Consider the following 48,628-nt stretch of genomic DNA (forward strand, 5'->3'; position numbering starts at 1 on the left):
CGTCAACCCGGCAACCACCTCCCGGCTGTTCGGCCTGTTCAACGAGTCTCACATGCAATACGAGGCGGATCGTGGCAATGATGTTGCCGGTGAGCCTTCACTGAGTGAGATGACCGCCAAGGCCATCGACATTCTCGATAATGATACCGATGGTTTCTTCTTGACCGTCGAGGCGGGCCGGATTGATCATGCCAGCCACGCGGGAAGTGCTTATGGCGCACTGACCGATACCATTGAACTGGCAAAAGCCGTTCAGGTGGCCGTGGATCAGACCAGTGCGGAGGATACGCTCATCATTGTGACCGCGGATCACAGCCACGTATTGACGATGGCGGGTTATCCCAGGCGCGGTAACCCGATTCTGGGCAAGGTCGTGGGTATTGAGGAAGATCAGCCTGCACTGGCGGCGGATGACCTGCCATACACTACGCTGGGCTACGCCAATGGCCTTGGCATGCGAGATTATGGAAGTGAGACTGATGCGGACCGTACCTATGGTGACCCTGTCAACGCCGGAAGAATGGATCTGACCAATGTGGATACCACCACACCGGGCTATCATCAGGAGGCATTGGTGCCGCTTGGTAGTGAGACTCACGCTGGAGAGGACGTAGGCATTTATGCCCGGGGCCCGGGCGCCAACCTGCTGACTGGCACCAATGAGCAGAACATGATCTATCATGTCATGGATTATGCGGCCGACATCAGCGGGGCTGCCAATCAGGAGGTTCAATAACCCCGGAAAGGTTGACGTTTTTTAGAGCATTAGATCCGCGCTGAAAACACCGTAAATCCGGCCCACCTGGTAACAGAGTGGGTCGGGTTTGCGGTTTTTTGTTTCAGAAAACCCTTTTCCTGCCGATAAGCCAGTTGAATACACTAAAGTATGAGTTATTAACTCACATCAATTCTTTAGTTTCCACGATGGCCTTAAATAACAAAATGTTGGCAGAAGCAACGATAAAGAAGAGGTTTCTATGGGGTTACTGGATCGGGCTTCAATACTATGGGGGGTGGCGGTTGCCGTTGTTCTTGCGATCATCAGTGCAGTGGTGGCGCCTTTGCTAGGTCTTGAACCAGCATCAACACTGGTTGGGCTGGTGGTTGGCCTTGTGGCCGCTGGCGGCTTTCTGATCGTCCGGGTGCTGGAGCCGACCGAACGCGGGCTCAAGGCCCTGAACGATGGCACCCTGGCAGAAGATCATCCGCTCCGGGCCCAGTGTCGGCAGTTGCTTTCCGATGCGAAAGCCGGGCGGGCTCTGGTGGAAACCCTCTCCGGAAGCGCGGACAGGAACGCTATTTCCGCCGCCCAGGTCTCCTTCGCCGCAGACCAGCTCAAGATCCGGCTGGACCGTCAGGTGGAAGAAACCGCCCAGATGGCCGATTACGCGGGCCAGATTACCGAGACCGTCCGGGAGTCCTCCGAGCAGGCGACCGATGCCGCCACCATGGCTCTCCAGAACAAGCAGGTCAGTATCGAGGGGCGCGAAGCGCTGATCTCGGCCATTGACAGTGTGCGCGCGGTACACCAGCAGTCCGGTGAGAATCTCCGGCTGATCCAGGAGCTGAACGAGAAGTCCAGCAAGATCCAGGGCGTGACCGCCACCATTCAGGGTATTGCCGAGCAAACCAATCTGCTTGCACTCAATGCGGCCATTGAGGCCGCCCGTGCGGGTGATCAGGGCCGGGGCTTTGCCGTGGTGGCGGATGAGGTTCGACAGCTGGCGGGGCGCACTGCACAAGCGACCAGCGAAGTGGCGGAAACCCTGGAAGAAATCCAGGGTGATACTTCCCTGATCGTTGCCCGAATTGAGGACCTGGCCCGCTCCGTGGAGCAGGGGCTGACATCCGTTGAAAGCGTTGGCGCGCAGCTGGATCTGATTCGCGACCAATCCGACCGGGTGCAGCAGCAGGTTGCCCGTATTGCAGAGATTGACCAGGCCAATGAGCAGAGTCTGGAACAGGTGTTCTCTGTCATTGAATCGGTGCGAGATCATATTGCAGAAAGTGACAGCAGTGTGGCTTCTCTGGCGGGCCAGGCGGCCACCCTGATGGAACTGGCGGAAAACGCCAATGCCGCGTTCGCGTTGAACAGTAGTCAAAGTTACCACCGATCGTTCTTTGATCAGGCGCGTGCGGGAGCCGCCCAGATCGGTGAGCTTTTTGAGCAGGCCATTCAGCAGGGCAAACTGAGCGAATCGGCCCTATTCGAGAAGAAGCGAGAGCCGATCCCGAACACCAACCCCCAGCAATACAGCAGCGCCTTCGACCGTTTCACTGACCAGGTGCTGCCAGCGTTGCAGGAGAGCATCAAGAATTCCCACGATGCCATCGTCTTCTCCATTGCCTGCGCCCCGGATGGCTACGTGCCAACCCACAATCGGGATTTTGCCCACCCGCCCACCGGTAACCCCGAAGTGGATCTGGTGAAAAGCCGGAGCAAGCGACTGTTCAATGATCGCACCGGTATTCGTTGCGGCAGTCACACTCAGGACATGCTGTTGCAAACCTACCGGCGCGATACCGGTGAGATCATGCATGACCTGTCGGTGCCCATCTATGTCAACGGCAAGCACTGGGGTGGTTTCCGGATAGGTTACCGGCCTTCCGGGCACTGAGGTTCGCTGCTATGCTGCGGGTTTGGTTGAAAGGAGTTGCCCGTGGCTGAGCCTGAGTTTATTCCCGCCGAATCGAATCAGAACAAACCGCAGGGTACGGATGCTGCCCGTAATCTGGCGATTACTGTCTACATTCTGCAGGCGTTGTCGTTGTTGCTTGGGGGAGTTCTCCTCGGCTTCGTCACTGCTCTGGCCGGAGTGATCATCAACTACGTCAAGATGGATGAGGTGCGTGGCACCTGGATTGAGCCCCATTTTCGCTGGCAGATCCGCACCTTCTGGATTGGCCTGCTGTGGCTGGTCATTGGCACCCTTACCCTGATGGTGATTATTGGCTGGTTTATCCTTCTGGGGATGGCCATCTGGGTGATTTATCGCATTGTTAAAGGCGCCCTGGCGCTGAACGACGGCAAGGCACCCGAGTAACGGGACGCTCAGTCTTCGGTGACCTCTTTCAGGCGCAGGGCGCTGACCATTCCGGTAAAGCCCATCAGCCCCAGCACAATAATCACTGCCACGTCTGAAATCAGCGACAGCGCGGCGGTTAGCCCCCCGGTTACCAGCAGCAGAACCCCGATCACCGTATTGCTGACGGCGGTATAATCTGTGCGTTTGTTGCCTCCGGCCATATCCACCAGGTAGGTTTTACGCCCCAGGCGCACGCCGGCATGGACGATGCTCAGAACAAAGAATGCGGCGGGGTAGAACCAGGCACCACCTACACCCGGCCCGAAGATCAAGGCACTGAAGCCCACCAACAGGCAGACGGCGCTGGCCATGGCTGCGCCCCGTATGATGACCCGCCGGCTTGAGGTATCTGCCGCCCAGCCCCAGAAACTGGCACTGACCGAGCTGGCCAGGCTACTGGCCAACAGAAACACCCCAAGCATCCAGCCGACATCCGATTGCTTCTGAGCCAGCACTACGAAATAGGGCGACGCCAAGGCCGAGCATAGCAGCAGGGCACGGGTTACCACGAAGTGGCGAAAGGGCGCATCGTCTCTCAGCAGAGACAAACTCTGAATGGCTTCGGTCATGGCATTGTTGCCGCCGCCGGTTTCACCGGGGAATTCTTCCACACTGGCAAACAGAGAACCGGCGATCACCCACAGCACCGCAGCGAGCAGCAGAAGCAGGCTGTAGAACCCGAGGGTTGGATCGCCACGATCCCAGAAAAGCAGAGCGGTCATGGCGACCGTCAGGGAGCCGCCAATGGTGGTGGCAAGGCCAGACAACCGGCCCCGACGGGTTTTCGGGATGCACTTGCCCTGAACGTCTTTCATGGCCACCGAGCAAAAGCCCCGGGCCAGGGAAAACACCACTAACCCTGCAATGATGCCCAGGCCGGCAGCATAACCTTCCAGAAACCAGACGCTGGCGGCCATACCAACCACGCTGACTGACTGCCCGAAGCTACCCAGTGTCCAGAACCACTTCCGCACCGCCTTGCGCCGAACCCAGGCGGCAATCACCATTTGTGGCACCATGGAACCGGATTCCCGTATCGGCACCAGCCAGGCCACCAGGGCAGGGGCACCGACGGCGCTCATCATCCACGCCAGCACGGTTTTCGGGCTGATCAGCAAGTCGCCGAGCTTGGTCAGTACGTTACTGAAAAGAATCAGAAAGAAGTTATGGGGCACTTCCCGGCAGGCATCCTCCGGAATGTCTTTGCAGACCCGTGCGTCTTCTTCGTTGGCGATCAGGCTGTAAAGCTGGTCAACCGTTGCTTTGTTCTGGCTGGACAATGTTTTTACTCCCGTGGTCAGGCCCGCAAGCATAGCAGGACATTCGGCGTGGCTTAACCGTCTGCCGGGTTGCCTGTGGCTTGCCGCTGGTGCTTAATGGGCACCTGAAAGCAGGAGCCCCATATGCTGAGTTACCTTCACGCCTTCCACGCCGGCAACTTTGCGGATGTACAGAAACATGCCGCATTAACCCTGGCGCTGGCCATGATGCAGGCCAAGAAAACACCCATTGCCTGTTTTGATACCCATGCCGGCAGTGCGGTTTACGACCTGACCGGTGAGCGCGCCCGAAAAACCGCCGAGGCGGACACCGGTGTACAGCGCCTGTGGCGGTTACGGAACAGCCTGTCATCGCCGGACTGGCAGCCCATGCTGGAGGTTCTGGCCAGCGAAAATCCTGCTAGCGGTGAATTGGCGACGTATCCCGGCTCGCCGGCCTGGCTGGCGGGCTTTGCCCGTGATGCCGATACGGTCATCGCCTTTGAACTGCACCCTACCGAGGGCCAACAACTGGCTGGCTGGGCCCGGGATGCGGGAGTTCGTGTGGTGCAGCAGGACGGCCTGAAAGGTTTGCTGCAGAAACTGCCGCCGCCCCAGCCCCGGCTGCTGACGCTGATTGATCCCTCCTACGAAATCAAAAGTGATTACACCTCAGTGGCCGAAACCCTCACCAAGGCATGGAAAAAGTGCCGCCATGGGGTCTATCTTGTCTGGTATCCGATACTGACCAGTGGCTTGCAGGAGCAGCTGGTTTCTGCCCTGAAAGGCGGTGAAGTGCGTAAGGTTCTGCGCAGCGAAGTGATGCTGGATACGCCGCCGGAGCGGGGCATGGTTGGCTCAGGTATGCTGGTGGTGAATCCGCCCTGGGGCTTTGAACAACGCTTTGCGGCCATGATGGACGAGTTGCAGGGCGAAAACGGGTTGGGGTGGTCGTCTTCGGTCACCTGGCTGGTTCCCGAATAATCTGGCTGGAGTAGCATCTTTGACATCCGAGACCGCTCAGGAAAACCCCTGCCTGAACAGTTACAACTGGTGACCGGCTTGCCGGGGCAGGAGATCAGCTTGTCGCTGGCGCGGTTCCAGCGTGCCGACCTGGTCACGCAGGGCGACACCGCAGGCGCGTTCAGGGTTACTCCGCTGGGCTATCCCGCCGTGCGTAAATATCTGCAGTCCCGGGGTTACCCGGTCGACGGTTTCTAGGAGGCTATGATGGGCGATCTTGATATCAAGGGTGCATTGTCATCCATAACCTCTGAAGCCTTGCTGGAAGCCGCTATCCTGGTGGTGATAGCGTCGCTGCTGATTATCATCCTCACCATCACCATGGTGGTGCCGGCTCTGGTGGAGCCATCATTCGAAAATATGGTGGCGATCTTCGGTGCCCTGGGCCTGGCCCTGGGCCTGGCCCTGGGCTTTGCCTTCAAAGACTACGCCAACAGCCTGATTGCCGGCATCGTCACCCTGTACGAAATGCCTTACCGGCCCGGCGACTGGATTGAAGTGAACGGCGAGTATGGCGAGGTGCGTTCCATCGGCACCCGGGCTGCGGAAGTATGCCTGGAGCAGGGCGTGCGAATGGTGTCCAAACGGGTGACAGACCCGTCTTAGCAATTGTCCGGCCCTGTAACATAAAAAAGCCCCGCAAAGGCGGGGCAACTGACGAACCGGATGCTGGTTTGCTTACATCAGGGCGTCAACACGGTTGCGAACTTTCGGCTCGCTGCTGTAGGCGGTTGCGATGGAGTTGTAGGTGGGGATGTCGATACCTACGTCTTCAATCACGGAAACCATTTTGTCGTTGGCTTCCATCTGCAGTTCCTGGGCTTTTTGCTGGGAGTCCGCCGCTTCGATCTTCTGGATGTACTCTTCGCGCACTTCCATGACACCTTCCTGGGCTTCGATGAAGTCTTTCAGCTGAGCATCGCTGAAGTTGGTGTCCTGGGTGCCCGCTGCGGCCGGGTCAGAATAGCCGGAACCCTGGGTTTGCTGGGCTGCCGGCTCTTGCTGGTTCTGCTGTGCCATCGCGGGTGCCGCGGCCAGAAGTGCCAGGGATGCGGTTACAGATACGAGTAGCTTGTTCATAGGTCAGGCTCCTTTCGCTTTAACGGGTCGGGGGAAGAATTTAGTGTTCCCCGATTTCAGTGACTGACGGTCAGTGTATTGCAGTCGCTGTGCCAACTTTTCCAAATTAAATAATATTCTTTTAAATCAATTGGTTACTTGTTTGTCTGGCATTACAGGTGAGTAACTTGGGTTGTGGCAAAATGTCACATGTGTCAAAAATGGTGTGACACTTCTTGTGAAGGACAGGTTTATGGTTTCCCTTGGCCGGCGCTTCCGGGATTTATTCCGCTCCCTGCAGCTGACTCTGGTGCTGAGTATCGTTGTGCCCCTGCTCTTATTCAGTGGCATCGCCATCTACATCGGGCTGGGGGCGGTGGAGCGGGCCCTGAATGACCGGCTCAGGGAAGACCTCGAACTGGTCGCCCGCGCCGTCACCGGGCCGGTTGCCAATGCCCTGTCCCAGGGTGACGAGCTGGTCTTGGGGGAGTCCCTGAAATCCATTTTCCAGATCGGCCGTATTTCCGGGGCCTCGGTGTTTGATGATGCCGGTAACCGGGTGGCCAGCCTGGGGGTGGCGGATTCAGATGTCACCAACAGCGCCAGTGCGGAGAAGGTGATCACCAGCGGTGAGCTGGGGGGAGCCTTCCGCCGGGTCGACGGCGAATCGGTGTTTTCCCAATTCACCCCGCTGGTGGGCGAGGACGGCCGTATACAGGGGCTGCTCCAGGTTACCCGCCAGCGCAGCGATTTCCATGACCTGGTTGCCTCATCCCGATGGTGGGCAGTGAGTATCTGGTCGGCCTTGTCGGCCATCATCATCCTTGTGGTTGTACTCGGCCATTACCGGACCGTTGGCCGGCATGTGAACCGTTTACTGGAAAACATGGCAGGCCTTGCGCCCGGCCAATGGGTATTGGCGGTGCCACCGTCCGGCCCCCGGGAAATCCGGCAGATACACAAAGGCATTCTCGAGCTGGGCCGCCGGATGGCGGGCGCGGAATCGGAAATCGAGGGTCGTATTGCCCGGGAGCGGGCGCTGGCCGAGCAGCTGGAGTATCAGGAAAAAGTCGCCATGATCGGCCGGGTTGCCGGCGGGGTGGCCCATGAACTGGGGGCACCGCTGAATGTGATTCAGGGCCGGGCCCGAATCCTTGCCCGCTCCGGCTTGCCGGAGGACCAGCAACGCCACCTGAGCGATATTGAGCACCAGGTCAGCCGTATGACCGCCATTATCCAGCAATTGCTGGATTGTTTCCGGCATGTGCCCGATTCCCGCAGGCCACTGGATTTGTCTTCGGTGCTGGCGGATGTGATGCAGCGGGTGGAGGACGATAACCGCTGCGCAGCCAGAACCCTGGAAACCGAAGGCCTTGATGCGGCTATGCCGGTACGGGCGGAGCCTTTGCGGGTGGGGCTGGCTTGCCTGAATGTGATTCGCAACGCCTGTCAGTCTGCACAGTCACGGTTACGAGTGTCTGCCCACGATGCCGGCGACTGCTGGGAAGTGCGGGTGGAAGACGATGGTCCCGGCATTCCCGAGCCGCAACGGGCGCAGATTTTCGAGCCCTTCTACAGCACCCGGGCCGCCGGTGAAGGCACGGGGCTCGGGCTGGCAGTGGTCAGCAGTGTGCTGAAAGAACACGGAGGCCGGGTGGATGTGGGCAGCTGTGATCTGGGTGGCTGCCGCATGAGCCTGTATTTCCCCAAGGAGTCCGAGTGATGTCTGCAACAGCTGCCACCATTATGCTGGTGGAAGATGATCCCAGCCTGGGCCAGCTCCTGGCCGAGGAGCTGGAAATGGATGGCTATGCCGTCGAACGTGCCGCCACTGTGCAAGAGGCCCGGGGGCTGTTGCAGCAACAGCGGCCGGCCTTGATCGTGTCGGATCTGCGGCTGCCCGATGGCGACGGTATGCAGGTGCTGGCCTTTCAGCAGGCCGAGCACCCCGGCATCCCTTTTATTGTGATCACCGCCTTTGGCACCGTAGACCAGGCGGTTGAGGCCTTGAAGGCGGGAGCGGATGACTTTCTCACCAAGCCGTTGTCGACTGACCATTTGCGGCTGAAAATCAAACGATTGCTGGCACAGGCCGATGTGAACCGGCAACTAGCAGAAATCCAGTCCCGCCAGCAGGGTGAACAGAATATGGGGCTGGTGGGTGACAGCCCGGCCATGGAGCGCCTTCGGGGTGAAATTCGCCAGGTGGCCCGCAGCCAGGCGGCGGTGCTTATTAACGGTGAGAGCGGCACCGGTAAAGAACTGGTAGCCCGTGCCATTCACACTCAGAGTGACCGGGCGGAAAGGGCGTTCCTGGCGGTGAACTGCGCCGGCATTCCGCCAGACCTGATGGAAAGCGAGTTTTTCGGCCACGAAGCCGGCGCCTTTACCGGCGCCCGCCAGGCCCGCAAAGGCCTGTTCGCCGAAGCCAGTGGTGGTACCTTGCTGCTGGACGAGATCGGTGAAATGCCGCTGTCACTGCAAGCCAAGCTGCTGCGGGTGCTGCAGGAAGGCGCCATCAAGCCGGTCGGGGCGGATCACGAAGAAACCGTGGATGTGCGCATTCTGGCGGCTACCCATGTAAACCTGATGAAGGCCGTTGAAGGCGGGCTGTTCCGGGAAGATTTGTACTACCGCCTGGAAACCCTCGCGCTGCAGGTGCCGCCACTGCGGGACCGGGATGAAGACGTGGAAATGCTGGCCATGCACTTCCTGAAAGAAGCCTGCCGGCGACACAACCGGGGGTTCATCAAGTTCAGCGATGTCACTCTGCGGGTGCTCCGGGACTATCCGTTCCCGGGAAATGTCCGGGAGTTGTCCAGCGCCATTGAACGGGCGGTGACCTTCTGTGATGGCGACACCATCCAGCCGGAGCATCTGCCAGAGCGGATTCGCAAGCGGCAAAGTTCGCTTCAGGCGCCCCCGGCTGACCCTGTGGCCGATAACATCCCGGAATGGCCTACACTGGAAGCCCTGCAGCAGGACTATGTGCGCAAGGTGATGGCGGCGGTTGATGGCAACAAGCGCCGTGCTGCACAGATCCTCGGTATTAACCGGCGGACACTCTATCGCTGGCTCGAAACCAATCCGGAGCAGAATTCATGAAAAACCAGAAGCAGGCCATGTTGTTTGGTCTGGGTACTGTATTGCTTTGGTCTACCGTGGCTACGGCGTTCAAGCTGGCCCTGGCGGACCTGGCTCCGGTGCAGATGCTGCTGGTGGCCTGTGCCGCCTCCATTATGGTGATGGGCGGAGCGTTGGTGATCATGGGACGCTGGCAGGAGGTGTTCCAGCTTTCCCGCCGCCAGTACCTTCAGTCTATCGGTATGGGGCTGATCAATCCCTGCTTGTATTATTTCCTGTTGTTCGGCGCCTTTGACCGGTTGCCGGCCCAGGAGGCTCAGCCCCTGAACTACACCTGGGCGCTGGTGCTGGCGTATCTGTCTGTGCCGTTCCTGGGCCAGAAGCTGCGCCGTATCGATATCCTGGCCGGGCTGGTGTGCTATGCCGGGGTAGTGGTGATTGCCACTCGCGGCGCGGTTACCTCTCTGAGTTTTTCAGACCCGCTGGGGGTCTCCCTGGCGCTGGGCAGTACGGTGGTCTGGGCGTCTTACTGGATTATTGCCACCCGGGACACCCGTGACCCTGTAGTTGGCCTGTTCCTGAATTTCCTGTTTGGCCTGCCGGTGATCGCCCTGGTGTGCTGGTATACCGTCGGGTTGGAATTTCCTTTAGGTGGCTCGCTGGCAGCGGCCCTGTACGTGGGGGTGTTCGAGATGGGGATTGCCTTTGTGCTCTGGTCCCAGGCCATGAAAAAGGCGGAAAATACGTCGAAAGTGAGTAATCTGATCTTCATCTCCCCGTTTTTATCACTGGTGTTTATCTATTTCATTCTGGGTGAGGTGATTCTGCCATCCACCTACGTGGGGCTGGTGCTGATTATTGCCGGGCTCTGGCTGCAGCAGAAAAAAGTGAAACAACGGGAGCAGGCGCTGGGACATGGCTGAGGGCTGGTTTCTGTACCTGGTGCGTACCGCCTCTGGTGCGCTGTATACCGGAATTACCACCGACGTTGGGCGGCGCTTCGCCGAGCATCAGGCCGGTGCGCCCAAGGGGGCCCGCAGCTTGCGCGGTAAAGGCCCGTTGACCCTGGAGTTCCAGGCCCCGGCCGGAGATCGCAGCCGGGCCTCGAAACTGGAATGGCAGGTAAAACGCTGGCCCCGGGTTCGAAAAGAAGCGCTCCTGAAGGGCGAAGTCAGCCTGCCAGATGACGCCTGATATGGTCGGCGGCCACGGCCACGGCTTCGGTGGCCCGGTCCAGCTGGCCGCTGTGTACCTGGAACACATGCCACAGGCTGTTGTAGATCTCCAGCGTAGTGTCCACACCGTCGCGCTTGGCCACTGCCGCCAGCCGGGTGGCATCATTCAGTAGTATTTCCTGGCTGCCCACCTGAATGAGCAGCGGTGACAGGCCGCTCAGGTCACCGAACACCGGTGAAATCATCGGATTGGTCAGGGGTGTCTGGCCGCCATACAGGCGGGCCGCATTTTTGGTCCAGCTGGCGTGCAAGACCGGTTCGCATTCCGGTTGGTAGAGCTGTTGCTGGGTCAGGTCCGTCCACGGGGAAAAACAGGTGATGGAAGACGGCAACGGCTTGTTCTGGTCCCGCAGGCGCATGGCGAGGACTAACGACAGCCCACCCCCGGCCGAATCGCCCGCCAGCGCCACCGAGCTTGCCGGAATGCCCTGGCTCAGCAGTGCCCGGTAAACCGATTCTGCGTCATCCGGTGCGGCCGGGTAGGGATGTTCCGGTGCCAGCCGGTAATCCGGAACGATCACTTCACAACCGCTCAGCTTCGCCAGGTGCCCGGCAATGCCTTTGTGGGTGGCGGCCGAACCGATGATATAGCCACCTCCGTGCAGGTACAGGATGGTGCCGATTGCCGGTTGCGCGGGCGTAGCCCTCAGTACCGGCACATTACCAAGGTCGTCTTTGCGGAAGCGGACATCACGGGGAGGAACCGAGCTGCGATAGGCCTGGCGAACCAGCCGGCGTTGCAGTGACAGCGGTACAGCATTCGAGAGCATGGGGCGCACCAGGCGGTGCATGGTCTGGCGTAACCCTGCCTCAAGAAGCGGCTGGAACATCTGTGTTCTCCCTCGTGAATGGGTTAGGATGACGGTCAATTATTGATTCATGACAGGCGTTTAACTCTACGTGTACTGGAAAACAGATACCATAGAAATACCGAATTGGGACAGACATTCCCTGCTGGAGCGTCTGGAGCCTTTCGACCCGGCCGAGCGCCGGGACCTCAGTGTTGAGATGGAAGCCTATTGCCGTTTTTACGGCCTGGATCTCTGGGTGGAGCACCCGGAGGTGGCTTACCATCAGGGCTACGTAAAGGCAGACCGGCACGAAGTCATGGTGCATTACTTCCGGCTGCCAGAGGCGGCAGGGAGCAAGGGCACGGTGTTCATCCTGCATGGTTATTTTGACCACGTGGGGCTGTATACCCAGCTGATTGACCGTTGCCTGGGCGCCGGTTTTGACGTGCTGACCTACGACCAGCCCGGGCACGGGCTGTCCAGCGGCACACCGGCAGCCATTGGCAGTTTCCTGGAATACCAGGCGGTGTTGTCTGAGGTCATGGCTGAGGTGAAAGACATGGTGCGCGGGCCCTGGTTTGCTGTGGGCCAGAGTACCGGTGGGGCGATCCTGATTGACTACCTGCTGTCCAACCACCACGACCAGGACACCTCTGCATTCCGGAGAGTGGTCCTGCTGGCGCCTCTCGTTCGGCCCATGGGCTGGTTAGGTGCCAGAGTGCTGCACAGTGTGGTCAAACCGTTTCTGACCCGATGGAAGCGAGCCTTTAACGAAAACAGCGGGAATACGCGGTTTCTGCAGTTTTTGCGGGAGCATGACCCGCTCCAGGCCCGCGCGGTGCACGTTGATTGGGTAACGGCCCTGAAAAAATGGGTGCCGCACATCGAGTCGGCCAGGCCGGTGGATTTTCCGGTTACCGTGGTGCAGGGCGAGAAAGACACCACCGTAGACTGGCAGCACAATCTGCGCATTATCCGCAATAAATTTTCCTCTGTGAGGGAACGAAGAATCCCGGATGGTCGTCATCATCTGGTAAACGAAGCCCAGGATTTGCAGGCTACGGTGTTTAACACCATTATTGAAACATTCTCGGAATGAAATGGCCGGCGCCGGATCTGGCAGGGCCGCAAGAAAAACCGACGCAGGAGAAAACCATGAAGAAGACAATCCTTGCTTTCGCAGTTGCCACCGTTGGTATGAGTGGCTGCATGACGTACGACCCGTACACCGGCGAAGAGAAAACCTCTAACGCCACCAAGGGCAGCATTATCGGTGCCCTGGGCGGTGCTGTCGTGGGTGCGGCTACATCCAGCAGCAGTGATCGCGGCAAGGGTGCCCTGATCGGCGCTGCCAGTGGTGCGGCTGTCGGTGGTGGTATCGGTTACTACATGGACCGCCAGGAAGCGCAGCTGCGTCAGAAGCTGGAAGGCACCGGTGTTCGCGTCGTCCGTAATGGCGACCAGATCGAGCTGGTTATGCCTGGCAACATCACCTTTGACACAGACCAGTCCAACATCCGTTCCGGCTTTACCGGCACCCTGGAGTCTGTCGCCCTGGTGCTGAAAGAGTTCGACAAGACCATCATCCAGATTGAAGGCCACACAGACAGCACCGGTTCCGACAGCTACAACCAGCTGCTGAGTGAGCGCCGTGCTTCTTCAGTGCGGGACTTCCTGCTGAACCAGGGCATCGAGCCGCGCCGTACCCGTGCGACCGGTTATGGCGAGCGCTACCCGGTTGCTTCTAACGATACCTCAGCGGGCCGTGAGCAAAACCGTCGCGTTGAGCTGACGCTGGTGCCGATGGAGCAGTAATTCTCCGCTCCCAGCGCAAAAGAAAAACCCCGGAGGCGAAAGCCTGCGGGGTTTTTTTACGGCTGGTGAAAACCGGTTCAGAACAGAACGCGGCAGCGAATCGTGCCTTTCACCTGGCGCAGTTTTTCCAGGGCCAGTTCGCCGTAGGCCTTGTCGACATCGATAACCACATAGCCGATGTCTTCCTTGGTCTGCAGGTACTGGCCGCACACGTTGATGCTGTTCTCGGAGAACACCTGGTTGATTTCGGACATCACGCCGGGCACGTTCTCGTGAATGTGCAGCAGGCGGTGCTGGTTCGGGTGCGACGGCAGGGCGACTTCCGGGAAGTTCACGGAAGACACAGAGGTGCCGTTGTCGCTGTACATAGCCAGCTTCTCGGCCACTTCACGGCCGATGTTTTCCTGGGCTTCGATGGTGGAGCCACCCACGTGCGGGGTCAGGATGCAGTTGTCGAATTCGCGCAGCGGAGATACAAACTCTTCATCGTTGGACTTCGGCTCAACCGGGAATACGTCGATTGCTGCCCCCAGCAGTTTGCCGGAACTCAGCGCATCGGCCAGGGCGTCGATATCCACCACGGTACCGCGGGAAGCGTTCATCAGGATGCTACCCGGCTTCATCTGTGCAAACTGCTCGGCCTTGAACATGTATTTGGTCGCCGGAGTTTCCGGTACGTGCAGGGAAACCACATCGGAAATGTTCAGCAGTTCCTGCAGGGTGCCCACCTGGGTGGCGTTACCGATCGACAGCTTGGAAACCACGTCGTAGAAATACACGTCCATGCCCAGGCTCTCGGCCAGGACACTGAACTGGGTGCCGATGTTGCCGTATCCGATGATGCCCAGCTTCTTGCCACGGATTTCGTAGCTGTTCTTGGCGGACTTGGTCCACTCACCCCGATGCGCCTTGGCGCTCTTCTCGGGCACGCCACGCAGCAGCAGGATGGCCTGGGCCAGAACCAGTTCCGCAACGGAACGGGTGTTGGAGAAAGGTGCGTTGAAAACGGCAACACCACGGCGGGTTGCAGCCTGCAGGTCTACCTGGTTGGTGCCAATGCAGAAACAGCCCACAGCCACCAGCTTCTTGGCAGCTTCAAATACTTTCTCGGTCAGCTGGGTGCGAGACCGGATACCGACGAAGTGCGCATCGGCAATCTTCTCGATCAGGTCTTCCTCGCCCAGTGAGTGGGTCAGGTACTCGATGTTGGTGTAACCCGCAGCGTTCAGGGTATCAATGGCAGATTGATGCACGCCTTCCAGCAGCAGGATCCGGATTTTGCTCTTTTCGAGAGACGTATTTGACATGGGCTAGCTTCCGAACCTTTCGTCACGTGAAATGACTGCGGCCGGGGATCGTCAACCCGGCTCACAGAACAGGGGCGGTATGATACCATAAACGGAGATTTTCACAGCGCGCCGGTTTGCCTGAATCAATTCTTTGTGAACGTTTTCTGACCACGCGCGGGCCCAACCTGAGAGACAGACGCACCCATGAATTCCGAACAGATCATTGCTTCCCTTAAAGAGCTGATGGCCACAGGCGATGCCCCGGGCAAGGTTCTGACCGATCCGGCCGACCTCGACACCTATGGCAAGGACTGGACCAAGATCCACCCGCCCATGCCCCTGGCGATCGTGCTGCCGAAGACCACCGAGCAGGTGCAGGCAGTGGTGAAGTTTGCCAACGAGCACAAGGTGGCCCTGGTGCCTTCCGGCGGGCGTACCGGCCTGAGCGCCGGCGCCGTTGCCGCCAACGGCGAGGTGGTAGTGGCGTTCGATAACATGAACCAGATCCTGGAATTCAATGCCAGCGACCGCACGGTGCGTTGCCAGGCGGGCGTGGTCACCGAGCAGCTGCAGAACTTCGCCGAAGAAAATGGCCTGTACTACCCGGTGGACTTCGCCTCTGCCGGTTCCAGCCAGCTGGGCGGCAACCTGTCTACCAACGCCGGCGGCATCAAGGTGATCCGCTACGGCATGAGCCGGGACTGGGTGGCCGGCCTGAAAGTGGTTACCGGCAAGGGTGACATCCTGGACCTTAACAAGGACCTGGAAAAGAACAACACCGGCTACGACCTGCGCCACCTGTTTATCGGCGCCGAGGGCACCCTGGGCTTCATTACCGAAGCCACCATGAAGCTTACCCGCCAGCCGGATAACCTCACGGTACTGGTGCTGGGTCTGGGCGACCTGACCAACACCATGGACGTGCTGCAGAAGTTCCAGAGCAAGCTGGACCTGACCGCCTACGAATTTTTCTCCCACCAGGCCATGAACCACGTACTGGCCCACGGCCAGGTGCAGGCCCCGTTTGAAACCGAAGCGCCTTACTATGCGCTGCTGGAATTCGAGGCGGTTTCGGATCAGGTGATGGACGATGCCATGTCCCTGTTCGAACACTGCGTAGAAGAGGGCTGGGTGCTGGATGGGGTGATCAGCCAGAGCGAAACCCAGGCCCAGAACCTGTGGCAGCTGCGGGAGCGGATCTCCGAATCTATCGCCCCGCGCATTCCCTATAAAAACGACATCTCTGTGGTGGTCTCGAAAGTGCCGGGCTTCCTGCAGGAAATCGATAATGTTGTAACCGAGCATTACCCGGATTTCGAAATCATCTGGTTCGGCCACATCGGCGACGGCAACCTGCACCTGAACATCCTGAAGCCGGAAGACATGGCCAAGGAAGACTTCTTCGAGAAGTGCCAGCAGGTGAACAAGTGGGTGTTCGAGATTGTCGAGCGTTACCAGGGCAGTGTGTCTGCTGAACATGGCGTAGGCATGACCAAAAAGCCCTACCTGCACTACACCCGCAGCGAGGCGGAAATCGCCTATCTTAAGGGTATCAAGCAGGTGTTCGACCCCAACGGTATCATCAACCCGGGCAAGATCTTCGACTGATGCAAGAGCACATCGTTGTACTCACCGGCGCTGGCATCAGCGCCGAAAGCGGCCTCTCCACCTTCCGCGACAACGGCGGGTTGTGGGAGCAGCACAGTGTGTACGACGTGGCCACACCGGAGGCGTTCGAGCGCAACCGTGACCTGGTGTTACGGTTCTACAACGAACGCCGCCGGCAGTTACTGTCGGTCCAGCCGAACCCGGCCCACCGCCTGCTAGCCGAACTGGAAAACCGCTACCGGGTTACCGTAGTCACCCAGAACGTGGATAACCTGCACGAGCGGGGCGGCTCCTCCAATGTGCTGCACCTGCACGGCGAGCTCACCAAGGCGCGCAGCTCGGTGAATCCCGAGCTGATCTACGATATCGGCTACAACGACATCAAGCCCGGTGACACCTGTGACCTGGGTGCCCAGCTCCGGCCGCACATCGTCTGGTTTGGTGAAGAAGTACCGATGCTGGATGCCGCTGCAGAAGTGGTGCGCACGGCAGACCAGTTACTGATTGTGGGAACGTCACTACAGGTATACCCAGCTGCCGGGCTGGTCTACGAAGTGGACATCGATGCGCCCATCACCGTGATTGATCCGGGAGAACCAGCCTCGGTTTCCAGGGCACGGGTAATTCGTAAAGGTGCCAGCGATGGCTTGAATGAGTGGGTCAGAATGTTGGGCTAGCACCCATGTTGGGAGTGCTGCTATGGGGAAGGCTTTCCAAAACTGTGCGGAGCCATGGATGGCGGAGCCCAAGCGTCACATGGATGTGCCGCAAGGAGCGTGTTTTGGAAAGCCTTCCCCATAGCAGCGCTGTGCTCGATAGTTGGCCCTCCCCGACAGGACTCTTGCCTCAACTTCGCAGGTATTTCTCTAATTCACTTCTGAATGCGGCCTGTACGCCGAGTCTTTTTAACATCCAGTAATGCCCGGCAATCATTCGGTCAATAAAGATACTTTCCACTGGCGGCTTGAAGTAATCCAGATACTTGAACACCGTACTGGTTTTCGCCGCGACGTGCTTGTGGATGTCTGCCTCGGCAAAGTCATAGGGTTCATCATTCAGGAACGGGATGATCAGAATGTCCCGCCACATGGCGTAATAAGCCTCATCGACCGCCGGCTGGTTGTCCACGCGGGCGCCCAAATCAATCAGGTACTCGTCGAGTGCCTGGTAGTCCTCGTCCAGAGCCGCGATCAGAGCCTTACGGTACGCCTCTACAATCTCCGGCTTCAGTTTCTTCACGCAGCCAAAGTCATACATGATGATGGTGCCGTCCGGCCGGTAGGCGAAGTTGCCGGCGTGGGGGTCGCCGTGGATGCACTGGAAGCGGAACAGTTGGTCGGCCATGATGGTGAAGATGCGGTGGCCGATGTCGTTCAGGGTTTCCTGGCTGTAGCGTTCGGGGGTGACCTTGCTTACGTGGTCGCCTTCCACCAGTTCCAGGGTCAGTACCCGGCGGGTGGAGTGGCTGTCGATTACTTCCGGAATCAGTACCCACGGCTGGTCTTTGTGGAAGTCGTGGAAGAGTTTCAGGTTGCGGGCTTCGTTTTCGTAATCCAGTTCTTCCTTCAGGCGTTCGCGGATTTCGCCGAACAGCTGGTCCACGGTCTCCTTTGGCATTTTCAGCAGGCCGCCCAGTTTCAGGGCCAGGCGCAGCTGTTTCAGGTCTGAGTCGCAGGACTCATCCACGCCGGGGTACTGAACTTTTACGATCACGTCAGTGCCGTCGTGCAGACGGGCCCGGTGCACCTGCCCGATGGAAGCGGAAGCGTAGGGTGTTTCCTGAAGGTATTCGAACAACTCGCCCACGGGCTTGCCCAGCTCGCTTTCCACCTGCTCCAGAATCACCTCAAACGGCATGGGGGGCGCTTCTTTCTGGAGTTTTTCGAGAGCCTCGGAAAACTCTTTTGGCAGGAAATCCTGGGTCTGGGAAGCAATCTGGCCCACTTTCATGACGGCGCCCTTGAGCTCACCCAGGGTGTCGGCAATCTCGTCGGCCATGCGGGTGTAGCTTTCGCTGCGGGCGCTTTCGTCATCCACGGTGCGGAACATGCGCCGTGCCCTTTGGCCGGCGTACTGGCCGGCCACCGAGGCAGTCATGCCGGCCAGCTTGAAGAATCGACCTGTGCGTGAGGTTACCGGTTTCTTCGCCATGGTGCTGGGTGTTCCCTGAAACTGATGATGTGCCTGAATATGCGTTCAGGCAGGCATTTCAGACCACTGTGGTTTCTACAAACAGCAGATCTTCCAGTTCCAGCGACAGGGTCTGGCCGGATTCCAGCGGGCCAACGCCTTTCGGGGTTCCGGTCAGTACCACGTCCCCCGGTTGCAGGGTGAACTGGCTGCTCATGTGGGCAATCAGCGGTACGATGGGGTTCAGCATATCACGGGTATCGCCGGTCTGTTGGCGCTGGCCGTTAATGTCCAGGGTGAAGTGAATGTTGTTCTTCGGAAGTTTGTCGGCAGGCACGAAAGGCGAGAGCGGGCAGGCGCCGTCAAAGGCCTTGGCCCGTTCCCAGGGCTGGCCCTTTTCCTTGAGCTTGCTTTGGATATCCCGAAGGGTCAGGTCCAGCGCCAGGCCGTATCCCAGAATGGCAGCTTCAGCTTCGCTCTCGGAAGCATGGGTGAGTGGGCGGCCGATGAGTACCGCCAGTTCGGTTTCAAAGTGCACCGCGCCCTGATTGCGGGGGAAATCCAGCGGGCGGGTGATGTGCACCGCTGCTGTAGAGGGTTTGATAAACAGCAGCGGCTCGTCCGGCACCGGGTTATTCAGTTCCCGGGCGTGTTCGGCGTAGTTGCGACCAATGCACACGGTCTTGCCAAGGGGCAGGTGAACGGGGGTACCGTCTTTCCAGTGGTGCTGATAATCGGGCATGGTCGCCTCCTGTAACTGTGGTTATTCTCCGTCGAATGAACACACAGTATAAACCTGCAGGCTTTCTTCCTGCAGCTTGCGGGAGCCACCCAGATCCGGCAGGTCGATCATCGCGGCCACTTCCACAATTTCCGCGCCAATGCGGCGGATCAGCCGGGTAGCGGCCAGCATGGTGCCGCCGGTGGCGATCAGGTCATCCACCAGGACCACCTTGTCGCCGGGCTTGAAGGCATCTTTGTGCAATTCCACAGACGCGGTGCCGTATTCCAGCTCGTAGTCTTCCACCATGGTGTCGAACGGCAGCTTGCCTTTCTTGCGCACCAGTACCAGCGAGGCGTTCAGCTCATAGGCCAGGGCCGAGCCGATGATGAAGCCGCGGGCATCAACCGCGGCCACGGCATCGATATGCTGGCCATGGTAGCGGTGCACGAAGGCGTCGATCAGCTTTCGAAAAGCTGTTTTGTCCTGCAGCACCGTGGTGATGTCGCGGAACGACACCCCCGGTTTGGGCCAGTCCGGTACCGTGCGGATGGCCTTTTTAATACTTTCGGAAAAATAATCCATAACTCACCTGTATGGACCCGGCTTATGCCAGGTCCAGGAACATGAATTTCAGAACGAAGACGACGGCAATCACGGTGACGCTCCAGTTCAGGTCAGACCAGCGGCCAGCGAGGGCTTTTACCGCCACGTAGGTGATAAAGCCAAGGGCGATGCCGTGGGCGATGGAGAACGTCAGCGGCATCATCAGGGCGGTCACGATAGCCGGTGCGGTGTCGGTGATGTCGTCCCAGTCGATCAGTTTCAGCCCGCTGGCCATCAGGCAGGCCACGTACAGCAGGGCCGGGGCTGTGGCATAGGGCGGGATCACACTGGCAATGGGTGAGAACAGCAGGCAAGCCAGGAACAGCAGGGCGACCACAACTGCGGTCAGGCCGGTGCGGCCGCCGGCCGCGATACCGGCAGTGGATTCCACGTAACTGGTGGTGGTGGATGTACCCAGTGCGGCGCCAGACATGGTGGCAACAGAGTCAGACATCAGGGCCCGGCCCAGGCGCGGCAGTTTGCCGTCTTTGTCCAGCAAACCGCCTTTCTGGGCCGCGCCCACCAGGGTGCCGGAGGTGTCAAACAGGTCTACAAACAGGAAGGCGAACACGATACTGATCATGCCCACGTTCAGGGCACCGGCTATATCGAGCTGCATAAAGGTTGGCGCGATGCTCGGTGGTGCGGAAACCAGCCCCTCGTACTCCACCATGCCCAGCATCATGGCAGCGGCGGTTATGGCGATAATGCCGATCATCACAGAACCGGTAATCTGGCGGAAGGAGAGCGCACAGATCAGCACAAAGCCGGCAAAGAACAGCAGGGCCTCGGGTACCTTCACATCACCCAGGCTGACCAGGGTAGCGGGATGATCTACCACAATGCCGGCATTCTTCAGGGCAATCAGGGCCAGGAAGAAACCGATACCTGCGGAAATGCCGAATCGCAGTGAAAGGGGGATGGAATTGATGATCCATTCCCGCACCTTGAAAATGCTCAGCAGGAAGAACAGCAAGCCGGACAGGAACACTGCCCCCAGCGCCACCTGCCAGCTGTAGCCCATGCTGCCAACCACCGTGAACGAGAAGAACGCGTTCAGGCCCATGCCCGGGGCAAGCGCGATGGGGTAGTTGGCCCACAGGCCCATGATCAGGGTGCCGATGACCGCCGCCAGGCAGGTCGCCACGAACACGGCGCCGAAATCCATGCCGGTGGAAGAAAGTAGGCTGGGGTTGACCACGATAATGTAAGCCATGGTCAGGAAGGTGGTAATGCCCGCTACCACTTCTTTACGAACAGTAGTGCCGTGGGCCTGGAGTTGGAACAGTCGTTCAAGCATGACGGGGGTCTGCCTCTCAGGATGCCTGGGTTGGAGTTTAAAATCTTTTGACGTGCGGAAATCGTGAACTGGATGAAAAAACGGCAATGTTACCGGCTCACGGGCCTCAGGCCAAGGGATGATTGACAGTTCAGTGAGCCGCGTTATCTCTCTGTAGACGGATATCAAAACGCACGGCGGCCATCCGCACAATGACAATAAATGACAGACCGATGGTCAGGGCGAGCGACTCGCTTTCCAGGAACCACTGGCAGACGAAATAGAGCCAGCAGCCGGCAAACGCGATGGAGGCGTAGATCTGGTCTTTGCGGAAGATAAACGGCACTTCGTTGCACAGGGTGTCGCGAAGCGCGCCGCCAAAGCACCCGGTCATCACCCCCAACATGGACGCAATAAACCACGAATGCCCAAGGTCCAGCGCCAGCTGGGCGCCGAGGATGGAGAAAATACCCAGCCCGATGGCATCCGGAAACACAATGCGGGACTCTTTCAGGCTGTGGGCCCGGCTCCAGTAGCTGAACACAATAGCCATGGCCAGGATCAGGATCGGCTGCTCTTCGTGCTTGATCCAGTAAAGCGGATGGTTGTCCATGATCAGATCCCGCAGGGTTCCGCCGCCCAGTGCGGTAATGAAGCCGATGGCAAAGACCCCCACCGGATCCATGTTTTTCGAGCGCGCGACAATCATGCCGGAAATGGCAAACGCCACAATGCCGATCATTTCAAGGGTGTAGATGATGTCGAACATGGCCGGCTCTGGGGCTGAAAGTGGACGAAAAACGCATTCAGAACGGGAGCGCGAAGCATAGCTGAAAATGGCCTGCGATTCATCCAGTTGATAGCGCAAGGTGCTTGAAGTGGGAGGGTTTACGCGATGTTATTAGCTTGGCTAATAAAGTCCGATAAGCTAACTTTATTTGCTTCATACCGGAACTCTGTTTAGCTTGATCTCCTTCAATAAAATACCGAACAACAACGGTGCCCCCTGTGTGCGGCGGCGCCATCAGGAGAGATCATGAAAGCCATTCTGTGCAAAGAGTACGGCCCCGCTGAAACACTGGTCATCGAAGACGTACCCAGCCCGAAAATGGGCGACCGGGGCGTAAAAATCCGCGTAAAAGCCGCCGGCCTGAACTTTCCCGATACCCTGATCATCGAAGGCAAGTACCAGCTGCAGCCCCCCATGCCGTTTTCTCCGGGCGGTGAGCTGGCCGGGGAAGTAATCGAAGTAGGGGAGAAAGTCACCCGCTTCAAGCCCGGCGACCGGGTAGCGGCCCTGACCGGCTTCGGTGCCTTTGCCGAGGAAGTCGTCGCCCCGGAATCCAACCTGCTGCCGATACCGGACAACATGCCGGATGAAAAAGCCGCCGGTTTTATGATGGTGTACGGCACCTCCTACTATGCACTGAAACAGCGCGCAAACCTCCAGCCCGGCGAAACCCTTCTGGTGCTCGGCGCCAGCGGTGGCGTTGGCCTGGCAGCGGTGGAACTGGGCAAGGCCATGGGTGCGAAAGTGATTGCGGCGGCCAGCAGCTCCGAGAAGCTTCGCATCGCCAAGGATGCCGGTGCCGACGAGCTGATCAACTACACCGACGAGCCCCTGAAAGATGCGGTGAAGAAGCTCACCAAGGGCAAAGGTGTGGACGTGATCTACGACCCGGTCGGCGGCGACTTCACCGAACAGGCCCTGCGCACCATGGCCTGGAACGGCCGCCACCTGATCATCGGCTTCGCCGCCGGCGACATCCCGAAAGTGCCGGCCAACCTGACGTTGCTGAAGGGTTGCTCGGTGGTCGGCGTGTTCTGGGGTGCCTTTACCCGCAACGAGCCGGAGGTGAGTGCCCAGAACATGATGGAGCTGCTGCAGATGTACTCTGAGGGCAAAATCGACCCGAAGGTCAGCGAGGTGTTCGATTTCGAGCAATACGCGGAAGCCCTGGGCGCCCTGACAGGTCGTCGGGCTACCGGCAAGGTCGTCCTTCGTGTCGGGGCTTGAGTGGGTGCTTAACTTGGGCTCCTAGCCTGTTTGTTTCGGGGGTGTGCCCGGGTTGGGGCGCGCTTCCAAAAAACCGCTACAAGCACGTCCCTGTGCGCTTCTCTCCGGCCATCCATGGCCTCCGAAATTTTTTGGAAGCGCGCCCCAACCCGGACTTTCAGCCTACGAGTAATAGTCAGTAAGCTGATTGCGGCAAAGGTCAGTTTTTTTGACTATTACTGCGAAGTTGGACTGGCGTCTGTGGGGCATGCCTCCCAAAAATTTGCGGAGCCATGGATGGCGGAGCAGAAGCGCCACAGGGACGTGCCGCAAGGAGCGGTTTTTGGGAGGCATGCCCCACAGGCGCGCCCCCCAAAACCAACAGGCTAGGGCCGAAAACAGGCCCCAACTCAGGGCTGAAGGCTAAAACCGAACCCCACCAGAGTCGATGTCAGAAACCAACTCGGGCGTCAGTCGGGTATAACCGGACGTGCCGGGAAGCCAGGCATAGACTTCCTCGTGGGGCCGGTCCAGGGAATAGCCGAGCTTCTGGATGTCCACCTTCCGGTACTTGAAGGTCCCCGTTTTCTCGATGGCGTGAGTTACCCGCACAAACACCGGAACCGCATAGGCCGGCAGGTTGTCGCTCAGGTAAGCGAACAGCCTGTCCACATCAAAGTCCGCCTTCGGATTCTGGGGCACCAGGGTTACCATGCCGGCTTTGCCGTTGGTGTTCGGGATTTCCACGCCGTAAACGATGGCTTCCTGCACCATGCCGGAGCCGTCGATGATGTTTTCCACTTCGGTGGTGGAGACGTTTTCGCCCTTCCAGCGGAAGGTGTCGCCCATGCGATCGACGAACTGCAGGTGTCGGTAGCCGATTTCTTTCAGCACGTCGCCGGTGTTGAACCAGGCGTCGCCGTTTTTGAAGGCGTCCCGCAGGATAGATTTTTCGGTGGCTTCTTTCTGGGTGTAACCTTCGAACGCCCATTTCTTGGTGATTTCGCCAATCAGTAAGCCCGGTTCGCCTTTTTCCACTTCTTCCAGTCGGCCTTTCTCGGTGCGGATCGGGTCCCGGGTGCCTTCGTGGTATTTCACCAGTTTGTAGGGTGCGGTGGAGAAGCCGACGGTGTTGTCCATGTTGAAGAAGTTGCTGAAGCCGATGTTGCCCTCTGAGGAAGCGTACAGCTCTGCCACGGTTTCAATGCCGAAGCGGTCCTTGAATTCTTTCCAGATAGAGGGGCGCAGACCGTTGCCGATCATCTTGGTCAGGCTGTGGTTCCGGTCCTGGTCGCTGGGGGGCTGGTTCAGCAGGTAGCGGCAGAGTTCGCCCACGTAGCCGAAGGTGGTGGCTTTGTAGCGGCGGACATCGCCCCAGAAGGCGCTGGCGGAGAATTTCCGGCGCAGGGCGATGGCCGAGCCGCCGGCCAGTACCGAGCCCCAACAGACCAGCAGCGCAGTGCCGTGGTAAAGGGGCAGGGTACAGTAGAGAACGTCTTCCGGTTCCATGGCCAGGGACAGCATGCCGAAGCCGCCGTAGGCGCGGATGAATTTGCGGTGTGAACCCGGGGCTGCCTTGGGCAGGCCGGTGGTGCCGGAGGTGTACAGGTACACCACGGTGTCGCCCATTACCACCGGGTTACTCAGGGTTGGCCGGGCCGAGGGGCAACGGCTGACTTCCTGTGCCAGGTTGACGTAGCCCTCCGGCGCGTCGCCGTAGATGTTCAGGGTGTTGGTGTCGGCCAGGTAAAGGAACGGGGTGCTGTGTTTAAGATCGATTTCTTTGCGAATGCCTTCAGCGTGGTCCAGCAGTTCTTCCCCGACCACCAGCATTTTCGGTTCAATCAGGTTGATGCTGTGGGTCAGCACCTTGCCTTTCTGAGAGGTGTTGAGCATGGCACAGGCCACGCCTACTTTGCCGGCGCCGGCCACCAGGGCCAGCAGTTCCGGGCGGTTGTCGAGCAGTACGGCAATGGCGTCGCCTTTGACCAGGCCCTGATCTTTCAGATAGTGGGCGATCCGGTTGCTCCAGGCATTGAATTCCTGCCAGGTGATGGTCTGGTCGTCGCACAGTATCGCGGGCCGGTTCGGGTATTTTCTGGCATTGCGCTCCACCAGCTTGCCCAGTGTCAGTTCCTTTTTGTCATCTTTAACGGCGTAGTAATAAAGCCCCTTGGCGATGAATGGGAACCGGCGCAATACGCCCGGCAGGCTGCGCATCAGGTCTCTGGCGGTTACGTTGTCTTGGCTCATGGCGCGTCCGTTCCGTTGCTGACAGGGCAGGGGTGCTGCCCTGCGCCTGTTATTGTGTTTGTTCTTCGGTTTCGTTGGCGGCCAGCTCTACCAGTAACTGGCTGCGCCGTACCTGGTCTCCGCTGCTGGTGTGCACCGCGGCAACGGTGCCATCCCTGTCGGCTTTCACCGGATGTTCCATTTTCATGGCTTCCAGGATCACCAGCGTCTGGCCTTGTTGTACGGTGTCGCCGGCGGCAACCAGCACATCGATAATCGCCCCGTCCATACTGGCCTGGATACGCCCACTGCCGGCGCCCTGGGCACATGTGGCAGGCTGGTGGGTGATGTCGGTTGCCGACCACGACCGGCCGAGTGCCTGCAAATATAGGGAATCACCGGCCCGGGAGTATTGGCACCGCTGACGAATACCATTGTCGATAATGCACAGCTGGCCTTGTTCGTGGCTCTGGATCAGCAGTTCATAGTGGTCATCGCCATGGGAGACCAGCAGTTTGTGGCCACTGTGACGCACCAGCAATTCCACGGTGTCTTCCTGTATTTCCAGCTTCATGGGAATTACTGTGGCCGGTGCGTTGCTCCAGCCTTCCTGCCCGGCGCTGTTGAGGCTCAGGGCGCAGGCGCTGAGGGCCAGTTCGCGGATGCTCAGTGCTTGCGGTGCCAGCGATGGATCATCTTTGAACGCCTGCTGCAGGAACGCCGTGGTGGCTTCTCCGGCACCGAAGGTGTCGTCGGCGATGATGCGGCTGAGGAAGTGGCGGTTGGTGGTTACGCCGAACACGGTGGTGTCTTCAAGCGCCCGGATCAGGCGGCGGCGGGCTTCGTCCCGGTTCTGGCCCCAGGCGATGACTTTCGCCAGCATGGGGTCGTAGTGGGGGCTGACCACATCGCCGGAGCGCACGCCGGTGTCGAACCGCAGGCCTTCTCCCTCGGCCGGAGTGAACTCGTGCAAAGTGCCGGTTTGCGGGGTAAAGCCGTTGGCCGGGTCTTCGGCGTACAGGCGCACTTCGATGGCGTGGCCGTTGAGTTCGATCTCTTCCTGGGCCAGCGGCAGTGGCCGGCCTTCGGCCACCATCAGCTGCCAGGCCACCAGGTCCTGCCCGGTGATCAGCTCAGTGACCGGGTGCTCTACCTGCAGGCGGGTGTTCATTTCCAGGAAGTAGAAGTTACGGTCTTTGTCGACCAGGAATTCCACGGTACCCGCGCCTTCGTAGCCACAGGCCAGGGCGGCTTTGACGGCCGCTTCGCCCATGGCTTTGCGCAGTTCCGGGGTGACAAAAGGTGAGGGCGCTTCTTCCACGACTTTCTGGTGCCGGCGCTGTACGGAGCAGTCCCGCTCGCCCAGGTACACGGCATTGCCGTGGCGGTCAGCGAAGACCTGGATTTCCACGTGCCGGGGTTCGATGACGGCTTTTTCGATGATCAGTTCATCGTCGCCGAAGGCCTGTTTGGCTTCGGAGCGGGCCCGTTTGATGTTGTCGGCTAACTCGCTTTCGCTTTCCACCAGGCGCATGCCCCGGCCACCGCCGCCGGCGGAGGCTTTGAGCATGAGGGGGTAGCCGATGTCCTTGGCGGCGGCGATGAGTTCGTCGTCGGTTGCGTTGTTGCCTTCGTAACCGGGGACGACCGGTACGCCGGCTTCCTGCATGGCGATTTTGGAGCGGCGTTTGCTGCCCATGAGTTCGATGGCGTTTTCGGGAGGGCCTACGAAGGTGAGGCCGGCTTGTTTGATGGCTTTGGCGAAGCCTGAGTTTTCGGAGAGGAAGCCGTAGCCGGGGTGGATGCAGTCGGCGCCGGTTTTGGCGGCGGCATCGAGGATGGCGTCGGCGTTCAGGTAGGATGCGGCGACTTGTGCCGGGCCAATGCAGACGGCTTCGTCGGCTTGTTCAACGTGCAGGGCGTTGGCGTCGGCTTCGGAGTAGACGGCAACGGTTCGGTAGCCCAGCGCCTTGGCTGTACGGATGACCCTGACGGCGATTTCGCCTCGGTTAGCGATGAGTAGTTTTTTTAGCATTTGTATGTCACCTGCCTTGATACGCGCCTGCGTGTTTGGGTGCTCGTGCGCACCTCTGGCGGGGAGGGCCTCCGGAAAAACGCTCCTTGCGGCACATCCCTGTGGCGCTTCGCTCCGGCCATCCATGGCCTCCGAGATTTTCCGGAGGCCCTCCCCGCCAGCGGCGCTTCCGCTGACTTTGTTCGTGCCTGCTCAACAGCTATTGAACAGTGTGTGTTTGTTGTCGTTTTTCTAGCTTTCAGCCCACTTTGGTTCACGCTTTTGCATGAATGCCATGGTTCCTTCTGTGCCTTCCGGGCCACGGATCGCAGCGGCGAACTTCCCGGCGGCAGCATCCAGTAAACCGGCCATGCTTTCATTGCCAACCCGGTGCAACAGCGCCTTGGTTTCTGCCGTGGCATTCGGGGCGCACAGCCGAACCCGTTCAAGGGCTTGGTTCAGCATGTCGTCCAGCTGTTCTTCGGATTCCGCAACCTGGTGAACAATGCCCAGTGCGCAGGCTTCCGCTGCGTCGATTCTCAACCCCAGAAGTGCCAGCCGGCGGGCCTGGGTCAGGCCGATTCGTTCGACCACGAACGGGGCGATCTGGGCCGGGATGACGCCGAGGGTGGTTTCCGGCATGCCGAATTTCGCGGTCGGGCCGGCGATGGCGAGGTCGGAGACGCAGGCCAGGCCGAAGCCGCCGCCCATCACGGCGCCTTCGGTGATGGCGATGACGACTTTGGAGGATTCGTTGACCTGCTGGATCATCTGGCCGAAGGCGCGGTTGAGTTTATAGAACGGGTCGTCCTTGCCTTCGCCTTTCTGGCCCCGGGCACCGGCCATGTCTTTGATGTCACCGCCGGCGCAGAAGTGGCCGCCGGCGCCGCGGATGACGACGGCGCGGATGCTGTTGTCGTTTTCTACTTCGGTGAACAGGGCGGCCAACTCCGCGACCATCTGCAGGCTCATGGCGTTGCGGACGTCCGGGCGGTTTATGGTGAGAAACAGGGACGGGCCTTGTTTCTCGAGAATCAGTGTTTCGCAATGTGGTAGTTGCTTTTCCATATCAGGCTCCGTTTCAGGCCGGCATAGGGTACCAATGGCAATGTTTGGGGCCTTGTGGGCAGGTAGAGCTTTCCGGGACTGTCTGCAGCAGGGATGCTGCAGTCAAGCGTACATGGATGTATTCACAGCGTGTCCCGGAAAGCTCTACCTGCCCATGAGGCCCTACTCCAAACGTTAGTCGCGATTTTTGCCAGGCAAAGTGCCCATCAGCTTACAGATAATGCCGAGCATGATTTCGTCGGCGCCGCCGCCGATGGACACCAGGCGCACGTCGCGGTAGGCACGGGCCAGGGGGTTTTCCCACATGTAGCCGTTGCCGCCCCAGTACTGCAGGCAGGTATCGGTCACTTCACGGCCCAGGCGGCCGGCCTTCAGCTTGGCCATGGACGCGAGTTTGGTCACGTCTTTGCCGGCAATGTGCAGTTCACAGGCCTGGTAGGTGAGGGCGCGCAGGGCTTCTACTTCCGTCTGCAGTTCGGCAAGGCGGAAGTGGATGTACTGGTTGTTGATCAGCGGCTGGCCGAAGGTCTTGCGCTCGCGGCAGTATTCGATGGTCTGGTCGATGCAGTTCTCCAGCGCCTTGATCACGTTCGCCGCGCCCCACATGCGTTCCTCCTGGAACTGGATCATCTGGCACATGAAACCGGTGCCTTCCGCGCCGATGCGATTGCGCTGGGGAACGCGCACGTCGTCAAAGAACACCTGGGCGGTTTCAGACGAGCGCATGCCCAGTTTGTTCAGGTGCGGGCTGAAGGAAATACCCGGCGTGTTCATGGGCACGATGATCAGGGTTTTATTCTTGTGAGGCTTGTCGTCGCTGGTGTTGGCAAGCAGACACATGAAATCCGCTTTCGGGGAGTTGGTGATCCACATCTTGGAGCCGTTGATGACGTAGTCATCGCCGTCTTTCTTCGCCGTGGTTTTCAGGCCGGCTACGTCTGAGCCTGCCCCCACTTCACTGACACCAATACAACCCACCATGTCACCGGCGATGGCGGGGGCCAGGAAGTCCCGTTTCAGTTCGTCGGAACCAAAGCGGGCGATGGCCGGGGTGCACATGTCGGTTTGAACGCCGATCGCCAGCGGCACGCCGCCGCACTTGGCCATGCCGAGTTCTTCTGCAGCAACCAGGTTGTAGCTGTAATCCAGGCCCATGCCGCCGTACTCTTCCGGCTTCTGGATGCCCAGCAGGCCCAGGTTGCCAAGTTTTTTGAATACCTCATGTATGGGAAACTCGCCGGCTTCTTCCCATTCGTCACAATGCGGGTTGATCTCTTTCTCAACGAAGTCTCTGACGGTTTTTCTCAGGGCTTCGTGTTCGGCTGTGAATTTCATTGTTGTTCTCTCCTGCTTTCTAAAGATGGTTAGCTCGGGTATTTGTTGTTTGGTGCTTGTCTGGTTGCTTGGGGTCGCGGGTGTGGGGGCGGGCCTTCAGAAAAACGCTCCTTCGGCACGTCCGTGTGACGCTTGGGCTCCGCCATCCATGGCTCCGCACATTTTCTGAAGGCCCGCCCCCACACCCGCTTTGATGCAAGACTCAAGTGAATCCTGCCAGCAATTTGTGGGTTCGGTGCAGCTGATACATGGCTGTTATACATCTTGGTCGAGTTTGATAAGCCATCTCGAAAAAGACGTTCCTGTGACGTCGAGTAGAACCATGTGGGATGAGCTGTCCAAAAATCTTCGCAGGCCATGGATGGCCGAAGAGAAGCGCACATGGGCGGAGCAAACGCTTTAGAAGCGAAGCTTCGCGTGCTGCGGAGCGACAGCAATCTATGATTGCTGGCTGGACCCGCTTGCGGGTGCTCGTAGCGGTTTTTGGACAGCCCTTCCCACATGGTTCTACCCCCCAAACAAGAATCCCCGAGGCGGGCACCACCCGAGCCAAAACTCAAGTGGCACCCAACTCCCAACCTAAAACCGAGCCACGCCGTAAGAGTTGGGCCGTAGCTGCCGTTGCTCGGCCTCGCGGCAGACAGACAAAACCAGGGCCAGAACTCGCCGGGTATCCCGTGGGTCGATCAGGCCGTCATCCCAGAGCCGTGCGGTGCCGAACAGGGCGGTGGAGCCGTCTTCGAGTTTCTTGGCGGTGGCCTGTTCCAGGAACGCCAGGGTCTTCTCGTCGGGCTCTATGCCGCTTTTGCGTTGTTTTTCTTCGGCCACAATGCGCATCACCTTGCCGGCCTGGGCCGGGCCCATGACGGCGGTGCGGCTGTTGGGCCAGGCGAAGATGAATCTTGGGTCCAGGCCCCGACCGCACATGGCATAGTTGCCGGCGCCGTAGGAGCCGCCGACCACCACGGCGATTTTCGGCACCCGGCAGTTGGCAACGGCTTGCAGCATCTTGGACCCGTGTTTGATGATGCCGTTCTGTTCCGAGTGGGTGCCCACCATGAAGCCGGTGGTGTTGTGCAGGAACAGGATGGGTGTGCCGGCCTGGTCGCACAGCTGGATAAACTGTGCCGCCTTGGTGGAACCGGCCGGGGTGATCGGGCCGTTGTTGCCGATGATGCCTACACTGTGGCCCTGAATCCGGATGGTGCCGCAAATAGTCTGGTTGTCGTAGTCGTTCTTGAAATCCAGGAACCGGGAACCGTCGGCGATGCGGGCGAGGATTTCGCGCACGTCGTAGGGCTTCTTGGCGTCGGAAGGAATTACGCCCAGCAGTTCGTCCGCCGGATACAGCGGCTCATCCCAATGTGGCTTCTTGCGCAGCGGCAGGTTTTCGTTCCAGGGCAGGGCGCCGAGAATCTCCCGGGCCTGGCGGATGCCATCGGCGTCGTCCTCGGCCAGGTATTCAGCGGTGCCGGCCACGGTGGCGTGCATTTCTGCGCCGCCGAGTTCTTCATCGGTGGCGATTTCACCGGTGGCCGCTTTCAGCAGTGGCGGGCCGGCCAGGAACATCTTGGCCTGCTCGCGCACGGTGATCACGTAATCGGACAGGCCCGGCTGATAGGCACCACCGGCGGTGGCGTTGCCGTGAACCACCGTTACTTGCGGAATACCGGCAGCCGACATGCGGGCCTGGTTGGCAAAGCCTCGGGCGCCCAGCACGAAAATGTCCGTGGCGTAGTTCAGGTTGGCGCCACCCGATTCCGACAGCGACACCACCGGCAGCTTGTTCTCCATGGCGATCTGCTGCAGACGCAGGGTCTTGTCCAGACCGGCGGGGGTAATGGTTCCGCCCTTGATGGCGCTGTTGCTTGCGACCACCAAGCAGCGTACTCCGGCTACTCTGCCTATGCCGGCAATAATACCGCCGCCAGCCATGGAACCGTCTTTGTCATCGTGCATCTTGTAACCGGCCAGTGAACACAGCTCCAGAAACTCACTGCCACGATCCAGCAGCCGATTGATGCGGTCCCGCGGTAGCAGCTTGCCCCGCTTGGTAAACTTCTCCCGGGCCGACTCCGCCAGGTCCAGAACCTTCTGCTCCACATCCCGGAAAGTCGAGATATGCGCCTCCATGGCCTCGACATTGGCCCGGAACTCGTCGGACTGGGGGCTTATTGTTGTTTCCAGTACCTGCATGGGAAATCCTCAGTCGTCACTCAATACTTTCGGCGTTACCGCCCGATGGAAGCCGTTATAGGGCTCATTGTTCTTCGCCTTCGGCATCGGCCAAACACGCCCGCCCTGAGATGCCGCCCCGTCAATCCGCAGGCAGTCACCACTGATAAATGCCGCGCCCGGGCTAAGCAGGAAACAGATAGCCGAACTCACCTCCGACTCCGTCCCCATCCGCTTGATCGGCACCGCATCCGCCAGGCTCTTGATCCACGACTTCATATGAGCCGGGTAGTTATCCATACCGCTGGAAGCAATCCACCCCGGCGCCACCGCATTCACCCGAACCCCGGAAGGCGCCCACTCAACCGCCGCCGTCTGGGTAAAATTCACCATCCCGGCCCGTGCGGCCCCTGAGTGGCCCATGCCCGGCATACCACCCCACATATCCGCCACAATGTTCACAATCGAACCACCGGTTTTACTTAACGCCTGGGTATAGGCCTCCCGGGAAATCAGAAAACCGCCGGTCAGATTGGTGCGCACCACCGTTTCCCAACCTTTCTGATTAATCCCCGTCAACGGCGACGCAAACTGCCCGCCGGCATTGTTCACCACCCCGTTCAGACCGCCGTGGGTCTCAATAATGGCCTTCACCGTCGCCTTGACCGACTCCTCCTCGCGAATATCGCAAGCGTGGGCGCTGGAAATGCCGCCGTCGGCCTCAATCTCGGCCTTAACCGCGTCCACCTTTTCCTGCTTACGACCCACCAGCGCAACCCGAGCACCGAGCGACGCCAGTTCGTGAGCCGTGCAACGGCCAATACCCGAACCGCCTCCGGTGACAATAAACACTTGGCCTTCAAACAAGCCGGGGCGAAGTACAGATTGATAACTCATAAAACTTTCCTTTTGAGACCTGTCGAATCCGGGAATATTGTCTGGGCGCGCCAGCGGGGGTTGGCCTTACAAAAATTTCGTAGGCCATGGATGGCCGAAGACAAGCGCCACAGGGATGTGCCGAAGGAGCGCTTTTTGTAAGGCCAACCCCCGCTGGGGTGCTTGCACCGAAGCGAATAAAGTGAGTTCACTGGGATATCAGCCCATCAGGCACAGGCACCGGAAACTCCAGCAACTGCTGAGCAAACGCCTTACCCTGCGGATCAATCCGAAGCGAAGCCACACCACCGCCACCCAGACTGTGCTCCAGCAAGAAATTGAACGCATTCAGCCCCGGCATCGCCCAGCGCGTCACCTTGCCAGACTCCGGATTCAGCGTATGACTCATCCACTGCGCCACCGCCTGCTCCGTCAACGCAGCCTCAATAAACGGCAAAAACTCCGGATCCCGCGCAATCACCCCGATATTGCTGTGATCTCCCTTATCACCAGACCGCGCCCAGGCCAGCTTGATCAGCGGCACCGTCGTGTCTGTTGAAACCTCCGTCCGGGATTCCCGCTCAGGGGGCAGGGCGTTGCTATCAAAACCACCCTCACAAGCCACCTCGACGGTCGATTTCTCGCCCGCCAGGTCCACGGAAACCGATACTTCAGACTTCTGCACCAGACAGGAGAACAAACGAATCTTCGGCCACACCGTCGGCCGGCCACCAACAATGCCGGTGATCCCCGGCGCCATGCCCGTCGCGGCCTGAGCAATCTCCCTCGAAAACAGCACAAGGGCCTCTTTCTTCGGATGCGCAGTGGCTATCTTCACCACCACCTCCCGGCACTGGTCGCCCCGGGCTTGGGCGCCGTAAGTGGTTTCGGTACCCAACAGCTCGATGCTGGTTTCGGAATAGTCCGGCAGGCCACGCTCGGCAAACATCGCGGATGTCTTCGCCAGAATGGCTTCGGCCACTTTCTGCGCCTTCGCCTTGGCATTGATGCCTGCCAGCAGGAAGGTGACCGTGCATTTGAAGCCATCCGGCCAGGTGCCGGATACCTTGTAGCTGTCGGTTGGCGGCAGGCCCTTCGCGCCAGTAACACTAACCTGGTCCTTGCCGATCTCTTCCAGCGTCACCTGGGTGAAATCACAGGTCACATCCGGCAGCAGGTAAGCCCGTGGGTCACCAATCTCGTACACCAGCTGTTCGCTCACGGTGCCCAGGCTGACCAGGCCACCGGTACCTTCTGGCTTGGTGATCACAAAGTCGCCGGAAGCGCTGACCTCGGCTATCGGAAACCCCATATTGGCGTAGCCGTCGGCCACCTGGTCCCAGTCGGTAAAGTTGCCGCCGGTAGACTGGGCGCCGCATTCCAGCAAATGCCCCGCCAGGCTGCCTTGGGCAAGCCTGTCGTAATCGTTCCAGCTCCAGCCGAATTCATGCACCAGCGGCGCCAGTACCAAGGCGCTGTCAGCTACCCGACCCGTAATGATGATGTCAGCCCCCTGTTCCAGTGCAGCCACCAGCCCAGGTGCGCCCAGGTAGGCGTTAAGGCTCACCATCATGGCCGGGAAAGGCTGGCCTGTGGTCATCTCGGTGATGCCGGCGTCGGCCAGTTTCTTTTTCTTCAACAGAAGGTCATCGCCCAGCACCACGGCGATTTTCAGGTCCACGCCCGCTTGCTCGCACAGGGCCTGCAAGGCATCGCGGCAGGCGACCGGGTTCACGCCGCCGGCGTTGGTCAGCACCCGGATGCCTTGCTTCTTGATGTCGCCCAGCAGCGGAGCCATGACGGTTTCAACGAAGTCCCGGGCATAACCCTGAGCCGGGTCTTTCATCTTCTGGCCGGCCATGATCGACATGGTGATCTCGGCCAGGTAATCGGCCACCAGGTAATCAATGTTGCCTTGATGAACCAGCTGGGCGGCGGCGGTTTCCGTGTCGCCCCAGAAAGCGGCGGAGCAGCCGATGCGGATAGGTTTGTCGGGTTGTGCCATGTTGTTTGCCTTGCTCTTTGCGCCCGGCGATTGCGGACTGGTGCAACGATGTCATCGACAATACCAAGCAAGCGCTTGGTTTGTAAACAGGCAAATCTCGGGTAGAATAAAAAGTCCCAGCAAGACAACCGGATGGCCTTTGTGAACCAGAACGAGATTCTTCAGTCCCTCATCGCCGAACAGCTTGTTTCCGACCCCGCCAGTGCTCGCGGGCGCTTGTTGAAAGAGGCGGCCAGGTTATTCCGGGACAAAGGCTACGAGCGCACCACAGTGCGCGACCTGGCAGCAGCAGTAGGTATCCAGTCTGGCAGCCTGTTTCATCACTTCCGAACCAAGGAAGAAATCCTGAAAGCGGTGATGGTGGAGACCATTCGCCTCAATACCGCCTTGATGTACGCGGCCATGGAGCAGGCGGGCACCCTGCGGGAGAAGCTCCGGGCGCTGGTGCGGGCCGAGCTGGAGTCCATCAACGGCCAGACCGGTGAGGCCATGGCGGTGCTGGTGTATGAGTGGCGGAGCTTGTCTGAGGAATCGCAGGCGGAAGTACTGGCCCTGCGGGATCACTATGAAGGCCTGTGGCTATCGGTGCTGGAGCAACTGCGCACGGAGGGCAGTATCGATGCGGAACCGTTCATTGTGCGCCGGATGCTGACCGGGGCCCTGAGCTGGACGGTGACCTGGTACCGGCCGGAGCGGGGCGGATTAACGCTCGACGGGTTGACTGATCAGGTGCTCGCAATTATGAAGTTGTAAAATATTCATTCACATACTTAAAAAATTTTCTGTGTCCCCTGATTTTTGGCTGATTCAAAACCTATTGTTTTATATCAATAAATTTCTCTTTTCTTGATTTCCATTCAGGCCATTGGCCTGATCGGCATATCCATTTCGGCAATCGAGCCATTTCTGTCTGACAGCAATCGCCGCATTCTTGCACCCACAACAACAAAGCAAGAAAGGTCGTCGAACTATGATCTCCTCACTGTTTTCTTACATGCGTGCTTGCCCGTCTCGCCTTCGCCAGACAGCGACCGCGGGGGCCGTGCTGTTGCTGGCCGGCTGTTCTGCAAACCCGATCTACACCACCACTGGCGTGGTGCTTTCCAATTACTCGGAGTCTGAAGCAACACCCTACGTGATGCAGATGTCGGATCCGAAGATGGCCTGCGCCCTGGGCGAGGGTGTCGACCCCCTCATGTATTCATTCTCCCGGGTAACCTCTGCACCGGATACCACCGGTTCCCTGCTGATGCTGCTGGCAGCCAACTGCATGGAATACCGCACCTGGGAAGCCGAGCTTGATTTCCTGCGGGCCGATTACAGCGGTGACGTTCCTGCCGCCAAGGATGCCCGTGAAAAGGCCAAGCGACTGCACGCCCAGACCGCGAAGCGCCGTTACCAGGCTTTCCAGCGTGCGATGGCGGCCTACGATTTTGATCCTTCGGCAGAACCCCTGGAATGTCCGTTCCTGTTCAGCGAACAGGACGAGCTGACCTTCCTGCTTGGTTTGCTGGCCGGTATGCAGGCGATCGTGAACGATTCCAACTCCGGCGCCATGGCTGGCGTGCCCCGCAACATTGCGCCCCAGGCCGAGCGGGCAGCCCAGTGTGTAGACAACGAAAAATGGGGCGGCTTGCCCAATGCCCTTCGTGCACTGGTGTGGCTGCTGCTGCCGGATACCCGTCCGGAACTCGCCCCCGACCCCTGGCAGGTGCTGGAGAACAGCGCCGAGCTGGGTGTGCAAACCGGTATGCGCGCTTCCCACGCTTTGCAGGCTGTAGCGGCTGAGACCTTCGGTCGCCCGCAGGTACTGGCCGATGCCATCGCCAGCTTCGCAGAGGCGGACGGTCGTATCGAGGTGTGGGACGAGTACCGACTGGTTGATGAGGTGGCCCGGGGCGTTGTGACCTTCTCGTCTGACAAGCACTGGACCGCCAATTACGGGCACCGCACGCCGAAGAGCTACTTCGGCAAGATGAGCCCGGAATGCAGCACCGAAAACGTTGAAACCATGGACCTGGACGGCCTGCTGTAGCAGCGCCGTCCGGCACGAAAGCCTTATCCACAAACACAAGAATGACCCGGAGGTCGTCATGATCCGCAAATCCCTTGCCGCTTTGTCCCTTGCTGTGGCCGCACCGCTGGCTTCAGCCCAGACCGTTTCCATGTGCGTGTTCGATGTCATCGGCGCCAATGGCGATGTGTATAACCTGGTAAAAGACTACGCTCTGGAAATGAAAGCCCACGGTGTGGACTTCGAGCTCAAGCCTTACACCGATGAAGGCGTGGCCGTAGGCGACTTCAATGCCGGCCAGTGTGATGCGGTAGCGGCTACCGATATCCGTATCCGTCCGTTCAACAAGTTCACCGGTAGCATCAGTGCCGTGGGTGCCATCCCCACCTACGACGACCTGAAAACCCTGCTGGCCACCCTGGCCCAGGCCAAGGCGGCGCCGCTGATGAAAGACGGCGGCTATGAAGTTCTGGGTATTGTGCCGGCCGGTGCCGGTTACCTGTTCGTGAACGACCGCAGCATCGACACCGCCGGTGAACTGGCCGGTAAGCGCATGGCGACCCTGGACTACCAGAAAGACGCCATCCACATGGTGAACTACGTGAAGGCCACCGTGGTGCCCTCCGATATCACCAACTTTGCCGGCAAGTTTAACAACGGCTCGGTTGATGCAGCCTATGCCCCGGCCTTCGCCTACGAGGCGCTGGAGCTGTACAAGGGGATTGGCGACAAGGGCGGCATTGTGGATTACCCGCTGGCCCAGCTGACCATCCAGATTGTTGCCCGTGACGAAGTGCTGGACGACGACGCCGCCCAGAAAGCCCGTGATGTTGCCTGGGGTATGTACCCGCAGGCCATGAACCTGATCCAGGGCCAGGAAGAGGGTATTCCGGACGAGCAGTGGATTCGTATTCCCGAGAAAGACATCACCGGCTACCAGGAAATGTTCCGCGAGAACCGCCTGGAGATGCGTGACGGTGTGAACAACGCACCGAGTGTCTATCACCCGAAAATGATGAGCCTGCTGAGCAAGATCCGTTGTGCCAGCAACCCGGGTGCTTCCGAGTGCACCGCGGCTAACCGGGAATAATCGGAGACACTGACGATGAACTGGCGAGCGATGACCGCTACCGGCGCAAGGACGCTCTACCCCGTGCACAGGCTGCACGGGGTAATCCTGCTGCTGTTACTTCTGGCGACCCTGGCGCTGGGAATGGGCAACTCGCTCCATTCCAGGCTTCTGTGGGTAGGCGAGCAGGTATGGCCCAATTATTACCTGCTCAACCCGGATGCAACCGAGCCTACCTGTAACCTGTTTGTTGATATCGACACGGAAGTGGAACGCCGGGTAGCCGCCTACAAGCCGGACCCGGACGATCTGTTCAGCTCTCCGCCTGACCCGGAAGCTATCCGCAAGTCCCTGCAAAGCAACCTGGCCCTGTGTGAGCAGCGTCACCTGCAGTTCGCCGAAAACCAGAAGCATGCCACCTGGGCGTTGGGTGTGTTCAAGGATATCGAACAGGGGCTGGCGGACTTTCTGCTCAAGAACATCGACCTGACCAAGTTCCTGTTCATTGGCATGTTTGCCATGGCCGCGGCCATCTCGGCGCTGGATGCGGACCACATTGCCTTGCGCTTGCCGAGAAACCGGGCGGAATGGCGCCTGAGCCAGGGTTCCCAGTTTGTGGTGAACGGGCTGATGCTGCTGTCCCTCAGTGCCTATGTCGGGCGACTGCAGGCATCCCCGGGGTCCGGTGACACCATAATCCTGCAATATGCCTGGTCGCTGGTGTTCGGGCTGTTCATGGTGATCAATGCCATCCGGTTCCTGTTCGTGCCGGAGCGCATGAAAGCCGGCTCCCTTGCCATGTCGTCGGGGCTGGTGGTGCCGCTGTACTGCACCATGGGCCTGATCGCCATGAGCTACTTCTTCTTTGTAGACGGCTACAGCTCAGGCCTGGCGATTTACTTCGGCATGATGTCGAACCTGTCGTCCATGTTCATCAACATCGGCCTGTATGTGCTGGTGGGCATGATGCTCAAGCAGACCCGGGTGCCGGAGCTGTTGCTGAATGTGCTCAAGCCGTTCAACCTGCCTGCACCCATGCTGGCCTCGGTGATTATCTTCGCCACCGCTTTCCCGACGGCCTTCACCGGCGCCTCCGGTATCTTCATCCTTGCCGTTGGCGGGGTGGTGTACGACGAGCTGCGTCGCGCCGGTGCAGGCCGGCAGCTGTCGCTGGCGACCACGGCGATGTCCGGCAGCCTGGGTGTGGTGCTGAATCCTTGCTTGCTGATCGTGGTGGTCGCGGCACTGAACAAGGAAGTCACCACCACCGAGATGTATGGTTGGGGCTTCTGGGTGTTCATTATGTCGGCTTCCCTGTTCTCCTTCATCGTCTGCAAGACCGAAGGTAACTGGAAACCGCGGCCGGCCCCGGGTGCCTTTCGTGCAGCCGTGCGTGAGCTTGGCCCCCTGATTCCCTATGCCCTGACCGCAGCCGCCGTAATCCTGGTCATCTGGGTTGTACTCGGGCTTCAGTTCAATGAATACAGTGCGCCACTGATTCTGCCGCTGGTGATGCTGGCTGTCGTGATGCTGGATGCCGGCAAGGCAGGCCAGGAAACCGGCCAGTCCAGAACCCAGGCGTTCTTCGATCGCAGCAGCTCTGCTGCCAGTGATTCGGCCGTACATATCGGCGCCTTGCTGGCCCTGATCGGTTTCTCGATCTGCCTGGGTGGTATTCTGGAGCGTTCCGATATCGTACACGCTCTGTTCCCCGAAAGCCTGACCAGCCCCTGGTTGGCCATGATGGTGATCGTGCTGATGCTGACCGTGATCGGCATGGTGATGGACCCGTTCGGTGCCGTTATCCTGGTATCGGCTACCATCGCCCAGCCGGCTATCCAGATTGGTATCGACCCGCTGCACTTCTGGATTGTGTGCCTGGTGGCGTTCGAGCTGGGTTATCTGAGCCCGCCGGTGGCCCTCAATCACCTGCTGACCCGGCAAGTGGTAGGCGAAACCGAAGTGCTGGCTGCCGAGCGCACCGGTTCCTTTTGGCATCGCTATCAGCGCCTGCTGTTGCCGCTGGCGGTAATGGTACCCACGCTGTTACTGGTGGCGTTTGTGCCCATGCTTTTCTACGCTTTATAAGCGCAGTAGCATAAAAAACCCGCGAAGCTCTGCTCTCGCGGGTTTTTTTACGATCAGGCTGGTGCAATATGCCTGTAAGGGTCGGTCACGGAAGATTGGCCGTATAACCGGTAAACCTGTTGATAACGGAAAACATGCCCCGTGCAATATCTAAGTCGATCTATGGTTCTGGTGTCAGGGATGGCGGTGTTGGCCGGCTGTGGTGGCGGAGGCTCCGGTTCGTCGGTGCCTTTGCGGATACCATTCTTTCGGCATCGCCGGCCCTGGTGTCACTCAGCAACGAGGGCGAGCAGAGCGTATCGGTTGAGCTCAGCGTTTTCGGCGATGGTAATGTTTCCAACCTGTCGCTGGGTGACAGGCCGGCCAGCTGGTCAGCGACGAACAGGCCCGAAACGCCGGCCGGCACTTTGTGCTGCTGGTTAACACCGAGCCCAATGAAGATAACCTGTATATGGCCGAATCCCAGGTGACCCTGGATGCGGAAAACGGCGTCTATTCGTTCCGTTTCGAGAACGACGATGGCGAAGAGCCGCAGCAGCTTCGCGAGGTGCGCCCGGGAGACTACTATCTTGTAGCCGGCAGTGACCTGGATGGTGACGGAATCATTTGCCAGCCGGGCGAGGCCTGCGCCGAGTATCCGATTACCGGCTTGCGGGAGGTGATCACCATCGAGGAAGGCCAAAGCCTCTCCGATATCCGCCTGACTACCGGTTTTTCCCGGCCCACGATTTCTGCGGCTTCACCGGATATACTGCCCCGGCCCGGCTTTCAGGGGTATCAGCTGAGGACTCCCAAGACACAAACCGGCCCGGCCGACAATCGAACCAGGATGACGCAATGAACCGATTTCCCCTTAAACCTGCAACCGCAGTACTCGCTGCCACGCTGCTGGCGGCCTGCAGTGCCAATGCCCCCAGGGAAGCCCAGCCTGCGCCGCAGGTGCGGCAGGTTACCCAGTCGGCCCATTGTGGCCTGACTGGTCCCGGTGTGGCGCCGGTCAGCTCGCCGGAAGCGCTGGAGAACCTGTTGGGTGTCAGTGGCCAGAATATGGCCACTGGCGTAATCCGGCAGGTGGACCTGGCGTCAGAGCAGCTCATTATCGTGACTCTGGGGCAGAAACCTACGGCCGGCTACAGTGTCGGCCTGCAGGATGTCCAGTGGCAGGAGCCAGTACTGAAACTGGCCATGCAGGTGAATTCACCGGCACCGGATATGATGGTGGCGCAGGTGATTACCTCACCTTGTGTGGTGCTGGCGGTGAAGGGCGACCACTGGCAAAGGCTGGAAGTGTCTGGCCTTACGCCTCAGCCCATCGTCAAAACCGCTGGAAAGTGACGCGGTCCGGCACCGGCACAAAACAACCGTTGATCTTTCAGCGTGAATCCCTAAGCTATGGCTCAGCTTTCACGACCAATTGCGGAGTCATGCCGTCCCTATGAGCCAGCAACAATATAACGCCGACGCTATTGAAGTCCTCAGTGGCCTGGACCCGGTGCGCAAGCGCCCGGGCATGTACACCGACACCTCAAGGCCCAACCACCTGGCTCAGGAAGTGATCGACAACAGTGTGGATGAGGCACTGGCCGGCCACGCCCGCAGAATCGACGTAGTGCTTCACAGTGACAATTCCCTGAGCGTGGAAGACGACGGCCGGGGGATGCCCGTCGATATTCACAAAGAACAGGGCGTGCCCGGGGTCGAACTGATCCTGACCCGCCTGCACGCCGGCGGCAAGTTCTCTGAAGGTAACTACAACTTCTCCGGTGGTTTGCACGGTGTGGGTGTCTCGGTTGTGAATGCCCTGTCTACCCACCTGGAAGTGCTGATCAAGCGTGACGGCCAGTTGCACCGGATGACCTTCGCCAACGGCGATAAGGCTTCCGAGCTGGAAGTGGTCGACACCGTTGGCAAGCGCAACACCGGTACCCGCCTGAAGTTCACGCCGGATCCGAAATACTTCGACAGCCCCAATTTCTCGGTCAGCCGCCTGCGCCATAACCTGCGCGCCAAGGCCGTACTGTGCCCGGGCCTTCGGGTGACCTTCCTGCAGGAAAAGACCGGCGAAAAAGACGAGTGGTTCTACGAGGACGGCCTGCGGGATTATCTGCGCACGGCCCTGGCGGATATCGAAGCGGTCCCGCTGGAACCGTTTACTGGCAGCTTCTCCGGTAACAAAGAAGCCGTAGACTGGGCCATCCAGTGGTTGCCGGAAGGCGGCGACGCGGTGATGGAAAGCTACGTGAACCTGATTCCCACCGCCCAGGGCGGCACCCACGTAAACGGCCTGCGTACCGGCCTGCTCGAAGCCATGCGGGAATTCTGCGAGTTCCGCAGCTTGCTGCCCCGGGGCGTTAAGCTGTCACCGGAAGATATCTGGGAGCGGGTGGCCTATGTGCTCTCGTTCAAGATGCAGGAACCCCAGTTCTCCGGCCAGACCAAGGAGCGTTTGTCGTCCCGCGAAGCCGCGGCGTTCGTATCTGGCGTGGTCAAGGATGCTTTCAGCCTGTGGCTGAACCAGCATACCGACATCGCCGAGGTACTGGCCGAGCTGTTTATCAGCAATGCCCAGCGCCGTCTGCGGGCCAGCAAGAAAGTAGCCCGCAAGAAAGTCACCTCCGGCCCGGCTCTGCCCGGCAAACTGGCCGACTGTTCCGGCTCGGACACCAATCGCTCGGAGCTGTTCCTGGTGGAAGGGGACTCGGCTGGCGGTTCTGCCAAGCAGGCCCGGGACAGGGAATTCCAGGCGGTCATGCCGCTGCGGGGCAAGATCCTGAATACCTGGGAGGTAGATTCCGGTGAAATCCTCGCGTCCCAGGAGGTCCACGACATTGCCGTTGCCATCGGGGTAGACCCCGGTTCTGACGACCTGACCGGCCTGCGCTACAACAAGGTGTGCATCCTGGCCGATGCCGACTCCGACGGCCTGCACATTGCCACCCTGCTGTGTGCGCTGTTCGTGAAGCACTTCCGGCCGCTGGTCTCCGCCGGCCATGTGTTTGTCGCCATGCCGCCGCTGTACCGGGTGGATCTGGGCAAGGAAACCTTCTACGCCCTGGATGAGCACGAGAAACAGGGCATTATTGACCGGCTGGAAGCCGAGAAGCGCCGGGGCAAGCTTCAGGTAACCCGCTTCAAGGGCCTGGGTGAGATGAACCCGCTTCAGTTGCGGGAAACCACCATGGCCCCGGATACCCGCCGCCTGGTGATGCTGACCCTGGAAGACGGTGATGACACCGACGAGCGTATGGATATGCTGCTGGGCAAGAAGCGGGCCTCAGACCGCCGGGCCTGGCTGGAAGCCTACGGCAATATGGCAGACGTGGCGGTTTGATTGTAGGTTCACCCATAAGGTGACATTTTTAGCCCATAAAGTGTCACCGTTTTGCGCATAAGTTGTCACCGATGAGAGTTGTTCTCAACAAAAAGCCGGGCAAGACGCTCGGCTTTTTGCTTTTAAGCCGGTGCGCGTTCGATTCTGTGGATATAGGAGCTAGGATTAACTGGTAGAGGCAATCGGTCAGGCGGTTGTTCTATCTACACGTAACAAACTTGACAAAACTTGACCTCAGCATATACTTTGCGCATGCAAAAAAGACTGAATCTTAATAAAGCTCAACAGGCGATCGAAAAGGCGGGGCTTAGCCAAACTGCCGTTGCCGATGCTTTAGGTGTGTCTAAAGAAGCCGTTTCTCAATGGCTAAACGCAAAATCTTTTCCCCGTCCGAATAAACTTCTTCAGTTGGGCAAGCTGCTGAACTTGTCTTTCGATGAGTTAGTCATAAGAGACGACCCGGCCGCGCCGAAAGTGGCATTTCGAAAAATGCGTGGCACAAAAACAAAAGATCATCATATCGAAAAAGCCCAGGAAATCGGGCGTTTCTTGCGTCACCTCGTACCTTACCTGCCGTTTGACACCTTTGAAATGCCGCCGGTACTTAAGTCGCCGAACTGTGATTATGACTACCTCCGCGCTGTAACAGCGAAGGTTAGAGAAGATATTAATCTTGGCCCGGTAGAGTGTGTGGACTTCACACACCTGATCCGTCGATTCAGTGAGCTACAGGCCGTTGTAGTGCCCGTAATGTGGGGCGCAAAAAAAGTACATGAAAATGCGGTGCACATATACCTACCAGATTCCCAAACCACATGGGTGTATCTAAATCTCGATACCAATATCCACGATTTTAAGTTTTGGATGGCTCATGAGCTGGGGCATTGCTTGTCACCAAGCCTTGAAGGAGACGAGGCTGAAGATTTTGCTGATGCATTTGCTGCGAGCCTACTATACCCTCATGAGTTAGCTGAGCAGGCATATGCTTCAATCAAAGCGAAGCCGTCTTCTGCTGCTAAAATTGCACATGTTATTAGCTTGGCTGACCAATTGATGATATCGCCTTATACGGTGATTGGTCAGGTGAAAAAATATGCCAAAGCAACTGGCCGGCCAGAGATACAGCTGAGTAAATCCGCTTTCCCAGGCGCTGTAACTAACTTCAATAAAAGATATAAAAACCTCAGTGTTGCGTTATTCGGAGGTACAGCGCTTGACGATCATGGCAAGCCAAGTGCCCGAAGCTACATTGAGAAGGCAGAGGACGCATTCGAAACCCCATTTTTCGACCTGCTTAGAAAATACCTAAAGGAGCACGGTAAGGGGCCGGGTTTCGTTCAAACTGTGCTGGATATGCCACTACTTGATGCACGGAGTATCCACACAGAGTTGACCTGATGTCGCAATCGAAAATCCTCGTTGATACCAATGCCTACCTAAGGTTGGCCAAAACCATACGTCCCTTACTGTTCGTGCCCTTTGGTGATAACGAGTACAGCCTGTATATCCTGCCTGAGCTGAACGAAGAGCTTGCAAGTACAAAGCTTCAAAGCAAATTTCCCTGGGTGGACGAGCAAGAATTCTCCGAGAATCGCAAACACTTCCCTAATGTTGGAAGAAAGCAGAAAAAATCCATCCAACAAACGTTTGAATACGTCTGGGATTATGTGCAAACAGAATTGCCGGGTCCGTCCAAAGTTGATGCATGGTATATCTCCTATGCGCTAGAACTAGGTGTTCCGGTGGTGACGGATGACCAGGATATGACCGAATTGGCTGAGGCATTCGATGCGCAGGTCATGCCGACGTTAGAACTGCTCAAAATCATGCTGGACAGCGGCCATACGGACATGAAAACCATCAATGGCCTGGTTGAGTACTGGAAATACTTTAAAGACCTGCCCGCCAATTTCAGCGCCGATTTCCAGCGACTGTTTGGCAATCAAAATGCCTGAATACCCGTCTTGCTTGATATCCCTCCCAGATCCTTTAAATTGACAGTCCTGTACTTTTTCGACACTGGTGAGATTTCTCGTCATGAGTGACCCCATACTGACCATCAAGGACGTGGCTGACTACCTCAAGGTTAACGAGCGGACCATATACCGGCTGGCTGCAAGTGGCCAACTACCAGGCTTCAAGGTGGGTAACTCCTGGCGATTCAAGCAAAGTGAGCTGGAGCAATATATTGTCGCCCAGCACAACCGCGCCAGTGTCAGTGAACCGAATAAATCAGAAGATAACTAGGAATCCGGCCCCATGGCACAACTGGAAAATATCGAAGCGATTGAAAAACGCCTGTGGAAATCGGCTGATACCTTACGCGCCAACTCCGAGCTGGCTAGCAATGAGTACTTCTTGCCGGTGATGGGGCTGATCTTTCTGCGCCATGCCTACAGTCGCTATCTATCAGTTAAGGACGAGATTGTCGCAACTCTGCCCAGTCGCGGTGGTAAAACCCGCGAGCTTACCAAAGAAGACTTCTCTAAAAAGAGCGCTATCTACCTCAAGCCGGAAGCGCAGTTCGACTACCTGATTGCCCTGACTGATGCCGATAACCGCGCGGAAGCGATTATCCATGCCATGGAATCTATTGAGGCTGATTACACCAACCTGCGCAATCAGCTACCCAAGCAGGAATACAACAATATTCCCAACGACGTGTTGGGCATGCTGCTACGTACGCTCAATCCGGAAGAATTAAAGAAGGCTACGGGGGATATTTTTGGTCGTATTTACGAATACTTCCTCACCCAGTTTGCCGATCAGGGGGCGCACGATGGTGGTGAATTCTTTACCCCGGTCTCGTTAGTACAGTTGATTGTGAATGTGCTGGAGCCGGATCACGGCAAAATCTTTGACCCGGCGTGTGGTTCTGGCGGCATGTTTGTACAAAGCGCCCACTTTATGGAGCGACACGCGCAAGACCCGCACGAGCTGACTTTCTACGGCCACGAGAAAAACCGGGTTACTACGCGCCTGGCCAAAATGAACCTGGCGGTGCATGGATTGGAAGGCAATGTGGAAGGTGGTGAAGCCGCCATTACCTACTACAACGACCCCCACGAAGGCCTCTTCGGCACCGTCGATTATGTGATGGCAAACCCGCCTTTTAACGTGGATGAGGTCGACGCAGACAAAGTCAAAGGTGATAAGCGCCGCCTGCCCTTTGGTTTGCCGGGTGTCAACAAAAACAAAAAGGTCAGCAACGCGAATTATCTGTGGATTCAGTATTTCTACAGCTACCTGAACGAAAAAGGCCGGGCGGGCTTTGTTATGTCGTCCCAGGCCTCCAGTGCCGGGCGGGACGAAGCCAAGGTGCGCGAGCAGTTGGTGAAAACAGGCCATGTGGACATCATGGTCGATATTCGCGGTAACTTCTTCTATACACGCTCGGTTCCTTGCCAGTTGTGGTTCCTGAATAAAAACAAACCCGCGCATCTGAAAGACAAGGTGTTAATGCTGGATGCCCGCAACGTCTATCGCAAAGTCACCCGCAAGATTTACGACTTCAGCCCGGAACAGCAGCAAAACCTGACCGCTGTGGTCTGGCTCTACCGTGGCGACGGCGAGCGGTTTGTTGAATTGGTGCAGCGGTATATCGACAAAGCCATTTTTGAAGCTCGCTATTGTGAAAATTCTGAAGAGTTAGCCTGCGAGCCGGTACCAGACTTTATCACTCAGTTGGGAAAACTCGACCAAGCCTTTAAGCCCTTTATGGAAAAGCTGGAGCAAGACGGCATTAGTGTTGAGCCCTATGTCGATTACTTAAATGCCAAAGGCTCTGTAGAGGGCGGCTGGTCCGCATTTCAAGTCCTGACGAACGACCTGCAAAAGTGGTGGAATGAAAACGACTATAACGATGCTGCCAGCTTGCTGGACTTCATCGACAAAGATGCTTGTTTGAAAGACCTGTCGGAACAAAGCCGAAACTTGATTAAAGAAATCGACCTGGCCTACAAGCTGGCAACTCGCGTGATTGAGTTGGCCGAAGCCAATAACGCCAAAGACAGCGAGCTGTGGGACAGCACGCTGTTAAATGGTCGAGGTCGCAACAACCTTAAGAAAGCCGCTGATGAAGCCCGCAAGCTGGCAGTAGAGCAACTCAAGCAGGTGCGCTACTTCTATAAACAGGCCCATTGGCTGCTAAGTCGCTTCCCGGAAGGTAAGCTGCGCGATGTGGAAGGCTTAGTAAAACTGGTGGATATCAAGGAAATTGAAGCCGCGGACTGGAGCCTGACGCCGGGCCGCTACGTGGGTGTAGCACCGGAAGAGGTGGATGAAGACTTCGATTTTGAAGAAAAATTGCGCGATATTCATATTGAGTTGCAAGGTTTAAATGCTGAAGCGGCAGAGTTGGCCGAAAAGATTACCCGTAACTTTGAGGAGTTGGGGGTATGAGTTGGACGGAATGTCAGCTTGGAGAAATATTGACTTTAAAAAGAGGCTATGACTTACCTAATTCTGCCCGTAAGAATGGCGATGTTCCTGTTGTTTCTTCCTCGGGCATTACTGGATACCACAATACCGCCAAAGTCGATGGCCCTGCTGTAGTAACCGGTCGATATGGTACTTTAGGAGAGGTCTATTACGTTGAAGGAGAGTGTTGGCCGTTAAATACTGCTTTGTATGTGCAGAACTTTAAGGGTAACAGACCTAAGTTTGTGTATTACTTCCTTCAATCAGTTTTGAAGGGAATGAAAAGTGATAAGGCAGCTGTGCCGGGCGTGAATCGTAATGATCTCCATGCTCGCAATGTAATATGTACAAAAGACCACGCTCTTCAGGCCGCTGTTGAAGAGTTGATTTCCCCTTACGACGATCTAATCACAAACAACCGCCGCCGTATCCAGTTGTTGGAAGAATCTGCTCGCCTGCTGTACCAGGAATGGTTTGTTCACTTGCGCTTTCCCGGACATGAACAAGTTAAGATTATTGATGGTGTGCCGGAGGGGTGGGAGAAGAAGCCACTCAAGAAAATTGCAACACTTAACTATGGAAAAGCACTGAAAGCCGAAGTGCGTGTGCCAGGTCCATTTCTCGTTTATGGATCAAGTGGGGAGGTAGGAAGCCACGAGAAAGCCTTGGTAAAAGGGCCTGGTATCGTAGTTGGAAGAAAAGGCAATGTTGGGAGTGTCTACTGGGTAAATGCCGATTTCTACCCTATTGATACCGTCTATTTTATTTCCGCCGAAGAAAGCAGTTTATTCCTGTATCACGCCCTTCAAAATGTACAGTTCATTAATACCGATGTTGCTGTGCCGGGGTTAAATCGAGATATGGCCTACAGCCGAGAAATACGAGTTATTGTCAAATCTGGTGTATGACCATCAGGCAGCGTTCCTGCCAGATTGATCTTCCACCTGTATTCCATCCTGAAACTGCACGTTGTCCACGACCAGCTTCAGTTGGTCAAACCCCTTGATTCGCTTCCAGCGTT

At 58.3% G+C, this 48,628-nt stretch carries 42 protein-coding genes; 26 read left to right on the forward strand and 16 right to left on the reverse strand.

Features of this window, described 5'->3' with window-relative positions; all coding sequences use genetic code 11:
- The 3 genes from AC13DJ_RS02005 to AC13DJ_RS02015 all read left to right on the forward strand — a co-directional run.
- The coding region (locus tag AC13DJ_RS02005; protein ID WP_482936968.1) for an alkaline phosphatase at nt 1–736 on the forward strand (736 nt) is incomplete at its 5' end.
- 241 nt (nt 737–977) lie between these two features.
- Nucleotides 978–2,618, forward strand: a complete 1,641-nt coding sequence (locus tag AC13DJ_RS02010) for a methyl-accepting chemotaxis protein (protein WP_482932939.1) — start codon at nt 978–980, stop codon at nt 2,616–2,618.
- Between the two features lie 42 nt (nt 2,619–2,660).
- Nucleotides 2,661–3,044 carry a DUF4870 family protein gene (locus tag AC13DJ_RS02015; RefSeq protein ID WP_474539920.1) on the forward strand — a complete coding sequence of 128 codons (384 nt, stop codon included), beginning with the start codon at nt 2,661–2,663 and terminating at the stop codon, nt 3,042–3,044.
- Between the two features lie 8 nt (nt 3,045–3,052).
- Here the strand turns inward: AC13DJ_RS02015 and AC13DJ_RS02020 are convergent, their stop codons facing one another.
- A complete protein-coding gene (locus AC13DJ_RS02020) occupies nt 3,053–4,366 on the reverse strand; it encodes an MFS transporter (RefSeq protein ID WP_482932940.1) in 1,314 nt (437 codons plus the stop codon).
- Nucleotides 4,367–4,489: 123 nt separating this feature from the next.
- Here AC13DJ_RS02020 and AC13DJ_RS02025 point away from each other — a divergent pair, with 123 nt between their 5' ends.
- A complete protein-coding gene (locus AC13DJ_RS02025; protein ID WP_474544051.1) occupies nt 4,490–5,329 on the forward strand; it encodes a 23S rRNA (adenine(2030)-N(6))-methyltransferase RlmJ in 840 nt (279 codons plus the stop codon).
- Nucleotides 5,330–5,575: 246 nt separating this feature from the next.
- Nucleotides 5,576–5,974: a mechanosensitive ion channel domain-containing protein gene (locus tag AC13DJ_RS02030; RefSeq protein WP_482932941.1), complete on the forward strand. Its 399-nt coding sequence runs from the start codon at nt 5,576–5,578 to the stop codon at nt 5,972–5,974.
- Nucleotides 5,975–6,046: 72 nt separating this feature from the next.
- On the opposite strand, the gene AC13DJ_RS02035 is transcribed toward AC13DJ_RS02030, so the two are convergent.
- Complete coding sequence (locus AC13DJ_RS02035; protein ID WP_286815608.1) at nt 6,047–6,448, reverse strand: DUF4168 domain-containing protein; 402 nt, start codon at nt 6,446–6,448, stop codon at nt 6,047–6,049.
- A 232-nt stretch (nt 6,449–6,680) separates the two neighbouring features.
- Between AC13DJ_RS02035 and AC13DJ_RS02040 the strand changes: the two genes are divergently transcribed.
- Genes AC13DJ_RS02040 through AC13DJ_RS02055 form a run of 4 tightly spaced genes read left to right on the forward strand, consistent with a single transcriptional unit; the run spans nt 6,681 to nt 10,705 of the window.
- On the forward strand, nt 6,681–8,150 hold the full coding sequence (locus tag AC13DJ_RS02040; RefSeq protein WP_482932942.1) for an ATP-binding protein: 1,470 nt from the start codon (nt 6,681–6,683) through the stop codon (nt 8,148–8,150).
- On the forward strand, nt 8,150–9,532 hold the full coding sequence (locus AC13DJ_RS02045) for a sigma-54-dependent transcriptional regulator (RefSeq protein ID WP_482932943.1): 1,383 nt from the start codon (nt 8,150–8,152) through the stop codon (nt 9,530–9,532). Before AC13DJ_RS02040 ends, AC13DJ_RS02045 begins: the two co-directional genes overlap by 1 nt.
- Nucleotides 9,529–10,434, forward strand: a complete 906-nt coding sequence (locus tag AC13DJ_RS02050) for a DMT family transporter (protein WP_474540530.1) — start codon at nt 9,529–9,531, stop codon at nt 10,432–10,434. Before AC13DJ_RS02045 ends, AC13DJ_RS02050 begins: the two co-directional genes overlap by 4 nt.
- A complete protein-coding gene (locus AC13DJ_RS02055; RefSeq protein ID WP_058341381.1) occupies nt 10,427–10,705 on the forward strand; it encodes a GIY-YIG nuclease family protein in 279 nt (92 codons plus the stop codon). Before AC13DJ_RS02050 ends, AC13DJ_RS02055 begins: the two co-directional genes overlap by 8 nt.
- Here AC13DJ_RS02055 and AC13DJ_RS02060 read toward each other — a convergent pair.
- Nucleotides 10,683–11,576, reverse strand: coding sequence for an alpha/beta hydrolase (locus AC13DJ_RS02060; protein ID WP_058341380.1), 894 nt, complete (start codon nt 11,574–11,576; stop codon nt 10,683–10,685). The genes AC13DJ_RS02055 and AC13DJ_RS02060 overlap by 23 nt on opposite strands.
- Before the next feature lie 70 nt (nt 11,577–11,646).
- On the opposite strand from AC13DJ_RS02060, the gene AC13DJ_RS02065 reads away from it, so the two are divergent.
- Nucleotides 11,647–12,636 (forward strand): alpha/beta hydrolase, encoded by a 990-nt coding sequence (locus AC13DJ_RS02065; protein ID WP_199458003.1) that lies wholly within the window; start codon nt 11,647–11,649, stop codon nt 12,634–12,636.
- A gap of 56 nt (nt 12,637–12,692) precedes the next feature.
- Complete coding sequence (locus AC13DJ_RS02070; protein ID WP_476130723.1) at nt 12,693–13,352, forward strand: YiaD family glycine zipper/OmpA-like lipoprotein; 660 nt, start codon at nt 12,693–12,695, stop codon at nt 13,350–13,352.
- Nucleotides 13,353–13,429: 77 nt separating this feature from the next.
- Here AC13DJ_RS02070 and serA read toward each other — a convergent pair whose 3' ends face one another.
- Nucleotides 13,430–14,659 (reverse strand): phosphoglycerate dehydrogenase, encoded by a 1,230-nt coding sequence (serA, locus tag AC13DJ_RS02075; RefSeq protein ID WP_476130721.1) that lies wholly within the window; start codon nt 14,657–14,659, stop codon nt 13,430–13,432.
- 186 nt (nt 14,660–14,845) lie between these two features.
- Here serA and AC13DJ_RS02080 point away from each other — a divergent pair, with 186 nt between their 5' ends.
- On the forward strand, nt 14,846–16,249 hold the full coding sequence (locus AC13DJ_RS02080; RefSeq protein WP_476130719.1) for an FAD-linked oxidase C-terminal domain-containing protein: 1,404 nt from the start codon (nt 14,846–14,848) through the stop codon (nt 16,247–16,249).
- Nucleotides 16,249–16,926 (forward strand): SIR2 family NAD-dependent protein deacylase, encoded by a 678-nt coding sequence (locus AC13DJ_RS02085; protein WP_474540525.1) that lies wholly within the window; start codon nt 16,249–16,251, stop codon nt 16,924–16,926. Before AC13DJ_RS02080 ends, AC13DJ_RS02085 begins: the two co-directional genes overlap by 1 nt.
- 169 nt (nt 16,927–17,095) lie before the next feature.
- Here AC13DJ_RS02085 and AC13DJ_RS02090 read toward each other — a convergent pair whose 3' ends face one another.
- The 5 genes from AC13DJ_RS02090 to AC13DJ_RS02110 all read right to left on the reverse strand — a co-directional run bounded on the left by AC13DJ_RS02090 (nt 17,096) and on the right by AC13DJ_RS02110 (nt 21,754).
- Nucleotides 17,096–18,400: an ABC1 kinase family protein gene (locus AC13DJ_RS02090; protein WP_482932944.1), complete on the reverse strand. Its 1,305-nt coding sequence runs from the start codon at nt 18,398–18,400 to the stop codon at nt 17,096–17,098.
- 58 nt (nt 18,401–18,458) lie between these two features.
- Nucleotides 18,459–19,121 carry a fumarylacetoacetate hydrolase family protein gene (locus tag AC13DJ_RS02095; RefSeq protein WP_474540523.1) on the reverse strand — a complete coding sequence of 221 codons (663 nt, stop codon included), beginning with the start codon at nt 19,119–19,121 and terminating at the stop codon, nt 18,459–18,461.
- Nucleotides 19,122–19,142: 21 nt separating this feature from the next.
- Nucleotides 19,143–19,685: an adenine phosphoribosyltransferase gene (locus tag AC13DJ_RS02100; RefSeq protein ID WP_474540522.1), complete on the reverse strand. Its 543-nt coding sequence runs from the start codon at nt 19,683–19,685 to the stop codon at nt 19,143–19,145.
- 22 nt (nt 19,686–19,707) lie between these two features.
- On the reverse strand, nt 19,708–21,006 hold the full coding sequence (locus AC13DJ_RS02105) for an NCS2 family permease (protein WP_474540521.1): 1,299 nt from the start codon (nt 21,004–21,006) through the stop codon (nt 19,708–19,710).
- A gap of 130 nt (nt 21,007–21,136) precedes the next feature.
- A complete protein-coding gene (locus AC13DJ_RS02110) occupies nt 21,137–21,754 on the reverse strand; it encodes a trimeric intracellular cation channel family protein (protein ID WP_094623856.1) in 618 nt (205 codons plus the stop codon).
- A gap of 267 nt (nt 21,755–22,021) precedes the next feature.
- On the opposite strand from AC13DJ_RS02110, the gene AC13DJ_RS02115 reads away from it, so the two are divergent.
- Complete coding sequence (locus AC13DJ_RS02115; RefSeq protein ID WP_199458010.1) at nt 22,022–23,002, forward strand: NADPH:quinone oxidoreductase family protein; 981 nt, start codon at nt 22,022–22,024, stop codon at nt 23,000–23,002.
- Between the two features lie 402 nt (nt 23,003–23,404).
- Here AC13DJ_RS02115 and AC13DJ_RS02120 read toward each other — a convergent pair whose 3' ends face one another.
- The 7 genes from AC13DJ_RS02120 to AC13DJ_RS02150 all read right to left on the reverse strand — a co-directional run bounded on the left by AC13DJ_RS02120 (nt 23,405) and on the right by AC13DJ_RS02150 (nt 34,686).
- Complete coding sequence (locus AC13DJ_RS02120; protein ID WP_482932945.1) at nt 23,405–25,234, reverse strand: long-chain-acyl-CoA synthetase; 1,830 nt, start codon at nt 25,232–25,234, stop codon at nt 23,405–23,407.
- A gap of 49 nt (nt 25,235–25,283) precedes the next feature.
- On the reverse strand, nt 25,284–27,248 hold the full coding sequence (locus AC13DJ_RS02125; RefSeq protein WP_482932946.1) for an acetyl/propionyl/methylcrotonyl-CoA carboxylase subunit alpha: 1,965 nt from the start codon (nt 27,246–27,248) through the stop codon (nt 25,284–25,286).
- A gap of 231 nt (nt 27,249–27,479) precedes the next feature.
- Complete coding sequence (locus AC13DJ_RS02130; RefSeq protein WP_482932947.1) at nt 27,480–28,295, reverse strand: enoyl-CoA hydratase/isomerase family protein; 816 nt, start codon at nt 28,293–28,295, stop codon at nt 27,480–27,482.
- Between the two features lie 174 nt (nt 28,296–28,469).
- The gene (gene atuD, locus AC13DJ_RS02135) at nt 28,470–29,630 is read right to left on the reverse strand and encodes a citronellyl-CoA dehydrogenase (protein ID WP_482932948.1); all 1,161 of its coding nucleotides are present in this window, start codon (nt 29,628–29,630) and stop codon (nt 28,470–28,472) included.
- 579 nt (nt 29,631–30,209) lie between these two features.
- The gene (locus AC13DJ_RS02140; protein ID WP_482932949.1) at nt 30,210–31,826 is read right to left on the reverse strand and encodes an acyl-CoA carboxylase subunit beta; all 1,617 of its coding nucleotides are present in this window, start codon (nt 31,824–31,826) and stop codon (nt 30,210–30,212) included.
- A 9-nt stretch (nt 31,827–31,835) separates the two neighbouring features.
- Nucleotides 31,836–32,702, reverse strand: coding sequence for an SDR family oxidoreductase (locus AC13DJ_RS02145; protein ID WP_482932950.1), 867 nt, complete (start codon nt 32,700–32,702; stop codon nt 31,836–31,838).
- Between the two features lie 187 nt (nt 32,703–32,889).
- Complete coding sequence (locus AC13DJ_RS02150; RefSeq protein ID WP_482932951.1) at nt 32,890–34,686, reverse strand: acyclic terpene utilization AtuA family protein; 1,797 nt, start codon at nt 34,684–34,686, stop codon at nt 32,890–32,892.
- Nucleotides 34,687–34,818: 132 nt separating this feature from the next.
- Between AC13DJ_RS02150 and AC13DJ_RS02155 the strand changes: the two genes are divergently transcribed.
- The 12 genes from AC13DJ_RS02155 to AC13DJ_RS02210 all read left to right on the forward strand — a co-directional run bounded on the left by AC13DJ_RS02155 (nt 34,819) and on the right by AC13DJ_RS02210 (nt 48,515).
- On the forward strand, nt 34,819–35,439 hold the full coding sequence (locus tag AC13DJ_RS02155; protein WP_232901613.1) for a TetR/AcrR family transcriptional regulator: 621 nt from the start codon (nt 34,819–34,821) through the stop codon (nt 35,437–35,439).
- A gap of 217 nt (nt 35,440–35,656) precedes the next feature.
- The gene (locus tag AC13DJ_RS02160; protein WP_482932952.1) at nt 35,657–36,721 is read left to right on the forward strand and encodes a hypothetical protein; all 1,065 of its coding nucleotides are present in this window, start codon (nt 35,657–35,659) and stop codon (nt 36,719–36,721) included.
- Between the two features lie 58 nt (nt 36,722–36,779).
- Nucleotides 36,780–37,790: a putative solute-binding protein gene (locus AC13DJ_RS02165; RefSeq protein ID WP_482932953.1), complete on the forward strand. Its 1,011-nt coding sequence runs from the start codon at nt 36,780–36,782 to the stop codon at nt 37,788–37,790.
- A 15-nt stretch (nt 37,791–37,805) separates the two neighbouring features.
- Nucleotides 37,806–39,857 carry a TRAP transporter large permease subunit gene (locus tag AC13DJ_RS02170; protein WP_474541157.1) on the forward strand — a complete coding sequence of 684 codons (2,052 nt, stop codon included), beginning with the start codon at nt 37,806–37,808 and terminating at the stop codon, nt 39,855–39,857.
- Nucleotides 39,858–40,266: 409 nt separating this feature from the next.
- Nucleotides 40,267–40,698 (forward strand): hypothetical protein, encoded by a 432-nt coding sequence (locus tag AC13DJ_RS02175; RefSeq protein ID WP_482932954.1) that lies wholly within the window; start codon nt 40,267–40,269, stop codon nt 40,696–40,698.
- The gene (locus AC13DJ_RS02180) at nt 40,695–41,192 is read left to right on the forward strand and encodes a protease complex subunit PrcB family protein (protein ID WP_473802164.1); all 498 of its coding nucleotides are present in this window, start codon (nt 40,695–40,697) and stop codon (nt 41,190–41,192) included. The genes AC13DJ_RS02175 and AC13DJ_RS02180 overlap by 4 nt, the downstream gene beginning before the upstream one ends.
- Before the next feature lie 100 nt (nt 41,193–41,292).
- Complete coding sequence (gene parE, locus AC13DJ_RS02185) at nt 41,293–43,188, forward strand: DNA topoisomerase IV subunit B (RefSeq protein ID WP_022989958.1); 1,896 nt, start codon at nt 41,293–41,295, stop codon at nt 43,186–43,188.
- 252 nt (nt 43,189–43,440) lie between these two features.
- Nucleotides 43,441–44,586: a helix-turn-helix domain-containing protein gene (locus tag AC13DJ_RS02190; protein WP_474539916.1), complete on the forward strand. Its 1,146-nt coding sequence runs from the start codon at nt 43,441–43,443 to the stop codon at nt 44,584–44,586.
- Nucleotides 44,586–45,143: a hypothetical protein gene (locus tag AC13DJ_RS02195; protein ID WP_474539915.1), complete on the forward strand. Its 558-nt coding sequence runs from the start codon at nt 44,586–44,588 to the stop codon at nt 45,141–45,143. Before AC13DJ_RS02190 ends, AC13DJ_RS02195 begins: the two co-directional genes overlap by 1 nt.
- 82 nt (nt 45,144–45,225) lie before the next feature.
- Nucleotides 45,226–45,435, forward strand: coding sequence for a helix-turn-helix domain-containing protein (locus AC13DJ_RS02200; RefSeq protein ID WP_474539914.1), 210 nt, complete (start codon nt 45,226–45,228; stop codon nt 45,433–45,435).
- Between the two features lie 12 nt (nt 45,436–45,447).
- Complete coding sequence (locus AC13DJ_RS02205) at nt 45,448–47,589, forward strand: class I SAM-dependent DNA methyltransferase (protein WP_474539913.1); 2,142 nt, start codon at nt 45,448–45,450, stop codon at nt 47,587–47,589.
- Entirely contained in the window at nt 47,586–48,515 is a 930-nt protein-coding gene (locus AC13DJ_RS02210) for a restriction endonuclease subunit S (RefSeq protein ID WP_482932955.1), read from the forward strand. Before AC13DJ_RS02205 ends, AC13DJ_RS02210 begins: the two co-directional genes overlap by 4 nt.
- Nucleotides 48,516–48,628 lie beyond the last annotated feature (113 nt).

The sequence above is a fragment of the Marinobacter sp. L-46 genome (assembly GCF_056859535.1).

Coding starts and splice junctions, on each gene's coding strand:
- AC13DJ_RS02010 (WP_482932939.1), top strand. CDS start 978: ATGGGGTTACTGGATCGGGCTTCAATACTATGGGGGGTGGCGGTTGCC.
- AC13DJ_RS02025 (WP_474544051.1), top strand. CDS start 4,490: ATGCTGAGTTACCTTCACGCCTTCCACGCCGGCAACTTTGCGGATGTA.
- AC13DJ_RS02030 (WP_482932941.1), top strand. CDS start 5,576: ATGGGCGATCTTGATATCAAGGGTGCATTGTCATCCATAACCTCTGAA.
- AC13DJ_RS02035 (WP_286815608.1), bottom strand. CDS start 6,448: ATGAACAAGCTACTCGTATCTGTAACCGCATCCCTGGCACTTCTGGCC.
- AC13DJ_RS02040 (WP_482932942.1), top strand. CDS start 6,681: ATGGTTTCCCTTGGCCGGCGCTTCCGGGATTTATTCCGCTCCCTGCAG.
- AC13DJ_RS02045 (WP_482932943.1), top strand. CDS start 8,150: ATGTCTGCAACAGCTGCCACCATTATGCTGGTGGAAGATGATCCCAGC.
- AC13DJ_RS02050 (WP_474540530.1), top strand. CDS start 9,529: ATGAAAAACCAGAAGCAGGCCATGTTGTTTGGTCTGGGTACTGTATTG.
- AC13DJ_RS02055 (WP_058341381.1), top strand. CDS start 10,427: ATGGCTGAGGGCTGGTTTCTGTACCTGGTGCGTACCGCCTCTGGTGCG.
- AC13DJ_RS02060 (WP_058341380.1), bottom strand. CDS start 11,576: ATGTTCCAGCCGCTTCTTGAGGCAGGGTTACGCCAGACCATGCACCGC.
- AC13DJ_RS02070 (WP_476130723.1), top strand. CDS start 12,693: ATGAAGAAGACAATCCTTGCTTTCGCAGTTGCCACCGTTGGTATGAGT.
- serA (WP_476130721.1), bottom strand. CDS start 14,659: ATGTCAAATACGTCTCTCGAAAAGAGCAAAATCCGGATCCTGCTGCTG.
- AC13DJ_RS02080 (WP_476130719.1), top strand. CDS start 14,846: ATGAATTCCGAACAGATCATTGCTTCCCTTAAAGAGCTGATGGCCACA.
- AC13DJ_RS02085 (WP_474540525.1), top strand. CDS start 16,249: ATGCAAGAGCACATCGTTGTACTCACCGGCGCTGGCATCAGCGCCGAA.
- AC13DJ_RS02090 (WP_482932944.1), bottom strand. CDS start 18,400: ATGGCGAAGAAACCGGTAACCTCACGCACAGGTCGATTCTTCAAGCTG.
- AC13DJ_RS02095 (WP_474540523.1), bottom strand. CDS start 19,121: ATGCCCGATTATCAGCACCACTGGAAAGACGGTACCCCCGTTCACCTG.
- AC13DJ_RS02100 (WP_474540522.1), bottom strand. CDS start 19,685: ATGGATTATTTTTCCGAAAGTATTAAAAAGGCCATCCGCACGGTACCG.
- AC13DJ_RS02105 (WP_474540521.1), bottom strand. CDS start 21,006: ATGCTTGAACGACTGTTCCAACTCCAGGCCCACGGCACTACTGTTCGT.
- AC13DJ_RS02110 (WP_094623856.1), bottom strand. CDS start 21,754: ATGTTCGACATCATCTACACCCTTGAAATGATCGGCATTGTGGCGTTT.
- AC13DJ_RS02115 (WP_199458010.1), top strand. CDS start 22,022: ATGAAAGCCATTCTGTGCAAAGAGTACGGCCCCGCTGAAACACTGGTC.
- AC13DJ_RS02120 (WP_482932945.1), bottom strand. CDS start 25,234: ATGAGCCAAGACAACGTAACCGCCAGAGACCTGATGCGCAGCCTGCCG.
- AC13DJ_RS02125 (WP_482932946.1), bottom strand. CDS start 27,248: ATGCTAAAAAAACTACTCATCGCTAACCGAGGCGAAATCGCCGTCAGG.
- AC13DJ_RS02130 (WP_482932947.1), bottom strand. CDS start 28,295: ATGGAAAAGCAACTACCACATTGCGAAACACTGATTCTCGAGAAACAA.
- atuD (WP_482932948.1), bottom strand. CDS start 29,630: ATGAAATTCACAGCCGAACACGAAGCCCTGAGAAAAACCGTCAGAGAC.
- AC13DJ_RS02140 (WP_482932949.1), bottom strand. CDS start 31,826: ATGCAGGTACTGGAAACAACAATAAGCCCCCAGTCCGACGAGTTCCGG.
- AC13DJ_RS02145 (WP_482932950.1), bottom strand. CDS start 32,702: ATGAGTTATCAATCTGTACTTCGCCCCGGCTTGTTTGAAGGCCAAGTG.
- AC13DJ_RS02150 (WP_482932951.1), bottom strand. CDS start 34,686: ATGGCACAACCCGACAAACCTATCCGCATCGGCTGCTCCGCCGCTTTC.
- AC13DJ_RS02155 (WP_232901613.1), top strand. CDS start 34,819: ATGGCCTTTGTGAACCAGAACGAGATTCTTCAGTCCCTCATCGCCGAA.
- AC13DJ_RS02160 (WP_482932952.1), top strand. CDS start 35,657: ATGATCTCCTCACTGTTTTCTTACATGCGTGCTTGCCCGTCTCGCCTT.
- AC13DJ_RS02165 (WP_482932953.1), top strand. CDS start 36,780: ATGATCCGCAAATCCCTTGCCGCTTTGTCCCTTGCTGTGGCCGCACCG.
- AC13DJ_RS02170 (WP_474541157.1), top strand. CDS start 37,806: ATGAACTGGCGAGCGATGACCGCTACCGGCGCAAGGACGCTCTACCCC.
- AC13DJ_RS02180 (WP_473802164.1), top strand. CDS start 40,695: ATGAACCGATTTCCCCTTAAACCTGCAACCGCAGTACTCGCTGCCACG.
- parE (WP_022989958.1), top strand. CDS start 41,293: ATGAGCCAGCAACAATATAACGCCGACGCTATTGAAGTCCTCAGTGGC.
- AC13DJ_RS02190 (WP_474539916.1), top strand. CDS start 43,441: ATGCAAAAAAGACTGAATCTTAATAAAGCTCAACAGGCGATCGAAAAG.
- AC13DJ_RS02195 (WP_474539915.1), top strand. CDS start 44,586: ATGTCGCAATCGAAAATCCTCGTTGATACCAATGCCTACCTAAGGTTG.
- AC13DJ_RS02200 (WP_474539914.1), top strand. CDS start 45,226: ATGAGTGACCCCATACTGACCATCAAGGACGTGGCTGACTACCTCAAG.
- AC13DJ_RS02205 (WP_474539913.1), top strand. CDS start 45,448: ATGGCACAACTGGAAAATATCGAAGCGATTGAAAAACGCCTGTGGAAA.
- AC13DJ_RS02210 (WP_482932955.1), top strand. CDS start 47,586: ATGAGTTGGACGGAATGTCAGCTTGGAGAAATATTGACTTTAAAAAGA.